Source organism: Streptomyces sp. NPDC043854 (assembly GCF_056436005.1).
Window position 1 is genome coordinate 1 of sequence record NZ_JBWKDK010000043.1, and the last position, 52,560, is coordinate 52,560.

Genomic DNA, 52,560 nt, shown 5'->3' on the forward strand with positions numbered 1-52,560 from the left:
TTGTTTGTTCTTGGGGTGGTTTGTGTTTTTTGTCGGCTACCCCCCCCCCCCCCCCCCACCACCCCCCCCCCCCCCCCCCCCCCCCCCCCCGCCCCCCCCCCCCCCCCCCCCCCCGCCAACGGAACCGAGGCCGCGGCCGACGGGACACCCGGGACCGGGGCGGCGCCCGGGGCCGGGGCCCCCGAGGCCGTGTCCGGCAGTGCGGGGCCGACGTGACCGGGCCCGCGACCGGGACACAGGCCCCGCCCGAAGCACCGCCGCTCGGCCGCAAGGTGGGCTCCGCCGCCCGGTGGAGCCTGGTCAACACCGTCGTCATGCGCCTCGGCAACTTCGCGACCGGCATCATCCTCGCCCGGTTCTTCCTCGGACCCGAGGCCTGGGGCGTCTACGGGATCGCCCAGACGGTCCTGCTGGTGCTGCTCTCCGCGAACGAGCTCGGCGTCTCGCTGGCCATCGTGCGCTGGGAGGGGGACCCCCGCCGGTTCGCCCCGACCGTCCTCACCCTGAGCGCCGTCTCCAGCTGCCTGCTGTACGCGGCCCTGTTCGCGGCGGCCCCCGCGGTGGCCCGGGTGCTCGGCTCGCCCGAGGCCTCCGGGGTGCTGCGGGTGATGTGCGTGTGCGTGGTCCTCGACGGGCTGTCGCAGGTGCCGGCCGGCTTCCTCACCCGGGAGTTCGCGCAGGGCCGGCGGATGGCCGTCGACTCCGTCAACTTCGTCCTCAGCACCGCGGTGACCCTGCTGCTGGCCGTCGAGGGCTGGGGGGCGATGAGCTTCGCCTGGGGCTCCGTCGCCGGCAACGCCGCCGCCCTCGCCGGCTGCTGCCTCGCCGCTCCCGGCACCCTGCGGTTCGGCTGGGACGCCGCCCAGGCCCGCGCCCTGCTGGGCTTCGGACTGCCGCTCGCCGGGGCCAGCATGCTCGCCCTCGGCGTCGTCAACGTCGACACCATGGTCGTCGGCTCCTCCCTGGACCAGCTGGCCCTGGGTTTCTACGTGCTCGCCTTCAACATCTCCGGCTGGCCCGTGCGGATCATCTCCGAGGCGGCCCGCCGCGTCTCCTTCGCCGGGTTCTCCCGGCTGGCCGACACCCCGGGCGCCCTGGCCGCCGGATTCGGCCGCGGCCTGGGGGTCGTGATGACCGGCACCGTCCCGCTCTGCGTACTGCTCGCCGCACTCGCCGCGCCGATCGTCGAACTCGTCTACGGCGCGCGCTGGCTGCCCGCAGCCGCCGCGCTGCCCTGGCTGATGGCGCTGGGCCTGGTACGGATCGCCTGCGAACTGTCCTACGACTGCCTGGTGGCCGTCGGACGGCGCCGGTCCCTCATCGCGGTGCAGGCCCTGTGGCTGGTCGTCCTGATCCCCGCCCTGGTGATCGGCGCCCGCGCGAACGGGATCGTGGGCGTGGCCCAAGGGCACGTCCTGGTCGCCGGCGCCGTCGTCGTGCCGGTGTTCCTCGCCACCCTGCACCGCGCCGGGATCCGCCTGGGCACCGTGGCCCGGGCCTGCGCCTGGCCCTTCCTCGGCGGCGCCGTCATGGCGGCCGTGGTCCTGGGCCTGGAGCGGCTCCTCGGCGACGGCATCGTGGCGCTGCTCGCCACCGGGACCGCCGGCACCCTGTGCTACGTGCTGTGCGTGCTGCCCAGCCTGGGCTTCCTGCGCGGTCCCAGGGCCGTCGGCGCGACCGCGACGGTCAAGGGGTAGCGGCCGTGGCACACCACAGGAAGCGCCTCGCGGCCTGGCTGCTGGCCGGGCTCGTGCTGGTCGTCGCCCTCACCTTGTACCAGGCACAGCGGACCGGGATGGGCGAGCCCGCAGCCGGCCCGTGTCCGGACGGCGCCCCCGACTGCCCCGGCCCCGGCAACCCCACCCCGCCCGCGGCCACGCCCTCCCCGGACCCGAGCGCCGGCGAGACGGCGAGCTCGACCGCGGCCCCGCCCTCCGCCACTGCCCCGCCCGGCAGCAGCGGCCCGCCCACCCCGGCCCCTGCCTGCTCCTCCCCCGGTGCCTGCGGTTTCCCCGACGGGACCACCACCGGCCCGCGGATCGAGCTGGAGCGGCACGACACGGGCAACATGTCCGTGAAGACCGACGGCACGGTCATCAAGGGCTGGGACATCCACGGCTCCCTGGACGTCTACGCCAACAACGTCACCGTCATCGACAGCAGGATCACCTCCACCAACTGGTGGGGGATCAACCTGCGCCCCGGCTTCAGCGGTCTGAAGGTCCTGTACACCACCATCACCGCGATTCCGGGCAAGGGCCCCGACAACGGGGGCGTCAACTACGCGGTGTCCAACATGGGCGGCAGCTCGATCGAGGTCGGCTGGTGCGACATCTCGGTGTTCGGCAACGCCCTGTCCATGGGCCAGGGCGACCTGCACGACAACTACGTGCACGACATCGTCGCCTTCCGCAACAAGACCGGCGAGTGGCAGCACACCGACGCCGTCATCAGCGGCGGCGGCAACAAGGGCCGCCTCACCGTCCGCCACAACACCCTGCTGAACCCGGTCCGGGTGGACCAGGGCGCCACCGCCGCCGTGGGGCTCTTCGCCGACACCGGTGTCGTCTCCTCCGTGGTCGTCGAGCGCAACTGGCTGGCGGGCGGGGCCTACACCCTCTACGGCGGCGGTCCCGGCGCCACCGGCATCAAGGTCACCGACAACGTGTTCTCCACCGAATACCACGCCGCGGCCGGGGCGTACGGCACAGCCACCGCCTGGAACGCGGGCGGCGCCGGAAACGTGTGGAGCGGCAACCGCATGGCCGACGGGAAGCCCGTCCCGCCCCCGGCCTCCCCCTGACGACCGAGAGGACATGATGCGGCGCATCGCCCGGGCCCCCTGGGAGCTGCTGAAGCGGGCCTTCGGCTGGCTGGTGCTCTTCGAGGCCAGGAACAAGGTCCTGCTGGCCCCCTCCGCCGTGCGGCTGCGCCGCTTCGAGGACGCCGAGACCCGCCGGCTCGCCGCCCTGCTGGGCCGGCCCCCGACCGCCCTGGTCGCCACCGTGATCGCCACCCACCGGCGGCCGGAGGCACTGCGCGCGGCGGTCCGCTCGGCCCTCGGGCAGACGGTGGCCGACCAGGTGGTGATCGTCGTCGACGACGGCGCAGGCCTGCCCGAACTCCCGCCGGACCCACGGCTGTTCGCGGTGTCCCTGGCCCGCAACACGGGCACGGCCGGGGTCGTGCGCAACGTGGGGATCCGGCTGACCCGCTCGCGGTACGTGGCCTTCCTGGACGACGACAACCTGTGGGAGCCCGACCACCTGGAGCAGGCCCTGGCGGTGCTGGAGCCGCCCGGCGGGCCGGACGCCGTGTACACCGCCCTGCGCCGGGTGCTCCCCGACGGCTCCCAGCGGGACGTGCTGTCGGTGCCGTTCGACCGGCGCCGGGCCGCCCGTGAGGCCTTCCTCGACACCAACGCGTTCGTGGCCCGCCGCACCCGGTCCCTGCACTTCAGCCGTCTGCGGCGGACGCCCGAGGTCCTGCCGCGGGAGGACTGGGAGCTCGTACGCCGCTACGGGCGCCGCCACGAGGTCCGGCACCTGCCCCGCCCCACCGTCCGCTACCTGGTCAACCCGGGGAGCTTCTACACCGCCTGGGACGGGCCGGCGCCCTCCGGGTGACCCGGCCGGGTCACGGCCCGGGCACGGCCCGCAGCGCGGACGGGCCGGCCAGGGCCCGGGCCGCGGCGAGGCTCGCCGGCCGGCCGAGGGCCGCCCTCGAGGTCTCCCGCAGCAGGACGGCCGCGCGGAACGCGGCGGTCGCGGCCGCGCCGTGGCGGCGCCGGTAGAGCCTGACGCGGTTGAGGGTCAGGAGGGTCCACAGGCGCGGCGAGACCCGGGAGTCCCCGCCGAGGTGGACGGCCGAGGCGGCGGGCTGCAGGCGGGTGGCGAAGCCGTGGTCGCGGGCCCGCAGGCAGTACTCGGTCTCCTCCGAGTACAGGAAGAACGACTCGTCCCAGGGCCCGCAGGCGTCCAGGCAGGGGCGGGAGAGGGCCATCAGCGCGCCGGTCGCCCAGTCCGCGACGGTGGCCCGCCGGTACGCGGCCGGGTCGGTGACCAGTTCGCTGAGCAGCGGGAACCGGCCGGCGCGGCGGTTGCCGATCACGGCCTCGCCCAGGGCGCGGGTCACGCGCGGCTCCCGGCGCAGCGAGTGGTGGAGGGTGCCGTCCTCCTCGTACAGCAGCGGGACGCTGATCCCGACCCGGCGGCCGCCGGACAGGGGGGCGTCGAGGGCGTCGACGAGGCGGGCGGCGCAGCCGGTCCGCATCCGGACGTCCGGATTGCACACCAGGGCGGCGCGGAAGCCGCCGTGCCGGCCGGCGGCGGCCTCCAGGGCGGCGTTCACCCCGGCCGCGTAGCCGGCGTTGCGGCCGGTCTGGACGACGGTGGCGTCCGGGGCGAGGGAGCGGACCAGGTCCGCGGTGCCGTCGGCGGAGTCGTTGTCGGCGACGACGAGGTGCCAGTCGAGCCCGGCCATGCCCTCGGGCAGGGAGGCGAGGAACGCGGGCAGCACCCGGGCGCTGTTCCAGGTGACGACGAGGACGGCTACGGGACCGGGACCCGGTCCGGGGTGACGGGAGGACATGGGGACTCCGCGGTTCGGGGCTTCGGCGCGGCGCGCCGGATGAAGCCGAGGTAACTGCCTCCGGCGGCGATCGTCAGGAAGAACATCCCGGCGAACATCGGGAAGCTGAGGCTGTCGAAGGTGGCGCTGATGACCAGGGAGACCACGGCCGAGGCGAAGAACGCCTGCCCGAGCTCCCGGTCGGATTCGGTACGGGCCAGGCGGCGGATGGCGCCGCCCTGGTGGATGCCGGTGAAGAACAGCACCAGCAGGACGGCGAGTCCCACCAGGCCCATTTCCGCGAGGGTGAGCATGTACTGGTTGTCGGTGAAGAAGTACAGGTTCGGGGTGAACGTGCCGAAGCCCCGGCCGAACAGCGGGCGCTGTTCCAGGTAGGGGACGATGGCGCCGTACTTGACGGTGCGTGCCTGGGTGCTGCTGTCTCCGTTGGAGAGGAACGAGGCGAACAGGGCCGTGATGGTGCCGATCAGGCCGGGAATGATCACCTTGAACGCGGCGACCGCCCCGCACAGCAGGCCGATCGCCGCCCACCGCCGCTCCGGCTTCCAGCGCGGCACCATCACCAGCACCACCAGCAGGGCCCCGATGATGGAGGTCCGCGACACGGTGAGCGGCAGTGCGCCGCCCATGAGCACGACGGGCGCCCAGCGCCGCCAGCGGGCCAGGTGCCGGCGGACCGGGTCGAAGGCCTGCTGGACGGCGAAGGGCAGCAGGATGGCGAGCATCCCGCCGAACTCCAGCGGCTGGGCGGTGGTGGAGCGGGGCCGGGTGAACGAGCCGCGGTCCAGGGTGGCGATCTGCGGGACGCTGGACTGCAGGCCCGGGATGCTGATCTTGTCGGCGATGTTCGTCGCGGTGAAGAAGTCGTAGTAGCCGATCGCGGCCACCACCGCCCCCATCACCACCATCCGGCGCAGCAGCACGTCCAGCCGGGGCCGGTCGTGGATGCCGGCGGTCACCAGCACCACCAGCGACACCCACACCAGGAGCCCGATCAGGCCCCGGTCGGCGCCGAGGACCTCCTTGTGCGAGCTGCCGCGGGTCGCGTTGGCGAGGTACGAGCCCAGCACCGCGAGCGCGAGGACGAGCATCACGACCCGGGGCAGCCGGGTCCCGGCGGCCGGCCGGATCCGGCCGGTCAGCCAGGCCGCCAGGTACCAGAACAGGCAGAGCAGGGCGTAGGCGTTGGCCGGGGTGCCCACCCCGCCGAGGCCGGGCAGGGTCAGGTTCGACGGGATGAAGAAGGCCAGCGCCAGGTAGCCGGTGAGCAGTGCGGCGGCGTCCGGGCTGCGGCCCCGGCGGCGCCCGGGGAGGCGCTCGCGGGCCGCGCGCAGGGCGGCCCGCCGGGACCTTCGGGGGGCGGGGGTGGCCGCGGCCGGGCCGTCGGCCGCTCCGGCCGCAGCCGCTGCCTCGGCGGCGGCCCGGGCTGCCTCGGCGGCGGCGCGCCTGCGGCGCCGGGCCGCGAGCGCGCCGTCCGCGACGAAGGACAGCGTGAACCCGGCCGTGGTGCCCAGGATCACCACGCCGAGCACCTGCTGGTAGCGGCTCTTGAGCAGCGGCACCGGGGTCTGCGGCAGCACCACCGGGGCGGTCTGCACGAAGTAGGCGGGCTGTACGCCGGCGGCCGTCTGGAGGGCGCCCAGCTGTTCCCCGGCGAAGGAGGTCAGGATGTTGGTCTCCTGGAGGACCTTCGCCCGGTCGGTGCCGGTGACCGACAGCGTGAGCATCGGCCCGGAGGTGTTCGCGGCGAAGCCGACCGCGTACGGGTCGGTGACGCCGAGGCCGTGGAGGGCCCGCGCGGCGTCCGCCCCCGACAGGGTGCGGATCAGCACGTCCGCGGTCACCACCAGCGAACCGCCGGCGTTCGAGATCGGGTTGCCGAAGGTCGGGGCGAGCTCGGCGACCGCGGCGGAGTCCAGCAGGGCCACCGAGCTCTGCGACTGGTACTCGACCGGAACCGAGCGGTGCAGGTGCAGTCCGGCGAGCAGGCCGAGCAGGGTCAGGGAGGCCATCACGTACCAGCGGCGGCGCAGCACGGCGCCCATTTCACGGATGCTCATCCGCGCCCCTGCGGGCTGCCGGTTTCGATGGCGGGCCGCCGCATGTCCTGGAAGGATCGTGCAGGACGGAAGGAATCCCCGTGTCGCCTGGTGAGTTGGTCCGTGCGCTGCGTCGGCGCTGGTACGTCCTGGTGGTGGCGGCGGTGCTCGCCGCGGCCGGAGCGGTGCAGGTGCTCCGCCCGACCCCGGTCCACGTGAGTTCGGCGATCGTCGTGCTCAAGCCCCCGGTCACCGGGAGACACCCGAACCAGCTGGCCAACCTCCAACCGCCGCTGGCCGCCGTCTCGTACGCCGTGGTGCAGCAGCTGGAATCGCCCGAGGGCCGGGCCGAGCTGCGTGCGGCGGGGGTGTCCGGCGACTACCGGCTGCTGCCGCGGAACAGCGGTACCAGTGTCACCCCGCGCTATCTGATCCCCTCGCTCCAGGTGCAGGCCGAGCACACCGACCCGGCGGCCGCGAACGCCGCGGTCCGCGCGGTGATCGAGGCGTACACCCGGCGCGTGACCGCGCTCCAGGACGCGGAGGGCATCCCCGCCGCGTCGCGGATGAGCGTGGACCAGCTGGTGCCTCCGGCCGCGGTCGCCCAGCAGGGCACCAGGAGCCGGGCGCTGGCCGGCGTCGCCCTGCTGGCCGCGGTCGCCGGGGTGCCGGCGGCCCTGTGGACCGACCGGCTGCTGGTACGCCGGAACCCGCGCCGGCGCGAGAGCGCCGACGCCGGAACGGGCAGCGGTGCGGGAACCCCCGCCGGGACACTCGCCGGACCCGGCGCCGGGGCCGGTGCCGGGTCGGGCGGCCGGCACCCGGGCGGGGAGCGGGTGGTGAGCGCCGCAGCGGCCGGCTGAGCCTTCGACGTACCGCGGGCGGGACCGCCGCGAAGGGCGGCGGTCCCGGTCGTGCGGATGGTGCGGATGGTGCGGGTGGTGCGGGTCGTGCGGGTCGTGCCGGTGGTCCATCAGATCCCTCGCCGCTTCCACGACTGCCACCACAGCCACTCGCGTCCCCGGTCGGCGACCGCCGACAGCACCAGCGGCTGGAGGTACGGCATGGTGCGCGCCCCGATCCGCCGCCGCCGGACCAGCGCCCGGTACTCGGGCAGTGCCGTGTACCGGGGCACGCATTCGGCGGCGAAGGCCTCCAGCTCCTCCACCGGGACCACCCCGGTCCGGCCCCGGTCGTACGCCCGGTAGGCGCGCCGCAGCGCGTACCGGGCGAGCCGGGTCCGGGCGGCCCTGGACAGCCGGTCCCCGTCCGGCAGCAGGTCCCCGCACTTGTCGAGCACCGAGTCGAAGGCGACGAGGCGCTGGCGGAGGTCGTCGAGCTGGCCGCCGAAGTCGGTGGTGGACATGTTGTTGCCGTGGACCCGGTAGAAGGCCTGGTCGGCGCCGCGGACGTAGCCCACGTCGGCGTGCGCCGCGAGCCGCATCCACATCTCGATGTCGCCGGCGTGCGGCAGCTTCGGGTCGTAGCCGCCGACCTTGCGCTGGAGGCCGGTGCGGACGACCACCTCGGGCGAGGTGATGCACCCGGTGCCCTCCCGGAAGCGGCGCTCCAGCCACCAGTGGCCGGGGTAGACCACCGACCCGGTGCTCCGGGTCCGGGCCTGCGGGAGCGGGCCGCCGTGCCGGAAGCGCAGCGGCCGCCCGTACGCGAACCCGGCCTCGGGGTGGGCGTCGAGCAGGGCCGCCGCCCGTACCAGGGCACCGGGGACCAGCCGGTCGTCCGCCGAGAGCAGGGCGACGTAGTCCCCGTCGGCCCACTCCAGCAGGCCCTCGTTGTAGGTGGCGATGTGGCCCCGGTTCTGCTCGTGCACGCGGACCTCGATCCGCGGGTCGCCGGCCGCCAGGGCCCGGGCGACCTCCCCGGACCCGTCGGGCGAGGCGTCGTCGATGATCAGGACCCGGACGTCGACCCCCTGCTGCTCGTCCAGGACGCTGTGGACGCAGTCGGCCAGGAAGTGGCCGTAGTTGTAGCAGGGGATCACCACGCTGACCGTGCTCACTGGCCGCTCCCTTCCGAGGACAGCCCGGCCTGCGGGGCGGGCGGCGGGGTCGTGGTGAAGACCGGGCCGACCCAGTAGTTCACCGATCCGAAGGTGTTCGTCGGGAAGACGGTGGAGGCACCGTACTTGTAGAGGCCGTTGGCGCCGCCGCTCCCGTCGGCCGGGGCGACCAGCGGGTACGAGCGGTGTGCGGCGGCGAAGTAGCCGCCGTCGACGGAGTAGTTGCCGTTCGGTGCGTGGTAGGAGACCACGTACGTGGCGCCGGCCGTGATGGGCACCGGGGTGGCGAAGTTCAGCTGCTGCCAGCCGGACAGGGTCTCACTGCCGAAGGTGCCGGTGGCGAGCAGTTGTCCGGAGGCGGACCACAGGCTGCCGGTGTGCGTGCCGGTGTTCTTCGGCCCCTTGTAGAAGGTGACGCCGGTGACGTAGCCGTTCACCGCGGTCTGGAATCTGGTGCCCAGCTCCACCGAGTTGGTGTCGCCGACCGCGTTGGCGGTGCTCGGTGTGGTGGTGGCGCTGTTCCACAGGGTGCAGGGGCAGTTGACCTGGGGTGGGTTGGGGCTGGTCGTGAAGGTCCAGGTGACCGGTTCGGGCATGGTGTTGCCCCACAGGTCGGAGGCCTTCACGGAGGCCGTGTAGGCGGTGTTGAGGGCCAGTTCGCCGGCCGGGGTGAAGGTGACGCTGTTGGAGGCGCCGAAGACCTTGCTGCCGGGTACGGACGCCCCGCCCGCGTCCTTGACGGTGAACTCCAGTCCCTCGGAGTCCACGGCAGTGCTGAAGGTGGCCGTGACCCCGGCGGTGATCGCCGTGCCGGTGGCCGCGGACTGCGGTGAGGTGGCGGTGACCGCGGGCGGGGTGGTGCTGGCCGTGGAGGTGTCCAGGACCGCGTCCACCCAGTAGTTGCTGCCGCTCGCGGCGGTGGACGGGAATCCGCCGGACGCGCTGTAGCGGTAGACGCCGTTGCCTCCGTCGGTGCCGCTGCGCAGCGCGGTCAGCGGGGCCAGGCCGGCTTCGGCGCCCGCGAAGGTGTTGTCGAAGGAGTAGCCGCCCTTCGGGGCGAAGTAGGAGGCGATGTAGGTGGTGTTGGGTTTGATCGGTACCGGGGTGGCGAAGTTGAGCTGCTGCCATCCGGAGGCCGTCTCGTTGCTGAAGGTGCCGGTGGCCAGGCGCTGCCCGGAGGCGCTCCACAGGCTGCCGGTGTGGGTGCCGGTGTTGGCCGGGGACTTGTAGAAGCGGATGCCGGTGATGGAGCCGGGGACGGAGGAGCGGATCTTCACGCCGAGTTCGACGGCGCTGCCGTCCCCGGCATTGGGGGTGCCGGGCACGGCCGCGGCCGGCCAGACGGTGCAGGGGCACTGCTGGGGTCCCACGGTCAGCGGCACGGTGGTGGTGGCGCCGATGTTGACGCTGTCGTCGACCGCGCGGACCTTGATCTGCACCGATCCGGGGGCGGTCGGGGTCCAGGTGTGGCTCCAGGACCCGATGCCGGTGGTCGCCTTCCAGGTGGTTCCGCCGTCGGTGGAGACCTCCACGCGGGCCACCACTCCGCCTCCGCTGTCGGCGGCGGTGCCGGTGACGGTCACGGGCCGCAGGGCGGGCACGGTGGCGCCCGCTGCCGGGCTGGTGACCGTGACGGTCGGGCCGGTGGTGTCCGTGGAGGCGGTGGCCGGGACCAGGTCGGACTGGAGGCTCTTGGGCTGGACGCCCATGTCGGCGAACACGTTCACCGTGGCCTGCTGCATCCGCTTGTCCTCGGTGACCACGACGGCGTCCGGGTCGGACGTCGGCATGTTGGTCAGGCCCCAGGACCACTGGACGGTGCCCGCGCCGAAGACGAGCGCGCGGGAGGCCGGGTCGCGGAAGGCGACGAGGCTGTGCGTGGCGGTTCCGTTGCCGTAGGTGTTGCCGTAGTCGAGGAGGAGCTTGCCGTCCTCGATGTCGACGGTGGTGGAGGACAGCTGGATCTGGCCGGGCGGGCGGTGGGCGTTCTCCACGTCGCTGTCCCACTCGTAGCCGAGGGTGCCGGTCGGGAAGGTGGCGGTCTGGGAGGGGGTCAGGTTCGCGACGGTGGTGTTGCGCCACAGGCGCATCTTGGCGAACCGGCCCGGCACGGTGATCGCGTCGCTGCGGTAGCCGTTGACGCTGAACAGCGAGCCGGTCAGCTGGTTCTGCGGCTGGTAGGGCCGCCCGCCCGCGGCGCTGGCCGGGTCCATGAAGGTGCCCGTCCAGCTCCCGCTCGGGTCGGGGATGCCGTTCGGCTGCGGGAAGGAGAGCTTGGTCTCCTTGTAGCAGACCAGGGTCCGGTCGGCGGTGTTGGTGCCGTCGATGCTGGGGGCGAGCCGGGTCTTCCAGAAAATCTCGTTGCCGCTGAAGTACGTCTGGTGCTGGCCTGCCTTCCGGGCGTCCAGGGCGTTGGTGAACTGCTCCTGGGTCCAGTACTCGTCGTGTCCGGAGGACAGGAAGACCTTGTGGTTGCGGAGCAGGGTCGCGCCGCGCTTCGACATGTCGATGCCGGACATATAGCTGACGTCGTAGCCGTTGCGCTCCAGCCAGGAGATCATCTGGAACTCGGATCCGTAGATCCCGTTGTCCCCGCCGATGTCCATGGGCCGGTTGTAGCTGACCTCGTAGGCCCGGCCGTCGGGTGCGGGGCCCGCGCCGTCGTACAGGTCCTGGCCGCCGTAGTTGTTGTACGCCTGCCAGGTCTGGTCGCTGGTCTGGACGACGATGTCGGAGTGGCCGGCGTCGTTGCGGACGACGAACGGGTACGGCATGACGCCGTTGCCGTCCGCCTGGTCGAAGTTGGCGATGTACACGCCGGAGACCGCGTCGGCGGGCACCGTCCACGTGGCCGTGGTGGGCCAGTTGCCGCAGTCGACCAGGCCGGTGGAGGCCTTGGTGGTGCAGCTCTGCGGCTGGCCGCCCGGGGCGACGTTCGCCGGGTGGGTCTGGGCCGCCTGCGCCGCGCTCGACATCAGGCGGGCGCCGTTGCCCCCGTAGTGGCCCAGCCGGTAGACCGAGATCCGGTACGGGGTCGGCGACTGGACCTTGAACTGCACCGTGTCGCCGGCCTGGACGCTCATCTGGGCGCTGAAGCCCTTGATGTCGCCGTAGGCGCTGGGCGAGAACCAGTCGGACATCGGTGTGCCCGGCTTGGAGTTCTCGCACACGATCGCGTTCGTGGTGGGACCGCAGGGGTCCGCCGCCCCCGCCACCGCGGACGGCGGCAGTACCGTGGCCATCAGGGCCGCGACCACGGTGAAGAGGCTGTACCGGAGCCGCCTTGTCCGTCGTCTTTTCATCTGTACCTCTTCTTTTGCGTCAGCGCAGGGCGTTGGTGAACGCTTCCACGACCCGCTGCTGTTGGGCGGCGGTGATCTGCGGGAAGAGCGGGAGCGAGAGCATCCGGTCCGCGGCCTGCTCGGCGTGCGGGAAGTCCCCGCGGCCGTGGCCGAGGTGGGCGAAGGCCGGGGTGAGGTGGACGGGGGCCGGGTAGTGCACGCCGGCGCCGATGCCCTCGGCGTTGAGCTTGCCGACGAGCTCGTCCCGGTCGGTTCCGCTGATGCGGACGACGTACAGGTGCCAGACGTGGACGTTGCCCTCCGCGGTGGCGGGGAGGGTCACGCGGCCGGCGGCGGCCAGGTCGCCCAGCAGCTCGTCGTAGCGGTCGGCGGCGGCGCGGCGGGCGGCGTTCCCGTCGGCCAGCCGGGCCAGCTTGGCCCGCAGGACCACGGCCTGGAGGCCGTCGAGGCGGCTGTTGAACCCGGCGACGTCATGCCGGTACTTGGCGGTGCCGCCGTGGTTGGCCAGTGCCCGGACCAGGCCGGCCGTCTCCTCGTCGTCGGTGACGACCGCGCCCGCGTCCCCGTACGCGCCGAGGTTCTTGCCCGGGTAGAAGCTGGTCGCGGCGATCGTTCCGCTGCCGGGCGGGCGGCCGCCCCGGGTTGCGCCCTGGCTCTGCGCGGCGTCCTCGACGATGCGGGCCTGCGCGGGCAGCCGTTCGGCGAGTTCTGCGGCGGGGGCGCACTGTCCGTACAGGTGGACGGGTACCACGGCGCGGGTTCTCGGGCCGACGGCGTCGAGTGCGGCCTGCGGGTCGATCAGCAGGGTGTCGGGGAGGCAGTCCACGAGGACGGGACGGGCGCCGATCCGGTTGACGGCGCCGGCGGTGGCGATGAACGTGTTGGCGGGCAGCACCACCTCGTCCCCGACGCCCACGCCGACGGCCCGCAGGGCGAGTTCGAGGGCGTCGGTGCCGTTGGCGACGCCGACGCAGTGGCCGACCCCGGCGAAGTCGGCGTACTCGCGCTCGAAGGTGCGGACCTCCTCGCCGCCGATGAAGGCGGTGTCGGCGAGCACGCGGTCGAACCCGGCGCGTAACTCCTCCGCGATCTCGGCGTGCGCGGCCTTCAGGTCGACGAGCGGAATCTGGTTCATCCGGCTGTGCTCCCCATCCGTGTCTCCGGCCGGTGGCCGGTCTCCTTGCCTTCGGCCCGTGCCCGCTCGGCCCGCGCCTCGTCGGCCCGCAGTTCGTCGAGGGCCGGGGCGTCCGCCTCGCGCAGCCTGCGGGCCGGGCTGCCGGCCCAGACCTCGCCGGGCGGCACATCGGCCAGGACCGTGCTCCCCATGCCGGTCAGCGACCAGGCGCCGACCGTGGTGTACTCGCGGACCAGGGCGCCCGCACCGACGTAGGCCCCCCGCCCCAGCCACACGCCGCCGCCGAGGCGGGCCCCGGAGGCCAGCGTGGCGAAGTCCCCGACCGTGTCGTCGTGGGTGAGGACCACGTGCGGCATGACCGCCACGTGCGCGCCCACGCGTACGGCGGCGGTCAGCGCGCAGTGCGCGAGCAGCACCGTGCCGGGGCCCAGCTCCGAGGACGCCGAGACCGCGGCCGTGGGGTGGACCACGGTCGCGTAGCGGCTCTCGGGCAGGGCCAGGCGGCGCACCAGGCGGGCCCGGACCCCGTAGTCGCGCGGGCTGCCCGCGCAGACCACGACCCGGGCGGTGGCGGGCAGCCGGTGCACCAGGTCGCAGTCCCCCAGGACGGGCACGCCGTCGACGTCTCGTCCGTGCAGCGCCGGGTCGTCGTCGAGGTGCCCGGCCAGCCGCCAGCGGGGGGCGCGGCCGCACGCCAGGTCGGCGGCGGCCGCGTCCCGTACGGCCTGGGCGGTCTCGCGGGCGAAGCCGCCCGCGCCGACGATCAGCAGGTCCTCGGTGGCCTGCCCGCTCATCCGCCGGCCTGCCCGCGCAGTACGGCCACGACCCGGTCCTGCTGCTGCTGCGTCATCGTGTGGAACAGCGGCAGGATCAGCGAGTCCCGGGTGATCCGCTCGGTGACCGGCAGCGGCGCCGCGCCGTGTCCGGCGTACGCCGGCTCCAGGTGTGCGGCCATGATCCCGCGCCGGGCCGAGATCCCTGATTCGGCGAGCACGGCGAGCAGCTGGTCCCGGCCGACGGGGAAGTCCTCGCCGAGCAGGACCCAGTACGACTGGAAGTTGCCCTCGCCGTATGCGGGGTCGCGGACCGGGTGCAGGCCGGGGATGCCGGCCAGGAGGTCCGCGTACCGGGCGGCGAGGGCCCGCCGGCGGGCCACGATCTCGTCGAGCCTGCCCAGTTGCACCAGGCCGACCGCGGCCTGGATGTCGGTCATCCGGTAGTTGTAGCCGACTTCGAGGTAGCTCTCGGCGATCGGTTTGCTGCTGGCGTGCCGCTGGGCGGCGGAGACGTTCATGCCGTGCTCGCGCAGCCGCCGCAGCCGCTCGGCCCATTCGGCGTCGTCCGTGGTGACCATGCCGCCCTCGCCGGTGGTGATCACCTTGCGGGGGTGGAAGGACCAGGCGGCGATCAGGGCGCCGTGGCCGACGGACTTGCCGCCGACGGTCGCGCCGATGCCGCAGGCGGCGTCCTCCAGGAGGGCTGCGCCCCAGTCGGCGCAGGCGGCGCGCAGGGCGTGCACGTCGGCGGGTACGCCGCCCTGGTGGACGGCGAGGACGGCCCGGGTCCGCGGGGTGCGGACGGCGTCGACGGTGGCCGGGGTGAGGTTGCCGGTGGCCTCGTCGACGTCGGCGAAGACCGGTTGTGCTCCGACGTAGCGGACGGCGTTGGCGGTGGCGATGAACGACAGGGAGGGTACGACCACCTCGTCGCCGGGGCCGAGGCCGAGCGCGATCAGGGCCAGGTGGAGGGCGGTGGTGCACGAGCTGACGGCGATGCCGTGCTCGGCGCCGACGCGTTCGGCGAAGGCCCGCTCGAACTCGGCGACGCGGGGGCCCTGGGCGACCCAGCCGGAGCGCACGGCGTCGGCGGCGGCCCGTGCCTCCTCCTCGCCGAGCCAGGGGACCATGACGGGGATGCGGGCGGGGGTGTCGGGGGCGCTCATCGGGCGGCCTCCTCGGCCGCTGCGGAGGCCGTGGCGGTGTCGGCGGCGCGCTCGGCCCGCCACCAGTCCACGAGGTCCCTCAGCCCGCGGGGCAGGTCGATGCGGGCGGTGAAGCCGAGGCGTTCGGCGGCCTGCACGGTGTCGGCGAGCCGGCGGGTGACGCCGTTGACGGCGCGGGCCGGGCCGTGCTCGGGCTCCAGGCCGTCGGCGTCCATGGCCTCGAGCAGGCCGAGGGCCAGCTGGCGCAGGCTGGTCTCGGTGCCGCTCGCCACGTTGAACACCTCGTCGGTCAGGTCCGATTCGGCGGCCAGCAGGTTGGCCCGGGCGATGTCCCGGACGTGGACGAAGTCCATGGTCTGGGTGCCGTCGCCGAGGATGAGCGGCGGTTCGCCCGCGGCGATCCGCTCCATCCACCGGATGAGGACCTCGGTGTACAGCCCGTGGATGTCCATCCGGGGCCCGTACACGTTGAAGTACCGCAGGGCCACGTAGTCCAGGCCGTACATGGCGTGGAAGCTGCGCAGCATGCCCTCGTTGAAGGCCTTCGCCGCCCCGTAGAAGGTGTCGTTGTTGTACGGGTGGTGGCGTTCGGTGGTGGGGAAGGACTCGGCCAGCCCGTACACCGAGGCCGAGGAGGAGGCGATCACCTTGCTCGCTCCGGCGGCGACGGCCGCTTCCAGCACGTTGAACGTGCCGTCGACCATGACCTCGTTGGCCAGGCGCGGCTCCTCCGCGCACTGGGTGATGCGGATGGCGGCCAGGTGGAACACCAGGTCGGTGCCCTCGGTCGCCTTGCGCACCGCGGCCGTGTCGCGGATGTCCCCTTCTACGACGTCCACCACGCCGCTCTGCAGGGCGCGGGCCAGGTTGGCCCTGCGTCCCCGTACGAAGTTGTCGAGGACGACGACCTCGCGGGCGCCGCCCTCCACCAGCAGGTCGACGACGTGCGAGCCGATGGTGCCCGCTCCGCCGGTGACCAGGATCCTCTTGTCTCGAACCTTGCTCAACGCCTTGCCCCCACTGAGTCTGTCGTGTTGCTGCGTGCCGGGCCCGCCGCGGTGTGCGTCGCGGCGGGCGGTGGCGTGACGGTGCGGTCGAACGGTCAGCGTCCGGTGCGCAGGCCGACGACCGCGCCGCGGAACTCCAGGCTGCGGGAAGCCGCCTCCAGGATGTCGAGCACCTGGAGGCCGGAGCGGCCGTCGGTGAGCGGCGCGCGGCCCGTTCTGACAGCGGCGGCGAACTCCTCGACCATGCTGCGCAGGGCCTCCTTCTCGCCGAGCGCGGGCGCCACCATGTCGCCGCTGCGGTAGGAGACGAGCATGTCGCGGCGCTGGGCCTCGCCGATCTCCTGCGGGGCGGTGAGCTCCACTCCGCGGTCGAACACGGAGATGCGCTGGGTGGGGTTGAGGTCGTCCCAGACCAGGGTGCGCTTGGAGCCGCCGACCATGGTGGTGCGGACCTTCACCGGGGACAGCCAGTTGACGTGGACGTGGGCTATGGCGCCGGTGTTGAGCTGGAGGGTCAGGTAGGAGACGCAGGACTGGCCGGCGCCGATCGGGTCGGCGCCGTGCGCGGCGACGGCGACGGGCCGGACCGTGTCGGGGAGGATGAAGTCGAGGACGGAGAGGTCGTGCGGGGCCAGGTCCCACAGGACGTCCACGTCCTTCTGGACCAGTCCCAGGTTGATCCTGACCGAGTCGAAGAACTGGATCTCGCCGAGTTCGCCGGAGCGGACCATCTCGCGGATGCGGGCGGCCGCCGGGGTGTAGCAGTAGGTGTGGTCGCACATGAGGGTGAGGTCGCGCTTCTCGGCCTCGGTCACCAGCCGCAGGCCGTCCTCGTAGGTGGCGGCGAGGGGCTTCTCCACGAGGACGTGCTTGCCGGCGCGCAGGGCGGCCAGGGCGACGTCGAGGTGGGTGCCGGCCGGGGTGGCCACGGCGACCGCGTCGACGGCCGGGTCGGCGAGGACCGACCGGAGGTCCGAGGTGGCCTGGACCGTGGAGTACCCGCCGAGGACCTGGTGGGCCCGGTCGAGGTTCAGGTCGCACAGCCAGCGGAGCCGGAATTCGGGGCTGGACTGGAAGTTGCGGACGAGGTTGGGGCCCCAGTAGCCCGCGCCGACGACGGCGACACCCAACGGCTTCACCGGCCCCGCGCCTGCTGCTGCGGTGTCCTGCCCCGCGTCCTTCGCGGTGTCTTTCACAGTGTTCCCCTTCTCCGTTCCGCGCGCACGCCCTCGGGCGTGACGACAACCCATGGCGGGGACGCGTGCGAAGGAAGGGGGTGCCGTCGGCGGCGGGCCGGGCGCCTGCGCGACCCGTCCATGACCCGCCGGGCGGTGATGGCCCCCCACGACCGATGCCCTACGTGTTCCACGTACTTCCGCCCCCCGGCCGGCCCCGGCACCCCACGCGCCGCTCCGGCCCACGGATGGGCAGCCAGTTTCCCCCCGGCCGCCGCACCCGCCTCTTCCCCAACTGCCCTGCTCCGGCGGAACATCAGCGCTGCCGAAGCACGCCGAATCCGGTCGGCTCCGTTCAATCTAGACCACCAGCCCTACGGCCGGGGCGAGTTGGGGGAAACAGCCGGCAGGGAGGTTCGGCGCGTGCATACTTCCCGGGTGACCAGCATCGTGATACCGGCCCACAACGAGGGCCGGGTCATCGGCCGCCTGCTCGACGCGCTCCTGGCCGAGGGCCCGGAGCCGGGCCGCCCGGGGCCCGACATCGTCGTGGTGTGCAACGGCTGTACGGACGACACCGCCGCGGTGGCGGGCGCGCGGGGCGACCGCGTACGGGTGGTGGAGATCCCGACCCCTTCCAAGCACGCAGCACTTCGGGCCGGGGACGCGCACGCGCGGGGCTTCCCCCGCCTGTACGTGGACGCCGACGTCGTCCTCGGCGCGGCCGGCGCGCGGGCCTTGGCCGAGGTCTTCACCGCCGGCCCGGAACTCCTGGCCGCGGCCCCCGGCCGGGACGTCCCGCTGTCCGGCTGCGCCTGGCCGGTCCGGGCGTACTACCGGGTCTGGCAGCGGCTTCCGGCCGTCCGCGAGGGACTGTTCGGGCGCGGGGTGATCGCGGTGTCGGAACAGGGGCACGCCCGGCTCGCCGCCCTGCCGCCGCTGATGGCCGACGACCTGGCCGCCTCGCTCGCCTTCGGGCCCGGGGAGCGGCGGGTGGTCGAGGAGGTGCGGGTCGTGGTGCGGCCGCCGCGCACCTGGGCCGACCTGATCAGGCGGAAGGTGCGGGCGTCGACCTCGTCCGCCGAACTGGAGCGGTTCCAGGCGGAGTCGGAGTCCGGGTCGGCGTCGGGGACGGGGCCGGGCGCGGGGTCGCCGGCGGCGTCCGCCCGTACGGGTGCCGGCGACCTGCGGGCCCTGCTGCTGGCTCAACCGCGGCTGCTCCCCGCGGTCGTGGTCTTCGTCGTGGCGGCCCTCGCCGCCCGCCGGGGGTCCCGCAAGGCCATCCGGACCGGGGACTTCTCCACCTGGCTGCGCGACGAGAGCAGCCGGCAGGACTGACGCCCGCCGGGCCGATCACGGCCGAATCCCGCCGTACGCCGCCCGGTTGGCCGGTACACCCACTAGGGTTCCCCTCGCGCGTACGAACGTACCCACCGCGCACGGCCGCGTCCGCGCGGCCCGGACCGTCGGCATCGGGAGCTGCAAGCGCATGTACCTGGCGGACCGCTCCGCGCCCGGCGGCACCAAGGGCGTACCGGGCGGCGGGCCCGTCCGGTCCCGCGCCGTCGCCGTCGCCCCGGCCGTCCTCGCGCTGGGCACGGTCAGCCTGATCACCGACGTCTCCTCCGAGATGGTCAGCGCGGTCCTGCCCCTGTACCTGGTCGCCGGGCTCGGCCTCAGCCCGCTCGGCTTCGGCGCGCTCGACGGCCTGTACAACGGGGTCAGCGCCCTGGTGCAGTTATTGGGCGGGCACCTCGCCGACCGGGTCCGCAACCACAAGCTGATCGCCGGCATCGGCTACGGCCTGTCCGCCCTGTGCAAACCGCTGCTGCTGCTCGCCCACAGCCTCGGCCCGGTGGGTGTGGTCCTCGCCCTGGAACGTACCGGGAAGGGGCTGCGCACCGCTCCGCGCGACGCACTGATCTCCCTGTCCGCCCCGCCCGAGGCACAGGGCCGGGCCTTCGGCGTGCACCGCGCCATGGACACCGCCGGGGCCCTGCTCGGCCCCCTCGCGGCCTTCCTCATCCTGGGCGCGGCGGTCGACGGGTACGACGCCGTGTTCGGGGTCAGCGGCTGCGTGGCCGTGCTCGGGGTGGTGGTGCTCGTCCTGTTCGTCCCGTCCGGCGGAGGGCCCGGGACCGGACGGACGAGGTCCGGATCCGCCGGAGCGAACGCGCCCGCCGACACGCCCGCCGACACGCCCGTCGGCGCGTCCGCCGACACATCCGCCGGCGCGTCCGCGAAGCCGGCGGCGGTCGGCCTGCGGGAGGCGCTGTCCCTGCTGCGCCTGCCCCGACTGCGCGCCCTGGCCGCCTGCGCCGCCCTGCTGGGGCTGACCACCGTCAGCGACGCCTTCCTGTACCTGCTGCTCCAGGACCGCACCGGGATCGGCGAGCGGTGGTTCCCGCTGCTCCCCCTCGGCACCGCCGCGGTGTTCCTGCTGCTGGCCGTCCCGGCCGGCGTCCTCGCCGACCGGATCGGGCGCCGCGCGGTGTTCCTCACCGGGCACGCGCTCCTGCTGGCCGGGTACGGGCTGCTGCTGTGGGCCCCGGACCGGCCGGCCCTGCCGTTCGTGGTCCTCGCGCTGCACGGCATGTTCTACGCCGCCACCGACGGGGTGCTGCCCGCCGCCGTCGGCGCTGCCGTACCCGCCCGGCTGCGGGCCACCGGGCTCGCCGTCGTCGGCACCGGCCAGGCGCTGGCCCGCTTCGGCTGCTCGCTCGCCTTCGGCGGCGCGTGGACCCTGTGGGGTCCCGGCCCCGCGCTCGCCGCCGCCGCGGCCGGCCTGTGCTGCTGCGCGGCCGTCGCCGGACGCGTACTCCGCCCGACGGGACCGGACGGAGCTCCGGCCCCGGCCCGACGCTCCCGAGGAAACCGATGACGCGCTCCCGCCGCCTGCTCGTACTCGCCCTGGCCGTGCTGCTCCTCGGGGGGCTCGCCGCCGTGCTGGTGGTGCGCGCCGCCGCCCGCACCGAGCAGACCCGGGAGGGCGACCCCGCGGTCGCGGAGGGCCGGGTCACCCTGGACCGGGCGGACGGACTGGCCTTCCTCAACGGCGCGCAGGGCCCGCACCGCGGGTCCCTCGTCTCGGTCCCGGCCAGGGCGCCCAAGGGCGAGCGCACCGCCTCGGGCCTGAACTGCAAGCGCTTCCACGCGGCCGCCGGCACCGGGGTGTGCCTGGTCTCCACGCCGGGCGCGCTCGCCCAGGACAACCGGGCCGTGATCGTCGACTCGGAGCTGCGCACGGTGCGCAGCTTCCCGCTCGCGGGCACGCCGTCCCGGGCCCGGGTCTCCCCGAGCGGCCGGTTCGCCGCGTGGACCGTCTTCGTGTCCGGGGAGTCGTACGGCTCGGCGTTCTTCTCCACCCGTACGGCGATCGCCGACACCCGCAGCGGGGTGCTCGAAGCAGACCTGGAGAAGTTCTCCGTCGTGCTGGACGGCAAGCCCTACAGCGCGGCCGACGTGAACTTCTGGGGCGTCACCTTCGCCAAGGACGACGACACCTTCTACGCCACGCTCGGCACGGCCGGCCAGACGTACCTGGTGAAGGGCTCGATCGCGCAGCGCAGTGTCACCACCCTGGCCCGGAACGTCGAGTGCCCGTCGCTGTCCCCCGACGAGACGCGGATCGTGTACAAGAAGCGGGTGCAGCGCGGGGCCCAGCTGTGGCGCGAGCACGTCATGGACCTGCGGACGCTGCGCGAGCAGCCGCTCGCGGAGAAGCACAGCGTGGACGACCAGGCCCTGTGGCTCGACGACCACACGGTGGCCTACGCCCTGCCCGCCGCCGGCGCGCCGGACACCTCGGACCTGTGGACGGTCCCGGCGGACGGCTCGGGCGCGCCGCGCCTGCTGGCGTCGGCCGCCTCCTCACCGACCCGCCTCGGCTGACGGCCCTGCCCGTCGGGCCGGGCCGCCGCCGACCCCGAGACCGGTCGGCGGCGTGCCCCTCGGGCGAGGGTCCCGGCCGGGGGTCAGCGGCGGCGGCCGCGCCGTACCTTCAGCTCCCCGAACCGGGGCGCATCGCCCTCACGGACCCGCTGCCAGGCCCGCTGGTAGAGCGCTGCCACCGGTTCGGCCGGCACCAGCACGCCGAGGAGCGGGATCCGCCCGGCGAGCAGGTCGTACATCGGCGTCTTCCACTCCTCCAGCGGCAGCCAGGGCGAGACCGGCTCCACCCAGCCGCCGGGGAGGAACAGCGAGCGCCCCGCGCGGGTGCGGCTGGCCGTCACCACCAGGTCGGTGGCGGCCAGTTCGGCGCGGGCGGCCTTCAGCCGGGCCGGCTTCCAGCCCGTCCAGCGGGCCGTGTTCCGGTCGGTGGGGTCGGGCATGGCCAGCAGCATCAGGTACAGCACCGCCGCATCCGCCCCCAGGCCGTACGCGGACTGCGCCTCGGCCACCAGCTCCGGCACCGACCGGCCCGGGTCCTGCGGCCACCACGTCCCGTCCTTGTCCACCGCGCCCGCCGCCGGGGCGCCCGGGTCGGCGAGGAGCGCCGCGAACCGCGGGTCGTGGGCGCAGCGCAGCGCGGTCTCCACGGGGTACGGACGCTGGTTGGTGCCGCGCAGCAGCGGGAGGTAGGGGTCGGCGCCGGTGGAGTCGAGCAGGGTGGGGCGCAGTGCCAGCGGGGAGACCTCGTCTGCGAGCGGCAGGACCACCGCTCCGTACTCCTCGAAGTGCTCGGCCGTACGGGTCGGCGCGCCGGCAGCCTTGCGGAACTCCGCCAGGTTGATGTAGACGCCGAGCCTCAGCAGGAGCTGCGGTGCGGCGAGCCGCTGCCGTACGGCGGTGAGCGCCGACGGCAGGAGGGCCCGGAGCGGGTCGCCGGCCGGCAGCCGGTGGGCCAGCCAGGCGGCCATGCCCACCACGCCGGTCAGCACGTCCGGGCAGAACACCGGCCCGGCGTCAGGCGCCTGGGGCGCCGCCTGGCCTTCCCTGACCTCCCACGGCACGTCGGTGTTCAGCTGGGGTGCGGCCGCCGGGTCGAGCACTGCGGGCAGGGAGCGCACGGCGGGCCAGCAGGCGCTGACGCCCCGCTGTGCCTCGGCGGTCAGCCATTCCGGGACCGGGACGCGGCGGCCGACCCGCCGGTTCCACACCTCGGCGGCCGCGGCCGCGTCCGGGCCGTCGGTCCACAGCCGGGCCGGGTCGGCCGGCAGCAGCGCCGCGACGAGGGCCCGGCGCACGTCGGCGTCCAGGCCCCGGAGGTCGTCGCGGGCCACGGCGGCGTCGCCGGCCTTGACGCCGATCGCCTCCCGCTGCCCGGCGGTCAGGAAGCTGCGCTCGGTCCTGTCCACGGCCGGCAGGCCGGCGACCACCAGCCGGGCCAGGGTCTCGGATACGCCGGTGAGCCGGGCGAATTCCTCCGCCGCCGCGGGCAGCCAGGGCGCGGCGCCGCGCTCTGCGGCGGCGTCGAGGAAGCGGGCCAGCCAGCCGGGCCCGCGCTCGGGGTCGCCGAGGGGTCTGTGCCGGCGCAGGGTGTAGGGCTCGGGCACGGTGAACCGGCCCGCGGGGTCGTACTGGACGGCCCCGAGCTCGAAGCCGTCGACCGTCGACTTGCAGTCCCGGCCGGTGGCGAGGAAGGCCCCGCCGCCGAGGGGCAGGACGCCGGCGCGGTAGGGGTGGCGCGCGGTGTCCGGCTTGTTCAGGAGCTCCTGATGGGCCAGGTGGATCCGGACCATCCGCCACCGGCCGGTGGCGGCGGAGGCCAGGCCCAGGCCGTCGATCTCCCGCAGCAGGGCCAGCAGGGCCTCGCGCTGCTCGTCGGCGATGCCTGCGGCGACCGCCCGGTAGGCGAGCGCGGCCGGCTGCTCCAGCAGCTCGTGCCACGCCAGCACGGTGAACGGCAGGCAGGGCATCTCGGTGTGCAGCCGGCCGGGCTCGGCGGCGGCACTGGTGTCCGCACCGGCAGCGGCGAAGGCGGACAGGATGCGGAAGACGTTGTCTTCCCGACCGCCGCCCCAGCCGTAGTGGACGACTCCGGTCAGTCCGGACAGCGCCTGGTCCAGCACGTAGTCCGAGGGGCGCGGCGGGGTCTGCCCGTCCGCCTCGCCCGGTGTCCCGGAGGTGAGGCGCGCGCGGACGGCTTCCAGGGTGGCCCGCTGGTCGAGGGCGAAGCCGACCCAGTCGGCGACGCCCTGGACGAGCACCGGGTCGGTGACCTGCGGCAGCGCGTCCCGCACCAGGGCGGACAGGGCGTCGGTGCCTTCGGCTCCCTCCGCCGTGCCCGCGTCCGCCTGGACCGCGGCGAGCAGCGCAGCCGCGACAGCCCGGTCCGCCGCGCGCAGCGCCGCCGAGCCCTGCGGGTCGCGCGGACGCAGGCAGAACCAGTGCCCGACGGGCGGCATGTGGTTCTCGCTGACGCCGCGGGCAGTGTGCGAGGTGCGGTAGCGCGAGTAGGCGGTGACCACCCCGTCCGGGTCGGTGAGCTGGAAGTACTGCCAGTACGCGGACAGCGCGCGCGGGCGCTCGTCGCCGGGGAAGGTGACCGCCGCGAGCGGGAACCCGCCACCCTCGGGAACGGTGACGCTGCGTCCGGCGGTGTCACAGGCCCGGTAACCCTGCCCGGGCACGTCCACCACCCGCCAGCCGAGGACGCCGTCCACGGGCGCGCCGAGCACCGAGCCCTCGACGGCGGGCGCCGGCCGCAGCCAGCTGCTGTCGGCGCACAGGGTACTGCCCTCGGGGAGGCCCTGAACGGCGTCGGCGAGGAAGCCGGGCAGGGAGCGGCGGCCCACGGCCTCCCGGGCCGGGTCGTACTCGGCCCAGCCGGCGGGCTCGTCCGTGCCGTCCCAGACCCAGTACGAGACTCCGTCGGACAGGGTAAGCCGTTCGTCCGGCAGCGCGGTGTCGCCGCGGTGCAGGGTGCCCGCGCCGGTGGTGAGACCGCCGTCGGCGAGCGGCAGGGCGGTGTGCTCGAGGCTCAGCCGCCAGGGGTGCTCACCGGTGTCCACGGTGAAGATCCGGTCGGGCTCGGGGTGCCAGTACCCCCGGACCCCGCCGCTGCCGTACACGGGCAGCCAGCAGACCAGCAGGGCGCCGTTGACGTAGTGGAAGCCGAGGAAGCGTTGGGCGCTGCCGGGGATGCGCAGGTCGTGGACGAGGACGGTGGAGTGGGCGTCGATCACCCGGACCTGCCGTTCGTTGGCCACGATCAGGTGCGGCCAGGCGCTGACCACGGTCAGGTCCTGGTGTGTCTGTCGCGGCGCCAGCTCGGCGACCGCTTCCTCCCAGGCCGGCCAGGTCAGCTCCTCGAACAGGCCGCCGTTCAGGGTGCGTGCCAGCAGCGCCCCGACGTCGATGGCGACGGCGGCGGCCACCTCATCCTCGGCGAGGGCCAGTGCCTCGACGGGCAGCCAGGTGAGGCGATCGACCGCCTCCGGTATCCCGGGCAGCCCGGTGTCCGCGCAGGCCCGGGCCACCTCGCGCACCCATGCGGCGAGCATCGGGCGGCCGCCGGGCGACTCGGCCAGTCGCCGGACGACGTCATGGCTGGTGCTGTTGTCGTGGCAGGTGGCGTACAGGGAGCTGGTGAAGGCGGGCCGGAACCGCTCGTCGGCGGCGATCCCCAGCAGGTCGGAGCGCTCCTCTGCCGCGGCCCAGCCGGCCAGGTCGAGCCGATCGTTCTCCCCCGGGGCGGCGACGGGGATGCCGAGGGAGAGCAGCCGGTCGAGCAGGGCGACGTCCTGGGCGCCGATCTTCAGCGCGGCGTCCTTGCGGCCCGGCGCGGCGAGTTCGGTGCGCAGCCGGCCCGCGGCGCGCTCCACCAGGTCGAGCAGGAGCGGCGGCGCGGGCCGGGTGCCCCAGGAGGAGTGGCGGGCGGCGTGGAACCGTTCCAGCCAGCCGGCGGTGCCGTCCGCGCAGCCCTCCTCGGCGGTGGGCGCCTCGGAGACGAGCGCGGCGGTGGCGCCCGACTCCTCCAGGATCTCCAGCCACAGGGCGGACAGTTCGCCGGTTCCGTCCTCGCCGCAGGCCGGCATGAGGGACAGCAGGGTGCCGCGCACGGCGGGTTCCCGGCGGGCGAGGGCGATCAGCGCGGCCCTGTGGGCCTTCCACCAGGCCGTGTTCGCGCGGGGGACGGCGGGGAGCGGCAGCAGTTCGGCGAGGTAGTCCTGCTCGGCCACCGCGGGGTCGAGGCCGGCTGCGCGGGCCAGTCGGCGCAGGGTGGCGTCCGCCTGGGCGGAAGGCGTCATGCCGGCGGCGGTGCGGCGCACGCACAGGCGGCGGAAGCGCTCGTACGCCTCCGGTGCGGGCACCCGTCCCTCCAGGTCCTTGCCGTAGGCAGTGAGCGCCCGTACCGGCAGGGCGCCGGCCAGTGCGAACTCCAGGAAGACTGCGTCGAGGCGGTCCTCGTCGACGGCCAGGCCGTGGTTGACCTCGCTCTTGCGGGCCAGCGCGAACAACTGCGCGGCGAACGTGCGGTTGTCGGAGGCGAGGAAGAGGCGTGCGGCCTGCTCGCAGACGACGGGCAGGAAGTGCGGCAGGGAGCCGGCCAGCCGCTCGGCCAGCTCGTGGCAGGCTGCCAGGGCTGCCTTCGGCTTGGTCCTCGCCTGACGGGCGATCCGCTCCAGTTCGGGCACGAGGGCCAGGGCGTGGTGGCCGTCCTCGGGGTGGTGGACGAGCAGCCACTCCGGGAAGCCGAGGGTCCGGCGGCGGCCGAGGCCGACCACGGCCGGCTCGCCATCGGGCTCCAGACCGAGGAAGCCGACGGCACGGTCCTCGGCGGCGCCCTGATCGGCGGCGGCGAGGCGGACCACGACGCGGCCGTCGTCGGCCAGGCCCGGGTGGCGGTAGGCGCGGGCGGTGAGCTCCACGGCCTCGGGCCCGGCGTCCTCGGTGCCGTACGGCAGCACCGCGCCGGCCCTGAGCAGCAGTTCGGCCTCGTTCGCGCCCTCCGGCGCGCCGGCCGAGCCGCTGCCCGCGGTGTCGGTGGTGCCAATGGTGTTGCCGGTCATGTGCTCCCGCCCCTTCGGTCGTTGTGGCCGAAGTACGGTGCGGCGGCCCTCCGCGTCCCGAGCATCACCCCTTGAGCTGCGGTACGACGGGGACCTTAGCGTCCCCTACTGACAACCCGGCGCCGGGATCACATCCGAGGGGGTCCGACCGAGCGGGGGCACGGAGCCCGGCGGCGGCATGCCGGTCGTCGACGCCCGGTCAGATCCGCGGCCCCCAGTCCGGGTGCAGCGCGGGGCGCAGCTGTGGCGCGAGCACGTCATGGACCTGTGGGCGGTCCCGGCGGACGGCTCGGGCGTGCCGCGCCTGCTGGCGTCGGCCACCTCCTCACCGACCCCGCCTCGGCTGACGGCCGTCCCGACAGCGCCGCCGGCCACCACCCCGTGTCCGGCGGCCCGGGCTCAGCGGCGGCGGCCGCGCCGTACCTTCAGCTCCCCGAATCGGGGCGCGTCGCCCTCACGGACCCGCTGCCAGGCCCGTCGGTAGAGCGCGGCGACGGGTTCGTCCGGCACCAGTACACCGAGGAGCGGCACCCGTCCGGCGAGCAAGCCGAACATCGGCGCCTTCCACTCCTCCAGCGGCAGCCAGGACGAGGCCGGCTCCACCCAGCCGCCGGGGAGGAACAGGGTGCGCCCGGCCCGGGTGCGGCTGGCCGTCACCACCAGGTCGGTGGCGGCCAGTTCGGCGCGGGCCGCCTTCAGCCGGGCCGGCTTCCAGCCCGTCCACCGGGCCGTGTTCCGGTCGGTGGGGTCGGGCATGGCCAGCAGCATCAGGTACAGCACCGCCGCATCCGCCCCCACGCCGTACGCGGACTGCGCCTCGGCCACCAGCTCCGGCACCGACCGGCCCGGGTCCTGCGGCCACCACGTCCCGTCCGTGTCCACCGTGCCGGCGGCCGGGGCGCCCGGGTCGGCGAGGAGCGCCGCGAACCGCGGGTCGTGGGCGCAGCGCAGCGCGGTCTCCACGGGGTACGGCCGCTGGTCGGCACGGCGCAGCAGCGGCAGGTACGGGTCGGAGCCGGTGGAGTCCAGCAGGGTCGGGCGCAGAGCGGGCAGGGACGCGTCCTCGGTGCGGGGCAGGACGACCGCTCCGTACTCCTCGTAGTGCTCGGCCGTACGGGTCGGAGCCCCGGCGGCCTTCCGGAACTCGGCCGGGTTCGTGTACGCACCGAGCTCCAGCAGCAGTTGCGGTGCGGCGAGACGCTGCCGTACGGCGGTGAGCGCCGACGGCAGGAGGGCCCGGAGCGGGTCGCCGGCCGGCAGCCGGTGGGCCAGCCAGGCGGCCATGCCCACCACGCCGGTCAGCACGTCCGAGGAGAACGCCTCGGCATTCGGCGTCTGCGGCACCGCCTGGCCGTCCCGCACCTCCCACGGCGCGTCGGTGCTCAGCGGCGGGGCGGTGGCCGGGTCGAGCACCGCGGGCAGGGAACGCACGGCGGACCAGTCGGTGCGGACGTCCCGCCGGGCCTCGGTGAGGAGCCAGTCCGGGACCGGGACGCGGCGGCCCACGTGCCTGTTCCACACCTCGGCGGCCGCGGCCACGTCCGGGCCGTCGGTCCACAGCCGGGCCGGGTCGGCGGGCAGTAGCGCCGCAACCAGGGAGCGGCGCACGTCGGCGGGCAGAACCTTGAGGTCGTCACGGGCAGCGGCGGCGTCGCCGGCCTTGACCCCGATCGCCTTGCGCTGCCCGGCGGTCAGGAAGCTGCTCTCGTAGTGGTCCACGGCGGGCAGGCCGGCGACCACCAGCCGGGCCAGGGTGCCGGTCACGCCGGTGAGCCGGGCGAATTCCTCCGCCGCCGCGGGCAGCCAGGGCGCGGCGCCCCGCTCTGCGGCGGCGTCGAGGAAGCGGGCCAGCCAGCCGGGCCCGCGCACGGCGTCGCCGAGGGGTCTGTGCCCGCGCAGGGTATAGGGCTCGGGCACGGTGAACCGGCCCGCGGGGTCGTACTGGACGACCCCGAGCTCGAAGCCGTCGACCGTCGACTCGCAGTCCCGGCCGGTGGCGAGGAAGGCTCCGCCACCAAGGGGGAGGATGCTGCTGTGGTAGGGGCGGCGCGCGGTGGCCGGCTTGTTCAGGAGGTCGCGCTGGGGCAGGTGGATCCGGGCCAGGCGCCACCGGCCGGTGGCGGCGGAGGCCAGGCCCAGCCCGTCGGCCTCCCGGAGCAGGGCCAGCAGGATCTGCCGCTGTTCGTCGGTGGTGCCCGCGGCGACCGCCCGGTAGGCGAGGGCGGCCGGCTGTTCCAGCAGCGGGGCCCACTCAACGGTGGTGAAGGGCAGAGGGGGCAGCTCGGTGTGCAGTCGGCCCGTGACGGCGGCGGCTCCGGTGTCCGCCACGGCCTCGGCGAGGGCGGACAGGAACCGGAACACGGCGTCGGCGTTGCCGCTGGCCCGGCCGTAGTGGACGGTTCCGGTCAGGCCGGACACCGCCTGCGCCAGTAGGTGGTCCGAGGGGCCCGGCGGGGTCGTGCGGTCCGGCTCGTCCTGCGCACCGGGGGCGAGACGCGCGGCGGCGGCTTCCAGGATCGGCCGCTGGTCGAGCGCGAAGCCGATCCAGTAGGCGACGCCCTGGACCAGCACCGGGTCGGTGACCTGCGGCAGCGCGTCCCGCACCAGGCCGGACAGCGTCTCGGCCCGCGCGGCGTGTTCCGCCGTGCCCTCGGCCTCCCGGGCCATGGCGGCCACTGCGAGGAGTGCGGCTGCGGCGTCCCGGTCCACGGCGCGCAGCGCCGCCGACCCCTCGGAGTCGCGGGGGCGCAGGCAGAACCAGTGCCCGGCGGGCGGCAGGGCGGTCGCGCTGACGCCGGTGGCGTGGCGCGAGACGGGGTAGCGCGACTCTGCCGTGAGCACCCCGTCCGGGTCGGTGAGCTGGTATTCCCACTGGGACGCCGTCAGCGCACGCGGGCGCTCGTCGCCGGGGAAGGTGACCGCCGCGAGCGGGAGTCCGCCGCCCTCGGGAACGGTGACGCTGCGTCCGGCGGTGTCACAGGCCCGGTAACCCTGCCCGGGCACGTCCACCACCCGCCAGCCGAGGACGCCGTCCACCGGTGCCCCGAGCACCGAGCCCTCGACGGCGGGCGCCGGCCGCAGCCAGCTGCTGTCGGCGCACAGGGTACTGCCCTCGGGGAGGCCCTGAACGGCGTCGGCGAGGAAGCCGGGCAGGGCGCGCCGGCCCACGGCCTCCCGGGCCGGGTCGTACTCGGCCCAGCCGGCGGGCTCGTCCGTGCCGTCCCAGACCCAGTACGAGACTCCGTCGGACAGCGTCGGGCGTTCGTCCGGCAGCGCGGTGTCGCCCCGGTGGAGGGCGCCCGCGCCGGTGGTGAGACCGCCGTCGGCCAGCGGCAGGGCGGTGTGCTGGAGGCTAAGCCGCCAGGGGTACTTGCCGGTGTCCACGGTGAAGATCCGGTCGGGGTCCGTGTGCCAGTAGCCCTGCACGTCCCCGCCGCCGTCCCAGGGCCACCAGCAGACCAGCAGCGCGCCGTCGACGTAGTGGAAGCCGACGGAGCGACAGGTGCCGGCCGGGACGCGCAGGTCGTGGACGAGCACGGTGGAGTGGGCGTCGATCACCCGCACCTGCCGCTCGGTGCCCACGATCAGGTACGGCCAGGCGCTGACCACGATCAGGTCCCGGCGGAAGAGGCGCGGCGCCAGCTCGGCGACCGCTTCCTCCCAGGCCGGCCAGGTCAGCTCCTCGAACAGGCCACCGTTCAGGGTGCGGGCCAGCAGTGCCCCGATGTCGATGGCGACGGCGGCGGCCACCTCCTCCTCCGCCAGGGCCAGTGCCTCGGCGGGCAGCCCGCTGAGGCGCCCGATCGCCTCCGGTACCCCCGGCAGGCCCACCTCCCCACAGGCCCGGGCCACTTCGCGCACCCACTCGCCGAGCATCGGGCGTCCGCCGGGCGACTCGGCCAGGCGCGGGATCACCTCGTGGGCGAGCGTGCTGTCGTCGTAGCCGTACAGGGCCTGCCGGAAGGCGGGCCGGAACCGCTCGTCGGCGGCGATCCCCAGCAGGTCGGAGCGCTCTTCCGGAACGGCCCAGGCGGCCAGGTCGAGCGCGACCCCGACCTTCGGGGCGGCAACGGGGACGCCCAGGCAGAGCAGCCGGTCGAGCAGGGCGACGTCCTCGAGACCGATCTTCAACGCGGCGTCCTTGCGGCCCGGCGCGGCGAGTTCGGTGCGCAGCCGGCCCGCGGCGCGCTCCACCAGGTCGAGCAGGAGCGGCGGCGTGATCCGGGTGCCCCAGGAGGAGTGGCGGGCGGCGTGGAACCGTTCCAGCCAGCCGGCGGTGCCGTCCGCGCAGCCCTCCTCGGCGGTGGGCGCCTCGGAGGCCAGGGCGGCGGTGGCGCCCCCTTCCTCCAGGATCTCCAGCCACAGGGCGGACATCTCGCCGTCCCGGTCCTCGCCGCACGCCGGCATCAGGGACAGCAGGGTGCCGCGCACGGCGGGTTCCCGGCGGGCGAGGGCGACCAGTGCGGCCCTGTGGGCCTTCCACCAGGCGAGGCTCGCACGCAGGACGGCGGGGAGCGGCAGCAGTTCGGCCATGTAGTCCTGCTCGGCTGCGGCCGGGTCGAGGCCGGCTGCGCGGGCCAGCCGCCGCAGGGTGGCGTCCGTCTGGACGGACGGCGTCATGCCGGCGGCGGTGCGGCGCACGCACAGGCGGCGGAAGCGCTCGTACGCCTCCGACGCGTGCACGCGGCCCTCCATGGCCTTGCCGTGGCTGGTGAGCACCCGTACCGGCAGGGCGCCGGCCAGCGCGAATTCGAGGAAGACGGCGTCGAGGCGGTCTTCGTCGACGGCCAGGCCGTGGGTGGCCTCGCTCTTGCGGGCCAGGGCGAACAACTGCGCGGCGAAAGCGGGGTTCTCGGCCGACAGGAAGAGGCGCGCGGCTTCTTCGCAGACGACGGGCAGGAAGTGCGGCAGGGAGCCGGCCAGCCGCTCGGCCAGCTCGTGGCAGGCTGCCAGGGCTGCCTTGGGCTTGGTCCTCGCCTGGCGGGCGATCCGCTCCAGTTCGGGTACGAGGGCCAGGGCGTGGTGGCCGTCCTCGGGGTGGTGGACGAGCAGCCACTCCGGGAAGCCGAGGGTCCGGCGGTGGCCGAGGCCGACCACGGCCAGCTCGCCGTCGGGCTCCAGGCCGAGGAAGCCGACGGCACGGTCCTCGGCGGCGCCCTGATCGGCGACGGCAATACGGACGACGACGCGGCCGTCGTCGGCCAGGCCCGGGTGGCGGTAGGCGCGGGCGGTGAGCTCCACGGCCTCGGGCCCGGCGTCCTCGGTGCCGTACGGCAGCACCGCGCCGGCCTTGAGCAGCAGTTCGGCCTCGCTCGGACGCTCGGGCGCGCCGGCCGAGCCGCTGCCCGCGGTGTCGGTGGTGCCAATGGTATTGCCGGTCATGTGCTCCCGCCCCTTCGGTCGTTGTGGCCGAAGTACGGTGCGGCGGCCCTCCGCGTCCCGAGCATCACCCCTTGAGCTGCGGTACGACGGGGACCTTAGCGTCCCCTACCGACAACCCGGCGCCGGGGTCACACCCGAGGGCGGGCCCAGCCGAGCGGGGGCACGGAGCCCGCCGGCGGAATGCCGGTCGTCGACGCCCGGTCAGATCCGCGGCCCCCAGTCCGCGTCGTTCCAGAAGCGCAGCTGGCGCTGCTTGGGGAGGTCGGCGAGGCGTGTCACGTCGGGGCCGCCGAGGATCAGGGCGGTGGGGCGGCCGGGGGCGAAGGGGGGCAGTGCGGACGTGCGGCCGGTCGACGGGACGCCGGTGCGGGCGAACGAGGCGACGAGGTCGATGAAGGCGTCCGACACGGTCCGTTCGAGGTCGGTGTCGCCGAAGACCGGGGCCTGGGAGGGCAGCCGGTGGGTGCCGAACAGGAACGTGGACGTGGCCTCGTGCGGGGTGCCGAAGTGCGGGGCGCGGACCGGGTGGGCGAACTCGGTGACGTACACGGGGCTGGAGCCGGTGCGGGCGTGGCGTTCGGCGAAGCGGATCACCGGGTGGCGGAACAGGCTGTCGCCCCAGACCTCGGTCCACAGCGACAGCGGATCGTGCGGCAGCCCCTCCGCGAGCGCGGCGGCCCGGTAGTCGGCCACGCACCAGGCGGTCAGCTCGGGCGGCACCTCGGGCATCCCCTTGAGCAGGCAGGCGCGTACGGCCGCGTGCAGCTGCTCCTCGTCGGCCGGGGCCGGTACGGGGAAGGGGGCGCCGGGGCCGGTGAAGAAGGATCCCTCGGTGGCGGTGTGGACGGAGAGCACGGGCACCCGGGGCGTGGGCAGTTCGTGGTCGTGGCCGCGCATCCACCGGCCGTCGACGACGGGGCCGCGGTAGGAGCGGCCGCTGCCGAGGGGGCGCAGCTCAGGGCTGCCCGCGAAGAGCCGGTTCCAGGCGGTGCCGAGCCGGACGGCGTCGGCGGCGCGCAGTCCCGCGACGGTGGTGCCGAGGGCCGCGGCCACCCTTTCGTAGGCGCGGACGGAGTCCTCGGGGGTGAGGGCCATGGCGGGCGCCCATACGTGCGCGGCGCTGATCGGCACAATCCGGCGGATCACGGACCGCAGTTCGGGCAGCAGGGCCAGCTGCCAGGTGCTGGAGCCGCCGGCCGAGGTGCCGGCCAGGGTGATGTTGTCCGGGTCGCCGCCGAAGGCGCGGGCGTTGGCCCTGACCCAGTGCAGCAGCGCGGCCTGGTCCTGGAGGCCCCAGTTGGCGTGGTGTCCGGTGTCGGGGTCGGCGAGGTCGGGGTGCGATCCCCAGCCGAGCGCGCCGAGCCGGTAGTTGAAGGTGACGACGACCAGGTCGCCGCGGTCGGCGAGGCGCCGGCCGTCGTACACCTCCTCGCTGCCGGCGCCGAGGAACCAACCGCCGCCGTGGACGTAGACGAGGACGGGCCGGCGGCCCGTGGTGTCGGGGGTCCAGACGTTGGCGCAGAGGGAGTTCTCGCTGCTGCCGGGCAGCACGGTCTGGAAGGAGGGGCTGGAGAAGGCCGTCGCCTCCCGGATGCCGCGCCAGGGGCGGGGCGGCCGGGGCGAGGCGAAGCGCAGCGGGCCCACGGGCGGTGCGGCATAGGGCACTCCGCGGAACACGGCGGTGCGGCCCTCGAGGGTGCCGGCGACGGGTCCGGCGGTGGTGCGCGCGACCGGGCGGTCTGCGGTGCCGGTGCTGCCGGCGCGGGGGCGGGGGTGGCCGGGTGCGGCGGCGCGGGCAGCCGGCGCGGTCGTCGCGACGGCGGCGACGGCGACGGCGACGGCCGCTGCGGCACCGGTGAGCAGCGTGCGGCGGGACGGCAGGGCGGCGGTGGACATCCGGTCCCCTCTCGGCGGGTGGCTGGCGGGCGGGACGAGCCTGCACACCGGCCGCGAGCAGGGGCAATCCACTGCCGGGCACTTGATCAGGTACGGAACCCGGCCGCCGCCGACGGGGTCACGGCCGCCCGGCCCGCCCGTGCTCGTACGGCAGCGGGCCGGAACGGGTGAGGGGCGGTACGGGCGGCGGGGTACGCCGGCCGTACCGCCCCTCGTGGGGACCGTCGGGGTCAGCTCGGGTCAGCTCGGGCCAGGTGGGTCGGTTCGGGTCAGCTTGCGGTGCGGCCCGAGGCCAGCGGCCACTCGCGGTTGAGGGATCCCAGCGGGATCTTGCGCTCGAACAGCGGGGTGCCGAACAGGGACAGCTGGAGCTGGAGGTTGCCGCTCAGGTCGAAGCCGCCGTACAGGGCCCAGGCGCCGCTGACGGAGGTCTTGCCGTCGGTCGAGGCGGACGCCTTGGCCTCGGCCTCGCCGCGCAGGTACGGGGCGAAGTCCGCGGAGACGCCGACGGCCCCGTACAGGCCGATCGCGGCCTCGGCGCCGAGGGCGCCCTTGACCTTGCCGGAGGCGGTGACCTCGGCCTTCACCGGGGTGCTCTTGACGGCCGAGGTGCTGACCGGGGTCCAGCCCTTGCCGGTGGCGTAGCTGCCGCCGACGCGGAAGTCGCCCTTGACGTCCTGGCTGACCTCGAGCGTGACGCGGCCGTCGGCCTCCACCTGGACGTAGCAGGTCAGGTCGAGGTTGACGACGACGGGGACCGGGCCCACCTGGATGACGGGCGCGGCGTGCAGCTTCGCGAACGGGATCCGCTTGGGCGATCCGGTGCTCGCGGCGACGTGCCCCTTGAGGCTCCACTGCGAGGACCAGTCACCGCTCATGCCGAGGAAGGCGGTGCGCGGGCCGACGCCGCCCGAGCCGTCGTAGGCGAACTCGACCGTCGGGGCGAGCTGGACGAATCCGGAGACCGAGGCGCCGGCCGATACGGGGGCGCCCGGGGCGGTCTCGATCGGGGCGTTCACGTCGAGCCGCAGGTTGCCGAGGGGCAGCTTGGCGCCCTCGGGGCCGAACTTCATGCCGCCGGTCTTGGCCCAGGAGAAGGTGACGCCCTTCATCAGGGGCTCGACGGTGACCGCGGACGGGTCGACGGGGACCTTGCCGTCGGCCTTGTCGTCGTTCAGGACCGAGGCCAGCGTCGTGGGGGCCGTCTTGACCTCGGTGCCGCGGTCGCTCTTCCCGACGACCTCGGTGACCTTCGCGAGCAGGCCGTTGGGGGCGCCGGGCGCGGGGGCGCTGGCGATGACGTCGCCCACGGCGACGGGCTTGTCGGCCGCCGGGGACGGGCTCTGGCTCTGGTTGGGCGAGGCCGACGAACCGGGCGCGTTCTGCGGGCCCTTGGAGCTCGGCGGGTTCTTCGAGGGGGCCGGGCCCTGCGGGGCCGAGGCTATGACGGCCCGGCCGGTCTTCTGGTCGAAGGAGGCGACCTTCAGCGCGGACTTCTCCGGGGTGCCCTTGCCGGCGCCGACACGGGCGATCTCGACCGGTGCGGGCGCGCCCTGCGGGGCCGCGGCCACCTCGAGCTGCTGCGTTCCGTCGGCCACGGGGGTGGGGTTGGCCGGGTCGGCGGGGGCTGCGGCACCGGTGTGCGTGGCCGAGGAGCAGCCTGTGACGGTGAGCGCCAGTGTGGTGATGCCGGGCAGCAGGAAGCGTCTGGCGAGCATGCGCACGTACGTAAGACCTTCTGGTTGGGGGGAAGTTACGCTACCGACAAGTAACGTGAGAAGCGATCATGCCAGGCATGTCCACCCCAACTCACCACTACGGCGATATCCGGCCACTGCGACCGGAGCGCCACGATCGACAGCCTGTGTGCCCGGCCGTCGCCGTACGTAACGGATCAGCCGGTTCCGGCCGGAGGGCTGGCGGAGACCCCGCCTGCGCACCCCCGGCCCGACGCCCCGCGCCCGCCGCGGAAGTCGGCGAAATCCACCGCGTGTTGCCGCCCGAACGGCCGCGGGGCCTGACGTCTACTCCGGCCCGGCCGGCTCCAGTGCGGCGGCGAGTGCCTCGTGGGACGTGAACACATGTCCCTGGAGGCCGAGTTCAAGCGCTGCCCGGACGTTCTCGGCGCGGTCGTCGACGAACAGGACCTCCTCGGCGGGCAACCCGAGTTCGCGAACGCACCACAGGTACGCGGCCGGTTCGGGCTTCGCACTGCCGATCCGGCAGGAGAGGCCGACGACCGCGAACCGGTCCAGCCAGGGCTGGGTGGCCTCGTACCGGGCGGCGAGCTCCTCGGGAATGTTGGAGAGGAGCCCGAGGACGATCCCGCGGCCGGCGAGCGCGCCCAGCAGGTCCACGCTGCGCTGGTCGACCTCGCTCCAGCTGGCGAGGTCGGCGGCGATCAACTCCTCGGCGAGGCCGTCGTCGAACGGGACGCCCAGCTCCGCGCAGACGCCCTCCCAGTAGGCCGGGCCGATCACCTCGCCGCGGTCGTAGGGGGCGCGCCGGGACCAGTACGCCTCCCAGAATCGGTCGGGGTCGGCGCCGGCCGTGCGCTCCAGCACGGCCCGGGACTCGGGCGACTGGAGGCGGGCGATGACACCGAACATGTCGAAGAGAACGGCTTTCACTTTTCGGCTTCCCATCGTTGCGGGGTTCCTCGCCTTCCTTGGGTTCTTTGGGCGCCTTGGGTTCCTTGGGCGCCTTGGTTCGGGACGTTCGTGCGCAGCCACAGGCTCAGGGCGGCGCATGCGACGGCGAGTCCGAACAGCACCAGGGGTACCGCCTCCACCTCCATCACTCCGATCACCGCGCCGAGCAGCGGCGGAAAGGCCACGCCGCCGATCATCGAGGCGGCGATCACGTAGGCCCCGGCCGCCGCCACCCCGGGCACGGCGCGATTCAGCCAGGGCAGGCAGGTCGGGAAGACGGGCCCGATCGCGAGGCCGACGCCGGCGTACGCGTACGGGGCGAGCGCCGGAACCGTGGCCAGCAGCAGGAATCCGGCCATGCCCGTGCAGCAGACGGCCAGGATCGACGGCGCGGAGCACCGGAGGCTGAGCGGCGCGACGAGGAACCGGCCCGCCGTCATGGCCGCCCAGTAGGCGGAGGTGGCGGTCGCCGCGGTGGCGGCTCCGTACCCGACGGCTTCGAGGTGGGTGGGCTCCCAGCCGCCGACGCCCGTCTCGATGGCGACGTGCAGCACGTAGACGCCGATGAACCCGGCGATGACCGGCAGCACCCGGACACCGCCCGCGGACGAGCCCTCCGCCGCGGCCGGTTCGGGCTCACGCCGCGCCACACCGCCCAGGGTGAGCAGGACGAGCAGGCCGGCCACACCCAGGCCGAGGAAGATCCCCGGGTAGTCGTCCGCTCCGAGCCGGCCGATCAGGGCCGGGCCGGCGATGGCGCCGATGCCGAAGTGCCCGTTGAGCAGGTTGAGCATGGCGGTGCTGCGGTGGCCGAAGCCGACGGCGAAGAGGCGGTTGAGGCCGTAGTCGATGCCGCCGAAGCCGAGGCCGATCACGAAGGCGCCGGTCAGGGCCAGGGGCCAGGTCGGCGAGAACGCGAAGGCCGCCGCGCCCGCGGCCATGAGCACGCAGGAGCCGCCGAGCAGCGCCCGGTTGTCCAGCCGCCCCCGCAGCAGGTGGTAGGCGAGCACGCCGAGGAGCGCGCCGGCGAAGTGGGCGCTGAGGCCGAGCCCGGCCACGGCGGGGCTGATGCCGTACTCCTCACGCAGCGCCGGGATCGCAGGGCCGTAGAGCGCCTGGAGGGCGCCGATCACGACGAACGCGACGCACGAGGCGGCGATCGCGACCGGCGTGAGGACGCGGCTTCCCGCCGCCTGCGGCAGGTCGGCCTCGGTGGTGTCGGACATCGCCCTCCCAATCGTTTCTGGCGTTGCGAACACTCTTGGCGTTCAACACAGCGCCAATTGCACGTCGAAGCGCACACTATAAACATCGAGGATGTTCGTTTCAACAGCCTTGCTGTTCGAAACCCCCTCCACGGCCCCACCCGGCGCGCCTGTGCTAAAAGCAGACACATGAACGTGATGGAGAGGCACGAGTTCGTCGTGGGACTGCTCGTGCAGCAGAACCGCGCGACGGTGGCCGAACTGGCCCAGGCCACCGGTGCGTCCGAGATGACCATCCGCCGGGACCTGGAGGTCCTGGAGTCCCGGGGCGCGCTGCGCCGGGTGCGCGGCGGCGCCGTGAGCAGCCTGCCCGGCGGCGTCGAACCGCCGTACGCGGTCCGCGCCGTGTCCGGAGCCGAGGCCAAGGAGCGGCTGGCCCGCACGGTGGTCGGACTGCTCACGGACGGCGAGACCGTGGCCCTGGACACCGGCACCACCGCCGTGGCGGTCGCCAAGGCCATGGCCGGCCGCCGGCTCACCGTCGCCCCGCTCTCCCTGCACGCCGCGTTCGCCCTCTCCGGCCAGCCCGGCATCCAGTTGGTGATGCCGGGTGGGCAGGTGCGCGCCGAAGAGCTCTCCTTCTACGGACACACCCCCGTCCAGACCTTCAAGGAGCTCTGCTTCGACACGTTCGTCCTGGGCTGCTGCGGCATCGACCCGGTCCAGGGCGCCACCGCCTACAACCTCGACGACGTCCAGGTGAAGCGGGCCGCCGTCGCCGCCGCCCAGCGGGTGATCCTCGTGGCGACCGCCGACAAGCTCGGCCGTACGGCGCTGGGCCGCATCTGCCCGATCGAGCAGGTCACCCTCGTCGTCACCGACGCCCCCGCCGACTCACCGGCGATCGACGCACTGCGGGACCGGGGCATGGACGTATTGCACCCGGCACCGAACGAAGAGTGAGTGCGGCCGGGGCACCCTGGCATGATGCCGGGATGATCGTTTCCATCCCCGATGTCGTGCCCGCGGGCCGCCTGGCCGGTGCCGGGCATCCGGTCTTCTCCCTGCCCTGCGGCCTCGAGCTGCGCCCGTGGACGCGTGCCGACGCGCCGGTCCTCGCGGAGTCGTGCCACGACCCGGACGTCCGGCACTGGAACCGGCCCGAACCCCTGACCCCGGACGCGGCGCGCGACAGGATCGCCCGGTGGGAGGAGCGCCGGCAGGCCGAGCAGGCGGTGATCTGGGCGGTCGCCGAGCCGCACGGCGGCCGCCCCGTCGGCCTCGCCGGCCTGGCCGACGTCGACCTCCGCGGCGGCAGCGCGGAGTTCCTGTACTGGCTCCTTCCCGCGGGCCGCGGCCGCGGGGCGATGACCGACGCCGTCGTCCGCGTCAGCCGGTGGGCGCTGGAGGACCTGGGCCTGCACCGGCTCCGCATCACCCACTCCGTCGCCAACACCGCCTCCTGCGCGGTGGCGGCCCGTGCGGGCTTCGCCCTCGAAGGCACCCTGCGCAGCGCCCTGCTGCACGCGGACGGCTGGCACGACGAGCATCTGCACGCCCGCGTCCAGGGGGATCCCCCGCCCTCGGAGCGGTCCGGGCGGCAGGCGAATTGACCGGTGATCCCGGGCCGTCTTTGCACCCTGCCGGAGGCCGCCCGGCGCCATAGGGTGCGCAGTGTGCGCGAGCGGGCCCGGCACGGCCGGCTCGCCCGGCACATGACGGACCGTGGGGTGTGCGCCCACGGCACGATCGCTCGACACCAGACGGGAGGACTCGGGACATGTTCGCTGTGATCTACCGATGGCGGCTCCGCGAGGGCATGGAGGAGCAGTTCGCCGACGGATGGCACCGGGTGACGGCCGCGATCCACGCCACGTGCGGGAGCTACGGGTCGCGGCTGCACCAGGCCGACGACGGGACGTGGGTGGCGTACGCGCGCTGGCCCGACGAGGAGACGCGCGCGCAGTGCGGGGAACCCGACCCGGACGGCCTGGCCATGATGCGGGAGGCCATCGCCGAGGGCTTCCCGGAGACGCGGATGCTCATCGTGGACGACATGCTCGCGGAACCGGACGCCGCAGTCGCACACTGACCGCAGCCGCAGCCGCAGCCGCAGGCAGGTCGGCACGGCCCGGAACACCCGTCTCGCGCCCCTCGTTGAACCCCGCATGAAGGCATCTGTCACACCGGGGACCCCCGAGACACTGGACCGCAGGGAAGGCCCGTTCGGCGAGGTCGTGCTGCGGCGCCGGGGCGCCACGTACGAGATCATCGCGAACGGCTGCTTCCTGATGGACACCTCCGACGGCCGTTCGGAGCGGCTGCTGATCGACGCCGCCTACCTCGCCCTCGACCCGCCGCCGGGCGGCCCGGCACCGTCCCTGCTGATCGGCGGACTCGGCGTCGGCTTCTCGCTCGCGCATGCCGCCGCGCGCAGAGGCTGGGGACGGATCGCCGTCGTGGAGCGCGAGGCGGCGATCATCGAATGGCACCGGACGGGCCCGCTCGGCGCGGTGTCCTCCGCGGCCCGCGCCGATCCGCGGACCACGATCCTGCACACCGACCTGGTGGCCTATCTGGCGGATTCCGCCGACCGCTACGACGCGCTCTGCCTCGACATCGACAACGGCCCCGACTGGACGGTGGACGAGGACAACCGGGGCCTGTACTCCCCCGCCGGTCTCGCCTCGTGCCGGGACCGGCTCCACCCGGGCGGGGTCCTCGCCGTCTGGTCGGCGCAGCCCTCCCCGGCCTTCGAACAGGCCCTGCGCGACGCAGGGTTCGGCTCCGTGCGGACGCAGGAGGTCCCGGTGGCCCGCGGGGTGCCCGACGTGGTCCACCTGGCCCGGAAGCCGGCGGCCGACGGCCGGGTGGGTTCGACAAACGTGACCGACTGACTCAGGGGGAGCTCATGGCTCTGCCCGCTGGCCAACACCATGCCCGTACGGCGCCACGGTCTGCACCCGGCCGGTGCGGCGGGTCCCGGCCGGCAGTTCCCCATGGCCTGGGTGTCCGCGCCCGACCTGGCCGGGGTGCCGTGGGCAGGTCTTCCCTGCCGGAGCGGAGTACGTGATCATGGTCTTCCTTCAGGCCGACTCGGGGGACGGGACCGTGGATTTCGTACTGCTGTTGGACGATGCCGAGGCGACGCTGGACCACGTCGGGGGCAAGGGCGCGGCGCTGGCCGAACTCGCCCGCGCCGGGCTGCCCGTGCCCGGCGGGTTCCATGTGACGACCGCCGCCTACCGGGAGTTCGTCACCGCGACGGGCATCGCCGGACACCTCCGCGCGGATCTCGCCGCCGGGGACGCGGGGACCCGGATCCGGGCGCGGTTCGCGGGGTCCCCGCTGCCGGACCCGCTGCGGCAGGCCGTCGGGAAGGCGTACGCGCAGCTCGGCGACGGTGCGCGGACGGTCGCCGTGCGCTCGTCCGCCACCGCGGAGGACCTGCCCGACCTGTCTTTCGCCGGCCAGCAGGACACGTACCTGAACATCCGCGGGGAGGAGGACCTGCTGGCGGCGGTCCGCAACTGCTGGGCCTCGCTGTGGACCGACCGTGCCGTCGCCTACCGCGAGCGGGCCGGGATCGCCCACGAGGAGGTCTCCCTCGCCGTCGTCGTGCAGGAACTGGTCTCCGCCGACGCCGCCGGGGTGATGTTCACCGTCGACCCGCTCGGCGGCGGCGTCGCCGGCGCCGAGCGGGTCGTCGTCAACGCGGCCTGGGGCCTGGGCGAGGCCGTCGTCAGCGGGCTGGTCACCCCCGACACCGTGGCCGTCGACCGTACGAGCCTGGCCGTGGTCGAGGAGCGGATCGCCACCAAGGAGGTCATGACCGTCCCCGCCACGGCGGGGACGCGGGAGGAGCCCGTCCCCGCCGACCGGCGCGAGGCCCCCGTGCTCAGCGCCGCGGAGGCCGCCGACCTCGCCCGGCTCGGCCTGAGGATCGAGCAGCTGTACGGCGACCCGCGCGATGTCGAATGGGCCCGCGAAAACGGGGAGTTCCGCATCCTCCAGGCCCGCCCGATCACCGCCCGGGCGGCCGCGCAGCCCGAGGTGTGGAACGACAGCCTCGGCACCGACTCCCTGTGGACGAGCGCCAACCTGGGCGAGGCCGTACCGGATGTGATGACCCCCGCCACCTGGTCGTTCATCAAGGACTTCATGGGCGACGTCATGGTCGGGGCCACCCTGGAGGGCCGGCCGATGTACGGCAACATCGGCGGCCGTTTCTACATGAACCTCAGCGTCACGGCCACCCTCGCCGCCGCGTTCGGTCAGGGTGCCAAGTTCGCGCGCGCCAACGAGCTGGTCTTCGGCCGTCTGCCGGAGGGGGTACGGATCCCGCTGCTGCCCGCCTCCAGGATGCGGGTGTGGCGGGACACCATCGGCGAGGCGTTCTCCGTCGTCAGCCGGATCCGGGCCAACGGCAAGCGGCTGCCGGAGTTCCTCGAGCGGGCACCGGCCCGCTGCGAGGAGCTCCGGACCCGCGTCGCGGGCGCGGCCGACGCGCAGGAGCTGCGGGCCCTGTGGGAGTCGGAGGTATCCGCCTGGTTCCGGCTGTGCTGCCACATGCTGCAGGCCGCCACCCGGCAGGACGGCGACGCGCTGGTCAAGGTACGCGGCACCCTGCGCGCCCTGGTGGGCGAGGAGGACGCCGACCTGATGACCACGGGTCTCGGCGACGAGGGCCAACTCGCCAGCATGGGGCCGCTGCTGGGGCTGGAGCGGCTGGCCCGCGGCGAGATCGACCGGGCCGGGTACACGCGCGCGTACGGCCACCGGGGCCCGCACGAGTTCGAGGTGTCCCTCCCCCGGCCGGCAGAGGACCCGGAGTGGATCGACCGGCAGCTCGCCGCGCTCGGCACCGTCGAGGAGGACGCCGGGCTGCGCCTGGGCCGGCAGACCGCGGCGCGGGCGGCGGCCTGGGAGCGGTGCGCCGCACGCCACCCGCGCCGGGTGGCCGGGCTGCACCGCGCGGTGGACCGGTGGGCGGCCTCGGCCCGGCTGCGCGAGGCCGCCCGAACCGAGGTGGCCCGGGTGTTCTGGCTGCTGCGCACGTTCGTGCTGCGGGCGGGCGAGGTGTCCGGGGCCGGGGAGGACCTGTTCTTCCTGTTCCGCGAGGAGATCCTCGCCGTGCTCGGCGGGGACCGGGGGCCGCTGGCCGCGGTGCCGGCGCGGCGCGCCGCGTACGAGGGCTACCGGGCGCTGCCCGCCTATCCGACGCTGATCCGGGGCGAGTTCGATCCGGCCGCGTGGGCGGCGGACCCGGACCGGCGCGCCGACCTGTACGACGCGCACGCCGCGGTGCCGGTCACGGACGCCGTCTCCGGTTCCCCGGCGTCCGGCGGTGTGGTGGAGGGCATCGCCCGGGTCGTGGCCACCGTCGAGGAAGGGGCGGACATCCGGCCGGGCGAGATCCTGGTGACCACGGTGACCAACATCGGGTGGACCCCGCTGTTCACCCGGATATCGGCCATCGTCACCGATGTCGGCGCGAACCTCTCGCACGCCTCCATCGTGGCCCGGGAACTGGGCATTCCGGCCGTGGTCGGCTGCGGGAACGCGACGACGCGGATCCGCACCGGGGACCGGATCCGGGTGGACGGCGGCCGCGGCACGGTGTCCGTGGTCCAGCCGTACGGGACGGCATGACCGACGCGGCCGGCCCGGTCGGCCAAGGGGGGCCGGTCCGCCATTCGGTGGGGCTCCGTCGGCCGCGCGGTGTGGGGCCGCGGGGGCCCGGGGCAGCGGACTGATCCTGCGGGGAGTGCCCCTCGTGCTCCCCGTCCGAAAGGCCTCCCCCATGCCCCTGACGCGTCGCAAGGACCTCGGGCTGCTCGCCCTGCGCCTCGGAGCGGGCGGGGTGCTGATCGCGCACGGCACGCAGAAGCTGTTCGGCTGGTTCGGCGGAGGCGGCCTCGACGGCACCGCCAAGGCCATGGAGCACATGGGCTTCACCCCCGGACGCCCGAGTGCCATGGCAGCCGGGCTCGGCGAGGCGGGCGGCGGCGCCCTCCTCGCCCTGGGGTTCGCGACCCCGGCGGCGGGCGCCGCCGCCGCGGGCGCCATGGCCGGGGCCGTTTCGGTGCATGCGCCGGCGGGGTTCTTCGCGCAGGCCGGCGGCTTCGAGTACCCGGCGTTCCTCGGCTTCGTCGCCGCCGCGCTCGGGATCTCGGGACCGGGATGCTTCTCGGTCGACCGCCTGACCCGGCACAGGCTGGACCGGCCCGCGGTCCTGCTGGCGGCGTTCACCTTCAGCGCGGCCGCCGCCACGGTGGTGGTCAGGCGGCGCATCGCGGCCATGGAGTCCGCGGAGGCCTCCACCGCCCGGCAGAACGGGCGCCCCGACGACGGCGCATGACGCCCACCGGCCGTGCCCCCGTGCGGCCGGTGCCGCGCGGCTCCCGCCTGGTTGCGAGGGGCGGTGACGGGCGCGACGATCTGCGGGTGATCGAACTGCTGCCCGGGACCGGTGTCGTCCTGCCGGACGCTGCCGGCGTGCTCCGCTTCGGTGTGGACGGGGACGCCGTCCGGGAGGTCCTGGCCGTCCTGGGCCCGGTCGGGGAGGATGCCGCGCCGGGCGCCGGGTGGGGGTACTCCGTCCGCTGGTGCGACCTCGAACTGACGGCCCGTACGGATGCCCCGGCGCCGGAGCCAGAGCCGATGGCGGGGCCGGTGGCGGGACCGGCTGCTTCCGGACCGGGCGGCCTGACGCTGGACGAGGTCACGGTCCGGCGGAGCGGCCACCGGACGTCGTCGTGGCGCGGCCCGGCGGCGGTCCCCGTCGTCCTCGACGGCATCGACCTGTTCGGCTACCCCGCCGACGAGGTCCTGGAGGCGCTGGGCGAGGACCGGTGCCCCGGGCTCCTGCTGCCGCCGGCCGGACCGGGCGGCGACCATCTGCCCGCAGTGACGTTCCGGGCCGCACCGCCGCCGCCCGGATCCGGCGACCGAAACCGCACCGCAGCGCACGCCGCCGAGCCGGACCTCGCCCCGTACGCCGACATGTGGACCACACGGCGGCACGAGTGGCGGCTGGAGGACACGGGCAGCGGCTACACGATCGTCACGAAGGGCGAACGCCCGATGGAGCTCCTGATCTGCCACGACGTGCTCGCCGAGCAGATCATCGCCCGGATGCTCGCCGCCGGCGTCGAGGTCGTGGACGGGTGAACCGGGGCGGCCCACCGGACGTCCCCGCGTGAAAACCTCGCGGGTTCAGGTCGCCATGGCCGGAAATATTTGGCCAATTTGGCGGTAACCGAAATGATGTTCCATCATCGTGACTGCACGTCAGTTATCGGCGTGCGTCGAGGAGGCGGGGGTGCGGGGGTTCCCCCGTACCCACCATCGGCCATTGCGCAGGGGGCTCGTGGTCCTGTCGCGCCCCGAGGTGGCTCCCGCCCCTGTTCCCGTTCACCTAGGCAAAGGCCGCATGTCCGCCCAGCAGCTCTCGGACCTCATACGTTTCGCCCGCCACAACTCGCCCTTCTACCGGGACCTCTACGCGTCCCTGCCGCCGGACGCCGACCGCCTCACCGACCTGCCGGTCGTGGACCAGCGGGAGTTCTGGGCGGCCAACACCCTCCACGACAACCGGGTGCTGACCGGCCCGCTCAGCGAGGCCACGGTCTACAAGACCGGCGGCACCACCGGGTCCCCCAAGTTCTCCGTCTACACCCGCGACGAATGGCGCACCTTCGTGAGCGCCTTCGGCCAGGGGCTCGTGGACACGGGCCTGCGCCCGGGGCACCGGGTGGCCGACCTCTTCTACGCCGGGGAGCTGTACGCCAGCTTCCTGTTCATCCTGGACTCCCTCGCCCACGCGCCCGTGGACAACGTCCGCCTGCCCATCGGCGGCGCCGCTCCGCTGGAGTCGACGGTTCCCACGCTGCGCGACCTCGCGGCCCAGGTGCTGGCCGGCACGCCGACCACCCTGTGCCGGCTGGCCGAGCACGTGATCGCCGCCGGTGTCCGGCTCGACTCGGTGGAGTTGCTGCTCTTCGGCGGCGAGGCCCTCTTCGCCGACCAGCGGCGGCTGCTGGCCACCGCGTTCCCCCGCGCCGAGGCCCGTTCCGTCGGATACGCGAGCGTGGACGCCGGACTGCTCGGCCGCCCGGTGCCCGGCCCCGACTCCCGCGTGCACCGGGCCTTCACCCCGCATTCGGTCGTCGAGATCCTCGACGACACCACCGGTGAGCCCGTCACCGAACCGGGGCGGCCCGGCCGGGTCGTGGTCACCAGCCTGTTCCGGCGCCTGATGCCGGTCATCCGCTACCCGGCGGGCGACCGGGCCGAGTGGACCGGCACCGGGGACGGCCACTTCCGGATCCTCGGGCGGGCCGAGGAGGGCGTACGGGTCGGGCCGGTCTCCCTCTACACGCAGGACGCCCAGCAGGCCGTGGCCGCGGCGGACACCGCCGGGCGGATCGTCGGCATGCAGCTGGTCGTGCGCCGCTGGGAGGGCCGTGACGGGCTCGTGCTGCGGCTGGCGACGGCGCCCGGGGACGGCGGCCGCGGTGACGGCGGGCCGGGCGGGCTGGAGGCGCTGGCCGACGCGGTCGTCACGGAGCTGGAGACCGTGCGGCCGCTGTACCCGGACAGCGTGCGCGCCGGGTTCGTGCACCCGCTGTCCGTGGAGTGGGCCCGCCACCGGGACCTCGCCGTGAACCCGCGCTCGGGCAAGCTCGTCCGGGTCCTGGACGAGAGGCCGACCGCATGACCGCCGTGACCGAGGCCCAGGCCGAGGGCCGCCCGCCTCAGACCGATGCCGACGCCGGCGCCGGGGCCGGTACTCCGCCCGGCGGCCGACGCCTGCCGCTCGTCCTGCGCAACCGCGCCTTCGGGGCCGTCTGGCTGGGGCAGGTCCTGACCCAGGGGGCCGTGCGCATGTTCCAGGTCGGCGTGTCCTGGTGGCTCGTCGCCTACGCCGTCCAGGACGCCGGCGGCCTGGCCTCCGGGCTGTTCATGGCGGTCTGCACGCTGCCCGCCGTGGCCCTGGCGCCGGTCGTGGCCGGGGCCGTCGCCCGGTTCGCGCACCGCTCGGTGCTGCGGACCGCCGCCGCCGTGGCCGGAGTCGTCGCGGCCGGCCTCGCCCTGTGGGCGCAGGGCAGCGGCCTGCCGGTGGCCGCCGTGTACGCCGCCGCCCTTGCCCTGGCCACCTGCCAGGCCTTCTTCGACCCGTGCCTGACCACGTCGGTGCCCGAGCTCGTCGACGACGCCGACATCGAGACCGCCACCGGCTTCGAGCTGTCCACCCAGTCCCTGGCCGGCCTGGGCGGGGCCCTGCTCGGGGCCCTGGCCGTCGACCGGGCCGGCGTGGCCGGGCTGGCCGCCGGCTGCGCCGCCGCCTACCTGGGCGCCGCCCTCCTCGTCGCGACCGCGCGGTTCCGCACCGGCGCGGCGGCCCCCGGACCGGCACCCGCCGACGGCGGCGCCGGCACCGGCGGGCCGGCCGCGGTGTCCGGGCAGCGCCGTACGCTGCGCGGCATCCTCGGCGAACTGCCCTACGTACGAAGCATCCTGATCTGCTTCACCGCGGCGAACCTCTTCACCGCCGCCGTCTTCGTCGTCATCCCCCTCTACACCCGGTCCGTCCTCCAGGGCGGCGGGGGCACCGTGGCACTGCTGGAGGCCTCTCTCGGCACCGGCGCGCTCATCGGCGCCTTCACCGGCACCCGGGTCCCGGGCCGGCCCTCCGTCGCCGGCGCGTACTGCCTGGGCCTGATGGCGGTCGCGCTGGCCCTGCCCGGCCTCACCGCGCTCCGCCCGGTGTTCGCCGGCTGCCTGGTCGTCGCCGGCTGGTGCGCCGGGGCGGTCAGCGTCCGCTTCGTCGCCCTGTTCCAGCGGCTGGTGCCCGCCGCCGACAAGCCCGGCTTCTTCGCCGTGATGCAGGCCGTGCTCGGTGCCTCCCTGCCGGTGGCCTCGCTGCTGTTCGGCTCCGCCGGCGACCACCTCTCGCCGCAGACGCTGTGCCTGGTGCAGGGCATCGGCCTGCTGCCCGCCGCCTGTGCCCTGGCCGTGCTCGGCCGCCGCCACCCCGAACCCGCGGACGCGGACGCGGACGCGGAACCGGACGCGGAGGCGGAGGCGCACGCGGAGGCGGAGGCGGAGGCGCACGCGGAGGCGGACCCGGAACCGGAGGCGGATGCCGTCGGCGACGAGGCCGCCCGGCCGGCGGGAGGCGAGCGGTGAACCCCGTCATCACCCCGGCCGCCTGCGCCGACATCGCCGAACTGCGCCAGCTCTACTACGCCGTCTACGGACCCCACTACCCCGTGGCCCTCGGCACCGATCCCGCCGAGATGGCCCGGCTCATCGCCGACCCGCACTCCCTGTGGCTCGTCGGCCGCTGCCCCGGCACCGGGGCGCTGACCGCCTCGGCCGCGATCCGGAGCGAGGCCGGCAGCCGCATCGGCCGCCTCGAGGGCATCGCCGTGCACCCCGAGCACCGCTCGGGCGGCCTGGCCGCCGCGCTGACCGAGGCGCTGTGCGCCCGGATGCTGGACACCGGGCGGCTGGACTCGGTGTACGCCACCGTCCGTACGGTCAGCGCCGGCCCGCAGCGGGTCGTCGCCCGCAACGGCTTCCGCCCGCTGGGCATCCTGCCCAACGCGGTGGATCTCAGCAGCCGCGAGAGCCTCGCGCTCTACGCGCGTCACTCGGCGGGTGTGCTCGACCGCCGGATGCCCGTCGCCGAGGTGCCCGCCCCGCTGCTGCCGCTGCTGCGGACCGCCGAATCCGTGCTGGGCATCGGCTTCTCCGGGGTCCGGGCCGCCGCCGCGGCCCCGCCCGCCGCACCGGTACCGGCCCCGCCGGCGCCGGAGGCCGCCACGCGGCTGGAGGTGATCGAGGCTCCGGCCTTCGTCCGCCGCCGGTTCCGCGACCACTTCCCCGGCGCCGAGGGCTGGTTCTACCCGCTGCACACCCCGAACGTGCTGCTCACCCCCGAGGACGGCCGGTTCGAGGTCTACGCCTACCTCAACCGGGCCGGGGGCTACTGCTCCCTGCTGACCGCCCACCCCGACCCGGCCGCGGCGGCCGCCCACCTCGGACCCGTCACCCGGGCCCTGGCCCGCGCGGGCGCCGGATACGTGGAGGCCCTGGTGCCGCTGGCGCACGGGGAGGCCCTCGCGGCCTTCCTGGCCCAGGGGTTCGTCGCCGGTGCGCTGTACCCGGCGATGCGCGCGGACGGCGACGGCTTCCACGACTACGTGGTGCTGTCCCGCTCCACCGAGCGGATCGACTTCCGCGGGGTCGCCGTCGAACCGCCCCTCCAGCCCTATCTGGACTGCTACGTGTCGGCCTGGGCGTCGACGCATCTGCCCACATCACCCGAGGTTGCCCGATGAACCCCCATCTCGCCCCGGTCGGCGTGCCCGACCCCGCCCTCCTGCCGCACGTGCAGCAACTGTGCGACCTGGCCGACCCGTACGCCTGCGGGCCCGCCGAGGACGAGCTGTTCGCCGCCGCCATGGCGGAGATCAACGCCTGGCACACCGAACGGTCCCCGTTCTTCCGCTCCTTGTACGAGGCCACGCCCGCCGCGGAGGGAGAGCCGTACCGCACGCCGCTGGTCCACGCGAACTTCTTCAAGCGGCACGAGGTGCTGTCCATCCCCCGGGAGGACGTCGAGCTGCACCTGACCTCCTCCGGCACCACCGGCCAGAAGTCGCAGATGTTCTTCGACCACTGGACGATCCGCTCCGCCCAGCGCATGGTCGCCCGGATCTTCGAGCGCAACGGCTGGATCACCCCGGAGCAGGAGGTCAACTACCTGCTCTACAGCTATGAACCGGCCCCGTCCCTGAACCTCGGCACCGCCTTCACCGACAACTACCTCTGCGACTTCGCCCCCGCGCGCAGCGTCGAGTACGCCCTCCGCAACACCGGCGGCGGCGCCGGCGGCGACCACGAGTTCGACCCCTTCGGCTGCATCGCCGCGCTGCGCCGCTTCGAGCGGGACGACGCGCCGGTCCGCATCCTCGGCTTCCCCGCCTTCCTGTGGTTCACCCTGGAGCGGATGCGGGCCATGGGCGTGCCGCCGCTGCGCCTGCCCGAGGGCTCCCTCGTCGTCCTCGGCGGCGGCTGGAAGGGGCACGCCGACCGGCAGATCGGCAAGGAGGAGCTGTACGCCCGGGTCACCGAGCAGCTCGGCATCCCCGGCGAGCGGATCCGGGACACCTTCGGCTCGGTCGAGCACTGCATCCCGTACATCGAGTGCGAGCGGCACCGGCTGCACGCGCCCGTCTGGTCGCGGGTGACGATCCGCTCCACCCGCACCCTGGAGCCGCTGCCGTACGGGGAGCGGGGCTACCTCCACCTGGTGTCGCCGTACATCACGTCCGTGCCCGCCCAGAGCGTGGTCATGGGCGACCTGGCCTCCCTCCAGCCGGGGGACGCCTGCGGGTGCGGGCTTCAGACCCCCTGGTTCACCGTCCACGGCCGTGCCGGGGTGAGCCGCAACCGGAGCTGCGCGGTGGCCGCCGCGGAACTGATGAAGGGAATGGCGTGACCGTGACCACGACCGGCAGCATGAGCATGAACGTGAGCGTGACCGCGCACGGGACCGGTGGCGGGCCGACCGCCGCCGCACCGCACTTCTGGCAGGGCGCCTTCATCGGCGACGAGGAGGCCGGGCGCAGGCTCGCCGGGCTCCCGGCCGCGGTCGAGGCCGCGCTGGGCTCCGTACTGGAGACCGAGACCGTGCTGGCCGCCTGCGACGCCCTGGCCTGCGCCCTCCTCGACCCGGAGCACCCCGTGCACGCCCGGCTGGGCGTGCACCTGCCCGAGGACGAGGACCCGGCGGCGCTCCTGGCCGAGCTCGGCCACCACCTCGGCCGCCGGGAGCTGACCCGCAAGCTGCGCCGGGAGCTGGGCACCGCCGCGCCCGGCCGGCTGAACCGGCCCGACCCGCGCGAGGCGGTGTACGAGGCGTGGGCGCCGGTGGGCATGGTCGCGCACATCGCCCCCGGCAACGCGGCCACCGTCGCCCCGCTGAGCATCGTGGAGGGCCTGCTCGCCGGCAACGTCAACGTCCTCAAGACCAGCAGCGCCGACACCCTCTTCACGCAGGCCCTGATGGCCGAGCTGACCGCCCTGGACCCCGGCGGGGCACTGGCCGCGCGGATCGTCGTCCTGCGCTTCGGATCCTCCCGGCAGGAGTGGCTGCGCCTGATGTGCGCGCCCGCGGACGCCGTCGCCGTCTGGGGCGGGGAGGCCGCCGTCGCAGGGGTGGCCTCCCATGTGCCGGCCGGCTGCCGGCTGGTGGAGTGGGGGCACCGGATCTCCTTCGCCTACCTCACCGGCGACGCCTGGTCGGACCCGGGCACGCTCGACGCCCTCGCCGAGGACGTGTGCCGCCACGAGCAGCAGGCCTGCGCCAGCCCGCAGGTGGTCTACCTGGACACCGAGGACGAGGACGAGGTCTTCGCGTTCGCGGAGCGCTTCGCCGGCGTCCTCGCGGCCCGGTCCGCGGCCGCCCCGCCGCCCGGCGCACGGGACGGTGCCCCGGGCGGTGACCGGGACCCGGCCGAGGAGGCCGAGCTGACCACCACGGAGCTGGTGGCCCGGCTGGAGGAGCACCTCGGCCTGACCCGGGTGTTCGCAGCGGCCGACGGCTCGTGGCGGGTCATGGCCGACACCCGGTCCCCGCTGACGGCGTCCCCGCTGTACCGCAGCGTGTGGGTCAAGCCGCTGCCCCGCAAGCGGGTGATCGCGACCCTGCGTCCGATGCGCCGCTACCTCCAGACCGCGGGCATCGCCGGCAGCCGGACCGACATCGCCGAGCTGTCGCGCACCGCCCTGGCGGCCGGTGTCACCCGTGTCACGCCCGTCGGCGCGATGCTCGAGAGCTACGCGGGCGAGCCGCACGACGGGGTGTACGCGCTCCAGCGCTACAGCCGCCGTGTCGCCGTCCAGGCCGACCCGGCCCGGTTCGCCACCACCGCCTGCCTGGACGACCTGGCCCGGCCCGTGGTCCTGCCGGCGCCCGCCGGCCCGCTGCTGGGCAAGGAGGAGGTGCAGGAGCGCAACGGCCGGGTGGGCCGCGCCGACGCGGAGCTGTACTTCCACAGCGGCGGCAGCACGGGCGCCCCGGCGCTGTCGCTGTTCAGCTACGACGACTACGACACGCAGATGCACGCCGCGGCCCGCGGCCTGCTCGCCGCCGGCTACGACCCGGTCGGGGACCGTACGGCCAACCTCTTCTACTGCGGCGGCATGTACGGCAGCTTCATCAGCTTCTTCTCCATCCTGGAGCGGCTCGGCGGGGTCCAGCTCCCGCTGGCCGCCGGACCCGACCACCGCGCGACGGCCCGGGCCCTGATCGACCACGGGGCGAACACCCTCTTCGGCATGCCGTCCTACCTGTGGCAGCTGCTGCACGCGGAGGCGGACGCGCTGCGCGCCTACGGGGGCCTGCGCAAGGTGTTCTACGGCGGCGAGCACTTCACGCCGGAGCAGCAGCGCGTGCTGAAGGAAGAGTTCGGCATCGAGGTGGTCCGCTCCCTCACCTACGGCAGCACCGACCTCGGCCCGCTGGGCTACCAGTGCACCGAGAGCTCGGGCGGCGTCCACCACCTCCACGCCGACCTGCACACGATGGAGATCCTCGACCCGGAGGAGGACCGGCCGGTCGTGCCGGGCGAGACGGGCCGGCTGGTGTTCACCACGCACGCCCGGCGCGGCCAGCAGCTGGGCCGGTACGCCATCGGCGACCTGGGGCGGGCCGTGCCCGGCCGCTGCCCGTGCGGCAGCCACGCCCCGCGCTTCGAGCTCCAGGGCCGCACCGGCGACGTGATGCGGGTGGCGACGTACTTCCTCAACCACCGCCGCTTCGTGTCCCTGGCGGAGGAGCAGGGCGGCCACCGCGGCGAGCTCCAGATCCTGCTCGGCGGCGAGGAGGAGCGCGAGCGGCTGACGGTGCGGGTGGAGCGGTCCGCCGGGACGGACCCGGAGCGGCTGCGCGAGGTGTTCCTGGCCGGCTACCCCGAGCTCCGCGCGGCGGTGGCGGAGCGGCTGCTGGACCTGGTGGTCGAGGCGGTCGACGGCGCGTCGCTGGACCGCAGTCCCACCAGCGGCAAGCTCCGCTCCGTGGTGGACACCCGCCGCCAGTAGGCGTTGTCCCGCCGGTCCGGTGACGGACCGGCCGACCGGGGTGGGGGCCGTTCTGGGCCCCACCAGGTCTCGGTTGGACGGCGGGAACCCCTTCTACAGAAGTGTCCCCCCCCCCGCCCCCCCCTCCCGACGAAACCCCCCAAGG

Annotated in this window: 34 protein-coding genes; 19 read left to right on the forward strand and 15 right to left on the reverse strand. The window is 74.7% G+C overall.

Going from position 1 to position 52,560, the window contains the following annotated elements:
• Positions 1-212: 212 nt before the first annotated feature.
• The 3 genes from AC068A_RS29200 to AC068A_RS29210 are packed head-to-tail and all read left to right on the forward strand — an operon-like array spanning position 213 to position 3,626.
• Positions 213-1,697, forward strand: coding sequence for an oligosaccharide flippase family protein (locus tag AC068A_RS29200; RefSeq protein WP_478589249.1), 1,485 nt, complete (start codon positions 213-215; stop codon positions 1,695-1,697).
• Between the two features lie 5 nt (positions 1,698-1,702).
• Complete coding sequence (locus AC068A_RS29205) at positions 1,703-2,803, forward strand: hypothetical protein (protein WP_478589250.1); 1,101 nt, start codon at positions 1,703-1,705, stop codon at positions 2,801-2,803.
• 13 nt (positions 2,804-2,816) lie between these two features.
• The gene (locus tag AC068A_RS29210) at positions 2,817-3,626 is read left to right on the forward strand and encodes a glycosyltransferase family 2 protein (RefSeq protein ID WP_478589251.1); all 810 of its coding nucleotides are present in this window, start codon (positions 2,817-2,819) and stop codon (positions 3,624-3,626) included.
• Between the two features lie 10 nt (positions 3,627-3,636).
• Here AC068A_RS29210 and AC068A_RS29215 read toward each other — a convergent pair whose 3' ends face one another.
• Positions 3,637-4,590: a glycosyltransferase gene (locus AC068A_RS29215; protein ID WP_478589252.1), complete on the reverse strand. Its 954-nt coding sequence runs from the start codon at positions 4,588-4,590 to the stop codon at positions 3,637-3,639.
• The gene (locus tag AC068A_RS29220) at positions 4,551-6,650 is read right to left on the reverse strand and encodes an O-antigen ligase family protein (protein WP_478589253.1); all 2,100 of its coding nucleotides are present in this window, start codon (positions 6,648-6,650) and stop codon (positions 4,551-4,553) included. The genes AC068A_RS29215 and AC068A_RS29220 overlap by 40 nt, the downstream gene beginning before the upstream one ends.
• A gap of 80 nt (positions 6,651-6,730) precedes the next feature.
• Between AC068A_RS29220 and AC068A_RS29225 the strand changes: the two genes are divergently transcribed.
• Positions 6,731-7,492 carry a hypothetical protein gene (locus tag AC068A_RS29225; RefSeq protein ID WP_478589254.1) on the forward strand — a complete coding sequence of 254 codons (762 nt, stop codon included), beginning with the start codon at positions 6,731-6,733 and terminating at the stop codon, positions 7,490-7,492.
• Positions 7,493-7,602: 110 nt separating this feature from the next.
• On the opposite strand, the gene AC068A_RS29230 is transcribed toward AC068A_RS29225, so the two are convergent.
• From AC068A_RS29230 to AC068A_RS29260, 7 genes are all read right to left on the reverse strand, one after another.
• Positions 7,603-8,649: a glycosyltransferase family 2 protein gene (locus tag AC068A_RS29230; protein ID WP_478589255.1), complete on the reverse strand. Its 1,047-nt coding sequence runs from the start codon at positions 8,647-8,649 to the stop codon at positions 7,603-7,605.
• Complete coding sequence (locus tag AC068A_RS29235) at positions 8,646-11,951, reverse strand: DUF4082 domain-containing protein (RefSeq protein ID WP_478589256.1); 3,306 nt, start codon at positions 11,949-11,951, stop codon at positions 8,646-8,648. Before AC068A_RS29235 ends, AC068A_RS29230 begins: the two co-directional genes overlap by 4 nt.
• A 19-nt stretch (positions 11,952-11,970) precedes the next feature.
• The gene (locus AC068A_RS29240) at positions 11,971-13,086 is read right to left on the reverse strand and encodes a DegT/DnrJ/EryC1/StrS family aminotransferase (protein WP_478589257.1); all 1,116 of its coding nucleotides are present in this window, start codon (positions 13,084-13,086) and stop codon (positions 11,971-11,973) included.
• Entirely contained in the window at positions 13,083-13,880 is a 798-nt protein-coding gene (locus tag AC068A_RS29245) for an acetyltransferase (protein WP_478589258.1), read from the reverse strand. The genes AC068A_RS29240 and AC068A_RS29245 overlap by 4 nt, the downstream gene beginning before the upstream one ends.
• Positions 13,877-15,028: a DegT/DnrJ/EryC1/StrS family aminotransferase gene (locus AC068A_RS29250; protein WP_478589259.1), complete on the reverse strand. Its 1,152-nt coding sequence runs from the start codon at positions 15,026-15,028 to the stop codon at positions 13,877-13,879. The genes AC068A_RS29245 and AC068A_RS29250 overlap by 4 nt, the downstream gene beginning before the upstream one ends.
• Complete coding sequence (locus tag AC068A_RS29255) at positions 15,025-16,035, reverse strand: NAD-dependent epimerase/dehydratase family protein (RefSeq protein WP_478589260.1); 1,011 nt, start codon at positions 16,033-16,035, stop codon at positions 15,025-15,027. Before AC068A_RS29255 ends, AC068A_RS29250 begins: the two co-directional genes overlap by 4 nt.
• A gap of 95 nt (positions 16,036-16,130) precedes the next feature.
• Positions 16,131-17,231 (reverse strand): Gfo/Idh/MocA family protein, encoded by a 1,101-nt coding sequence (locus AC068A_RS29260; protein ID WP_478589261.1) that lies wholly within the window; start codon positions 17,229-17,231, stop codon positions 16,131-16,133.
• Between the two features lie 417 nt (positions 17,232-17,648).
• Between AC068A_RS29260 and AC068A_RS29265 the strand changes: the two genes are divergently transcribed.
• The 3 genes from AC068A_RS29265 (at position 17,649) to AC068A_RS29275 (ending at position 21,101) form a co-directional block, all read left to right on the forward strand.
• Positions 17,649-18,548 (forward strand): glycosyltransferase, encoded by a 900-nt coding sequence (locus AC068A_RS29265; RefSeq protein WP_478589262.1) that lies wholly within the window; start codon positions 17,649-17,651, stop codon positions 18,546-18,548.
• Positions 18,549-18,699: 151 nt separating this feature from the next.
• Positions 18,700-20,091 carry an MFS transporter gene (locus AC068A_RS29270; RefSeq protein ID WP_478589263.1) on the forward strand — a complete coding sequence of 464 codons (1,392 nt, stop codon included), beginning with the start codon at positions 18,700-18,702 and terminating at the stop codon, positions 20,089-20,091.
• Complete coding sequence (locus AC068A_RS29275; protein ID WP_478589264.1) at positions 20,088-21,101, forward strand: TolB-like translocation protein; 1,014 nt, start codon at positions 20,088-20,090, stop codon at positions 21,099-21,101. Before AC068A_RS29270 ends, AC068A_RS29275 begins: the two co-directional genes overlap by 4 nt.
• Before the next feature lie 83 nt (positions 21,102-21,184).
• Here AC068A_RS29275 and AC068A_RS29280 read toward each other — a convergent pair whose 3' ends face one another.
• From AC068A_RS29280 to AC068A_RS29305, 6 genes are all read right to left on the reverse strand, one after another.
• The gene (locus AC068A_RS29280) at positions 21,185-26,164 is read right to left on the reverse strand and encodes a DNA-binding protein (protein WP_478589265.1); all 4,980 of its coding nucleotides are present in this window, start codon (positions 26,162-26,164) and stop codon (positions 21,185-21,187) included.
• 399 nt (positions 26,165-26,563) lie between these two features.
• On the reverse strand, positions 26,564-31,546 hold the full coding sequence (locus AC068A_RS29285) for a DNA-binding protein (protein ID WP_478589266.1): 4,983 nt from the start codon (positions 31,544-31,546) through the stop codon (positions 26,564-26,566).
• 201 nt (positions 31,547-31,747) lie between these two features.
• Complete coding sequence (locus tag AC068A_RS29290) at positions 31,748-33,442, reverse strand: carboxylesterase/lipase family protein (protein WP_478589267.1); 1,695 nt, start codon at positions 33,440-33,442, stop codon at positions 31,748-31,750.
• Between the two features lie 269 nt (positions 33,443-33,711).
• Entirely contained in the window at positions 33,712-35,166 is a 1,455-nt protein-coding gene (locus tag AC068A_RS29295; RefSeq protein ID WP_478589268.1) for a hypothetical protein, read from the reverse strand.
• Positions 35,167-35,466: 300 nt separating this feature from the next.
• Positions 35,467-36,072 carry an HAD family hydrolase gene (locus tag AC068A_RS29300; RefSeq protein ID WP_478589269.1) on the reverse strand — a complete coding sequence of 202 codons (606 nt, stop codon included), beginning with the start codon at positions 36,070-36,072 and terminating at the stop codon, positions 35,467-35,469.
• Positions 36,069-37,319 (reverse strand): MFS transporter, encoded by a 1,251-nt coding sequence (locus AC068A_RS29305; RefSeq protein ID WP_478589270.1) that lies wholly within the window; start codon positions 37,317-37,319, stop codon positions 36,069-36,071. Before AC068A_RS29305 ends, AC068A_RS29300 begins: the two co-directional genes overlap by 4 nt.
• 168 nt (positions 37,320-37,487) lie before the next feature.
• Between AC068A_RS29305 and AC068A_RS29310 the strand changes: the two genes are divergently transcribed.
• The 12 genes from AC068A_RS29310 to AC068A_RS29365 all read left to right on the forward strand — a co-directional run bounded on the left by AC068A_RS29310 (position 37,488) and on the right by AC068A_RS29365 (position 52,415).
• Positions 37,488-38,261, forward strand: coding sequence for a DeoR/GlpR family DNA-binding transcription regulator (locus AC068A_RS29310; protein WP_478589271.1), 774 nt, complete (start codon positions 37,488-37,490; stop codon positions 38,259-38,261).
• A gap of 32 nt (positions 38,262-38,293) precedes the next feature.
• A complete protein-coding gene (locus AC068A_RS29315) occupies positions 38,294-38,911 on the forward strand; it encodes a GNAT family N-acetyltransferase (protein WP_478589272.1) in 618 nt (205 codons plus the stop codon).
• Positions 38,912-39,078: 167 nt separating this feature from the next.
• Entirely contained in the window at positions 39,079-39,390 is a 312-nt protein-coding gene (locus AC068A_RS29320) for an antibiotic biosynthesis monooxygenase family protein (RefSeq protein WP_478589273.1), read from the forward strand.
• A gap of 76 nt (positions 39,391-39,466) precedes the next feature.
• Positions 39,467-40,195: a spermidine synthase family protein gene (locus tag AC068A_RS29325; RefSeq protein ID WP_478589274.1), complete on the forward strand. Its 729-nt coding sequence runs from the start codon at positions 39,467-39,469 to the stop codon at positions 40,193-40,195.
• 178 nt (positions 40,196-40,373) lie between these two features.
• On the forward strand, positions 40,374-42,950 hold the full coding sequence (locus tag AC068A_RS29330; RefSeq protein WP_478589275.1) for a PEP/pyruvate-binding domain-containing protein: 2,577 nt from the start codon (positions 40,374-40,376) through the stop codon (positions 42,948-42,950).
• A 151-nt stretch (positions 42,951-43,101) separates the two neighbouring features.
• Positions 43,102-43,659 carry a DoxX family membrane protein gene (locus tag AC068A_RS29335; RefSeq protein WP_478589276.1) on the forward strand — a complete coding sequence of 186 codons (558 nt, stop codon included), beginning with the start codon at positions 43,102-43,104 and terminating at the stop codon, positions 43,657-43,659.
• An 86-nt stretch (positions 43,660-43,745) separates the two neighbouring features.
• Positions 43,746-44,471, forward strand: a complete 726-nt coding sequence (locus AC068A_RS29340) for a hypothetical protein (protein WP_478589277.1) — start codon at positions 43,746-43,748, stop codon at positions 44,469-44,471.
• 262 nt (positions 44,472-44,733) lie between these two features.
• Positions 44,734-46,020: a phenylacetate--CoA ligase family protein gene (locus AC068A_RS29345; protein ID WP_478589278.1), complete on the forward strand. Its 1,287-nt coding sequence runs from the start codon at positions 44,734-44,736 to the stop codon at positions 46,018-46,020.
• The gene (locus AC068A_RS29350) at positions 46,017-47,492 is read left to right on the forward strand and encodes an MFS transporter (protein ID WP_478589279.1); all 1,476 of its coding nucleotides are present in this window, start codon (positions 46,017-46,019) and stop codon (positions 47,490-47,492) included. The genes AC068A_RS29345 and AC068A_RS29350 overlap by 4 nt, the downstream gene beginning before the upstream one ends.
• A complete protein-coding gene (locus AC068A_RS29355) occupies positions 47,489-48,649 on the forward strand; it encodes a GNAT family N-acetyltransferase (protein ID WP_478589280.1) in 1,161 nt (386 codons plus the stop codon). The genes AC068A_RS29350 and AC068A_RS29355 overlap by 4 nt, the downstream gene beginning before the upstream one ends.
• Positions 48,646-49,812, forward strand: coding sequence for a LuxE/PaaK family acyltransferase (locus AC068A_RS29360; RefSeq protein ID WP_478589281.1), 1,167 nt, complete (start codon positions 48,646-48,648; stop codon positions 49,810-49,812). The genes AC068A_RS29355 and AC068A_RS29360 overlap by 4 nt, the downstream gene beginning before the upstream one ends.
• The gene (locus AC068A_RS29365) at positions 49,809-52,415 is read left to right on the forward strand and encodes an acyl-CoA reductase (RefSeq protein WP_478589282.1); all 2,607 of its coding nucleotides are present in this window, start codon (positions 49,809-49,811) and stop codon (positions 52,413-52,415) included. Before AC068A_RS29360 ends, AC068A_RS29365 begins: the two co-directional genes overlap by 4 nt.
• Positions 52,416-52,560: the final 145 nt, after the last annotated feature.

Excerpts from the sequence above, each read along its gene's own strand:
- AC068A_RS29210 (WP_478589251.1), top strand. The coding sequence starts at position 2,817 with ATGATGCGGCGCATCGCCCGGGCCCCCTGGGAGCTGCTGAAGCGGGCC.
- AC068A_RS29215 (WP_478589252.1), bottom strand. The coding sequence starts at position 4,590 with ATGTCCTCCCGTCACCCCGGACCGGGTCCCGGTCCCGTAGCCGTCCTC.
- AC068A_RS29220 (WP_478589253.1), bottom strand. The coding sequence starts at position 6,650 with ATGAGCATCCGTGAAATGGGCGCCGTGCTGCGCCGCCGCTGGTACGTG.
- AC068A_RS29235 (WP_478589256.1), bottom strand. The coding sequence starts at position 11,951 with ATGAAAAGACGACGGACAAGGCGGCTCCGGTACAGCCTCTTCACCGTG.
- AC068A_RS29240 (WP_478589257.1), bottom strand. The coding sequence starts at position 13,086 with ATGAACCAGATTCCGCTCGTCGACCTGAAGGCCGCGCACGCCGAGATC.
- AC068A_RS29245 (WP_478589258.1), bottom strand. The coding sequence starts at position 13,880 with ATGAGCGGGCAGGCCACCGAGGACCTGCTGATCGTCGGCGCGGGCGGC.
- AC068A_RS29250 (WP_478589259.1), bottom strand. The coding sequence starts at position 15,028 with ATGAGCGCCCCCGACACCCCCGCCCGCATCCCCGTCATGGTCCCCTGG.
- AC068A_RS29270 (WP_478589263.1), top strand. The coding sequence starts at position 18,700 with ATGTACCTGGCGGACCGCTCCGCGCCCGGCGGCACCAAGGGCGTACCG.
- AC068A_RS29275 (WP_478589264.1), top strand. The coding sequence starts at position 20,088 with ATGACGCGCTCCCGCCGCCTGCTCGTACTCGCCCTGGCCGTGCTGCTC.
- AC068A_RS29280 (WP_478589265.1), bottom strand. The coding sequence starts at position 26,164 with ATGACCGGCAACACCATTGGCACCACCGACACCGCGGGCAGCGGCTCG.
- AC068A_RS29285 (WP_478589266.1), bottom strand. The coding sequence starts at position 31,546 with ATGACCGGCAATACCATTGGCACCACCGACACCGCGGGCAGCGGCTCG.
- AC068A_RS29290 (WP_478589267.1), bottom strand. The coding sequence starts at position 33,442 with ATGTCCACCGCCGCCCTGCCGTCCCGCCGCACGCTGCTCACCGGTGCC.
- AC068A_RS29305 (WP_478589270.1), bottom strand. The coding sequence starts at position 37,319 with ATGTCCGACACCACCGAGGCCGACCTGCCGCAGGCGGCGGGAAGCCGC.
- AC068A_RS29310 (WP_478589271.1), top strand. The coding sequence starts at position 37,488 with ATGAACGTGATGGAGAGGCACGAGTTCGTCGTGGGACTGCTCGTGCAG.
- AC068A_RS29315 (WP_478589272.1), top strand. The coding sequence starts at position 38,294 with ATGATCGTTTCCATCCCCGATGTCGTGCCCGCGGGCCGCCTGGCCGGT.
- AC068A_RS29320 (WP_478589273.1), top strand. The coding sequence starts at position 39,079 with ATGTTCGCTGTGATCTACCGATGGCGGCTCCGCGAGGGCATGGAGGAG.
- AC068A_RS29325 (WP_478589274.1), top strand. The coding sequence starts at position 39,467 with ATGAAGGCATCTGTCACACCGGGGACCCCCGAGACACTGGACCGCAGG.
- AC068A_RS29330 (WP_478589275.1), top strand. The coding sequence starts at position 40,374 with ATGGTCTTCCTTCAGGCCGACTCGGGGGACGGGACCGTGGATTTCGTA.
- AC068A_RS29335 (WP_478589276.1), top strand. The coding sequence starts at position 43,102 with ATGCCCCTGACGCGTCGCAAGGACCTCGGGCTGCTCGCCCTGCGCCTC.
- AC068A_RS29345 (WP_478589278.1), top strand. The coding sequence starts at position 44,734 with ATGTCCGCCCAGCAGCTCTCGGACCTCATACGTTTCGCCCGCCACAAC.
- AC068A_RS29350 (WP_478589279.1), top strand. The coding sequence starts at position 46,017 with ATGACCGCCGTGACCGAGGCCCAGGCCGAGGGCCGCCCGCCTCAGACC.
- AC068A_RS29360 (WP_478589281.1), top strand. The coding sequence starts at position 48,646 with ATGAACCCCCATCTCGCCCCGGTCGGCGTGCCCGACCCCGCCCTCCTG.